The 57671-nt window shown below is 54.0% G+C and carries 51 protein-coding genes, 1 tRNA gene, 2 rRNA genes and 4 pseudogenes (2 of these 58 cut by a window edge); 19 read left to right on the top strand and 39 right to left on the bottom strand.

The window, feature by feature from the left end; translation table 11 throughout:
• From SOJ49_RS01020 to SOJ49_RS01005, 4 genes are all read left to right on the top strand, one after another.
• On the top strand, positions 1 to 980 hold the 3' end of the coding sequence (locus tag SOJ49_RS01020; RefSeq protein WP_369856366.1) for an EAL domain-containing protein. 1411 nt of this gene lie to the left of the window's left edge; only the last 980 of its 2391 coding nucleotides appear in the window; its start codon lies off the left edge, out of view; the stop codon is at positions 978 to 980.
• Positions 981 to 992: 12 nt separating this feature from the next.
• Positions 993 to 2048, top strand: a complete 1056-nt coding sequence (gene mutY, locus SOJ49_RS01015; RefSeq protein WP_369856365.1) for an A/G-specific adenine glycosylase — start codon at positions 993 to 995, stop codon at positions 2046 to 2048.
• Between the two features lie 27 nt (positions 2049 to 2075).
• Complete coding sequence (locus SOJ49_RS01010) at positions 2076 to 2354, top strand: oxidative damage protection protein (protein WP_369856364.1); 279 nt, start codon at positions 2076 to 2078, stop codon at positions 2352 to 2354.
• Positions 2355 to 2459: 105 nt separating this feature from the next.
• Positions 2460 to 2535, top strand: a tRNA-Phe gene (locus SOJ49_RS01005).
• Between the two features lie 541 nt (positions 2536 to 3076).
• Here SOJ49_RS01005 and SOJ49_RS01000 read toward each other — a convergent pair.
• Positions 3077 to 3433, bottom strand: a pseudogene (locus SOJ49_RS01000) (recombinase zinc beta ribbon domain-containing protein); the annotation flags it as partial.
• 134 nt (positions 3434 to 3567) lie between these two features.
• On the opposite strand from SOJ49_RS01000, the gene SOJ49_RS00995 reads away from it, so the two are divergent.
• The 6 genes and pseudogenes from SOJ49_RS00995 to SOJ49_RS00970 all read left to right on the top strand — a co-directional run.
• Positions 3568 to 4330 (top strand): IS5 family transposase gene (locus tag SOJ49_RS00995; RefSeq protein WP_369856363.1). Its coding sequence is split into 2 segments (ribosomal slippage): positions 3568 to 3897 and positions 3899 to 4330, totalling 762 coding nucleotides; the frame shifts between segments, so codons are not numbered across the junction.
• A 106-nt stretch (positions 4331 to 4436) separates the two neighbouring features.
• Positions 4437 to 4646, top strand: a complete 210-nt coding sequence (locus SOJ49_RS00990) for a hypothetical protein (protein ID WP_369856362.1) — start codon at positions 4437 to 4439, stop codon at positions 4644 to 4646.
• A 305-nt stretch (positions 4647 to 4951) separates the two neighbouring features.
• Positions 4952 to 9160 carry a beta strand repeat-containing protein gene (locus SOJ49_RS00985; RefSeq protein WP_369856361.1) on the top strand — a complete coding sequence of 1403 codons (4209 nt, stop codon included), beginning with the start codon at positions 4952 to 4954 and terminating at the stop codon, positions 9158 to 9160.
• Positions 9161 to 9273: 113 nt separating this feature from the next.
• A complete protein-coding gene (locus tag SOJ49_RS00980) occupies positions 9274 to 11262 on the top strand; it encodes a ribosomal protein L7/L12 (protein ID WP_369856360.1) in 1989 nt (662 codons plus the stop codon).
• Between the two features lie 217 nt (positions 11263 to 11479).
• Entirely contained in the window at positions 11480 to 13327 is a 1848-nt protein-coding gene (locus SOJ49_RS00975; protein WP_369856359.1) for a hybrid sensor histidine kinase/response regulator, read from the top strand.
• 109 nt (positions 13328 to 13436) lie between these two features.
• Positions 13437 to 14444: pseudogene (locus tag SOJ49_RS00970) on the top strand (IS630 family transposase); the annotation flags it as partial.
• Positions 14445 to 14703: 259 nt separating this feature from the next.
• Here SOJ49_RS00970 and SOJ49_RS00965 read toward each other — a convergent pair.
• The gene (locus SOJ49_RS00965) at positions 14704 to 15351 is read right to left on the bottom strand and encodes a response regulator (RefSeq protein ID WP_369858020.1); all 648 of its coding nucleotides are present in this window, start codon (positions 15349 to 15351) and stop codon (positions 14704 to 14706) included.
• Positions 15352 to 16180: 829 nt separating this feature from the next.
• On the opposite strand from SOJ49_RS00965, the gene SOJ49_RS00960 reads away from it, so the two are divergent.
• Genes SOJ49_RS00960 through SOJ49_RS00950 form a run of 3 tightly spaced genes read left to right on the top strand, consistent with a single transcriptional unit; the run spans position 16181 to position 18517 of the window.
• The gene (locus SOJ49_RS00960; RefSeq protein ID WP_369856038.1) at positions 16181 to 16492 is read left to right on the top strand and encodes an IS66 family insertion sequence element accessory protein TnpB; all 312 of its coding nucleotides are present in this window, start codon (positions 16181 to 16183) and stop codon (positions 16490 to 16492) included.
• Positions 16492 to 16860 (top strand): IS66 family insertion sequence element accessory protein TnpB, encoded by a 369-nt coding sequence (gene tnpB, locus SOJ49_RS00955; protein WP_369856358.1) that lies wholly within the window; start codon positions 16492 to 16494, stop codon positions 16858 to 16860. Before SOJ49_RS00960 ends, tnpB begins: the two co-directional genes overlap by 1 nt.
• Before the next feature lie 46 nt (positions 16861 to 16906).
• On the top strand, positions 16907 to 18517 hold the full coding sequence (locus SOJ49_RS00950) for an IS66 family transposase (protein WP_369856357.1): 1611 nt from the start codon (positions 16907 to 16909) through the stop codon (positions 18515 to 18517).
• 50 nt (positions 18518 to 18567) lie between these two features.
• Here the strand turns inward: SOJ49_RS00950 and SOJ49_RS00945 are convergent, their stop codons facing one another.
• A complete protein-coding gene (locus SOJ49_RS00945) occupies positions 18568 to 19545 on the bottom strand; it encodes a recombinase zinc beta ribbon domain-containing protein (RefSeq protein ID WP_369856356.1) in 978 nt (325 codons plus the stop codon).
• A 5-nt stretch (positions 19546 to 19550) separates the two neighbouring features.
• On the opposite strand from SOJ49_RS00945, the gene SOJ49_RS00940 reads away from it, so the two are divergent.
• Positions 19551 to 20135: a TraM recognition domain-containing protein gene (locus SOJ49_RS00940; RefSeq protein ID WP_369856355.1), complete on the top strand. Its 585-nt coding sequence runs from the start codon at positions 19551 to 19553 to the stop codon at positions 20133 to 20135.
• A 50-nt stretch (positions 20136 to 20185) separates the two neighbouring features.
• Here the strand turns inward: SOJ49_RS00940 and SOJ49_RS00935 are convergent, their stop codons facing one another.
• Positions 20186 to 20533 carry a hypothetical protein gene (locus tag SOJ49_RS00935; protein ID WP_369856354.1) on the bottom strand — a complete coding sequence of 116 codons (348 nt, stop codon included), beginning with the start codon at positions 20531 to 20533 and terminating at the stop codon, positions 20186 to 20188.
• Between the two features lie 76 nt (positions 20534 to 20609).
• Here SOJ49_RS00935 and SOJ49_RS00930 point away from each other — a divergent pair, with 76 nt between their 5' ends.
• Complete coding sequence (locus SOJ49_RS00930; protein ID WP_369856353.1) at positions 20610 to 20915, top strand: hypothetical protein; 306 nt, start codon at positions 20610 to 20612, stop codon at positions 20913 to 20915.
• A gap of 60 nt (positions 20916 to 20975) precedes the next feature.
• On the opposite strand, the gene SOJ49_RS00925 is transcribed toward SOJ49_RS00930, so the two are convergent.
• The 5 genes and pseudogenes from SOJ49_RS00925 to SOJ49_RS00905 all read right to left on the bottom strand — a co-directional run bounded on the left by SOJ49_RS00925 (position 20976) and on the right by SOJ49_RS00905 (position 23269).
• The gene (locus tag SOJ49_RS00925) at positions 20976 to 21290 is read right to left on the bottom strand and encodes a HigA family addiction module antitoxin (RefSeq protein ID WP_369856352.1); all 315 of its coding nucleotides are present in this window, start codon (positions 21288 to 21290) and stop codon (positions 20976 to 20978) included.
• A gap of 27 nt (positions 21291 to 21317) precedes the next feature.
• Positions 21318 to 21608, bottom strand: coding sequence for a type II toxin-antitoxin system RelE/ParE family toxin (locus tag SOJ49_RS00920; protein WP_369856351.1), 291 nt, complete (start codon positions 21606 to 21608; stop codon positions 21318 to 21320).
• A 100-nt stretch (positions 21609 to 21708) separates the two neighbouring features.
• Positions 21709 to 22047 carry a hypothetical protein gene (locus tag SOJ49_RS00915; RefSeq protein WP_369856350.1) on the bottom strand — a complete coding sequence of 113 codons (339 nt, stop codon included), beginning with the start codon at positions 22045 to 22047 and terminating at the stop codon, positions 21709 to 21711.
• 172 nt (positions 22048 to 22219) lie between these two features.
• Positions 22220 to 22657 (bottom strand): annotated as a pseudogene (locus SOJ49_RS00910) (transposase); the annotation flags it as partial.
• A gap of 144 nt (positions 22658 to 22801) precedes the next feature.
• A complete protein-coding gene (locus SOJ49_RS00905) occupies positions 22802 to 23269 on the bottom strand; it encodes a transposase (RefSeq protein ID WP_369856349.1) in 468 nt (155 codons plus the stop codon).
• Positions 23270 to 23345: 76 nt separating this feature from the next.
• Here SOJ49_RS00905 and SOJ49_RS00900 point away from each other — a divergent pair.
• Positions 23346 to 23651, top strand: a pseudogene (locus tag SOJ49_RS00900) (transposase); the annotation flags it as partial.
• A 61-nt stretch (positions 23652 to 23712) separates the two neighbouring features.
• Here SOJ49_RS00900 and SOJ49_RS00895 read toward each other — a convergent pair.
• From SOJ49_RS00895 to SOJ49_RS00790, 22 genes are all read right to left on the bottom strand, one after another.
• Positions 23713 to 23799, bottom strand: a complete 87-nt coding sequence (locus SOJ49_RS00895; protein ID WP_369858019.1) for a hypothetical protein — start codon at positions 23797 to 23799, stop codon at positions 23713 to 23715.
• A 275-nt stretch (positions 23800 to 24074) separates the two neighbouring features.
• A complete protein-coding gene (locus SOJ49_RS00890; protein ID WP_369856348.1) occupies positions 24075 to 25187 on the bottom strand; it encodes a poly(3-hydroxybutyrate) depolymerase in 1113 nt (370 codons plus the stop codon).
• A gap of 85 nt (positions 25188 to 25272) precedes the next feature.
• Positions 25273 to 26058: a metal-dependent hydrolase gene (locus SOJ49_RS00885; RefSeq protein ID WP_369856347.1), complete on the bottom strand. Its 786-nt coding sequence runs from the start codon at positions 26056 to 26058 to the stop codon at positions 25273 to 25275.
• A 196-nt stretch (positions 26059 to 26254) separates the two neighbouring features.
• A complete protein-coding gene (locus SOJ49_RS00880) occupies positions 26255 to 27691 on the bottom strand; it encodes an aspartate ammonia-lyase (RefSeq protein ID WP_369856346.1) in 1437 nt (478 codons plus the stop codon).
• Positions 27692 to 27704: 13 nt separating this feature from the next.
• Positions 27705 to 29339: a thiamine pyrophosphate-binding protein gene (locus tag SOJ49_RS00875; protein ID WP_369856345.1), complete on the bottom strand. Its 1635-nt coding sequence runs from the start codon at positions 29337 to 29339 to the stop codon at positions 27705 to 27707.
• A 34-nt stretch (positions 29340 to 29373) separates the two neighbouring features.
• Positions 29374 to 30852, bottom strand: a complete 1479-nt coding sequence (locus SOJ49_RS00870) for an aldehyde dehydrogenase (protein WP_369856344.1) — start codon at positions 30850 to 30852, stop codon at positions 29374 to 29376.
• A gap of 108 nt (positions 30853 to 30960) precedes the next feature.
• Positions 30961 to 31752 carry an aspartate dehydrogenase gene (locus tag SOJ49_RS00865; protein WP_303433936.1) on the bottom strand — a complete coding sequence of 264 codons (792 nt, stop codon included), beginning with the start codon at positions 31750 to 31752 and terminating at the stop codon, positions 30961 to 30963.
• 56 nt (positions 31753 to 31808) lie between these two features.
• Entirely contained in the window at positions 31809 to 32603 is a 795-nt protein-coding gene (locus SOJ49_RS00860) for an SDR family oxidoreductase (RefSeq protein WP_305413873.1), read from the bottom strand.
• Positions 32600 to 33490, bottom strand: coding sequence for an alpha/beta fold hydrolase (locus tag SOJ49_RS00855; protein ID WP_369856343.1), 891 nt, complete (start codon positions 33488 to 33490; stop codon positions 32600 to 32602). The genes SOJ49_RS00860 and SOJ49_RS00855 overlap by 4 nt, the downstream gene beginning before the upstream one ends.
• A 29-nt stretch (positions 33491 to 33519) precedes the next feature.
• A complete protein-coding gene (locus SOJ49_RS00850) occupies positions 33520 to 34047 on the bottom strand; it encodes a cupin domain-containing protein (protein ID WP_303433942.1) in 528 nt (175 codons plus the stop codon).
• A 269-nt stretch (positions 34048 to 34316) separates the two neighbouring features.
• The gene (locus tag SOJ49_RS00845) at positions 34317 to 35288 is read right to left on the bottom strand and encodes a PDR/VanB family oxidoreductase (protein ID WP_303433944.1); all 972 of its coding nucleotides are present in this window, start codon (positions 35286 to 35288) and stop codon (positions 34317 to 34319) included.
• Between the two features lie 12 nt (positions 35289 to 35300).
• Positions 35301 to 35753, bottom strand: coding sequence for a RidA family protein (locus SOJ49_RS00840; RefSeq protein WP_303433946.1), 453 nt, complete (start codon positions 35751 to 35753; stop codon positions 35301 to 35303).
• Positions 35754 to 35764: 11 nt separating this feature from the next.
• On the bottom strand, positions 35765 to 36790 hold the full coding sequence (locus SOJ49_RS00835; RefSeq protein WP_303433948.1) for an aromatic ring-hydroxylating dioxygenase subunit alpha: 1026 nt from the start codon (positions 36788 to 36790) through the stop codon (positions 35765 to 35767).
• Between the two features lie 27 nt (positions 36791 to 36817).
• Positions 36818 to 37039 (bottom strand): recombinase-like helix-turn-helix domain-containing protein, encoded by a 222-nt coding sequence (locus SOJ49_RS00830; RefSeq protein WP_369856342.1) that lies wholly within the window; start codon positions 37037 to 37039, stop codon positions 36818 to 36820.
• Positions 37040 to 37399 carry a hypothetical protein gene (locus tag SOJ49_RS00825; protein WP_303433951.1) on the bottom strand — a complete coding sequence of 120 codons (360 nt, stop codon included), beginning with the start codon at positions 37397 to 37399 and terminating at the stop codon, positions 37040 to 37042.
• Positions 37396 to 38556: an FAD-dependent monooxygenase gene (locus tag SOJ49_RS00820; protein ID WP_369856341.1), complete on the bottom strand. Its 1161-nt coding sequence runs from the start codon at positions 38554 to 38556 to the stop codon at positions 37396 to 37398. The genes SOJ49_RS00825 and SOJ49_RS00820 overlap by 4 nt, the downstream gene beginning before the upstream one ends.
• A gap of 10 nt (positions 38557 to 38566) precedes the next feature.
• Positions 38567 to 39535: a VOC family protein gene (locus SOJ49_RS00815; RefSeq protein WP_369856340.1), complete on the bottom strand. Its 969-nt coding sequence runs from the start codon at positions 39533 to 39535 to the stop codon at positions 38567 to 38569.
• Between the two features lie 47 nt (positions 39536 to 39582).
• Positions 39583 to 40347: an SDR family oxidoreductase gene (locus tag SOJ49_RS00810; protein WP_305413881.1), complete on the bottom strand. Its 765-nt coding sequence runs from the start codon at positions 40345 to 40347 to the stop codon at positions 39583 to 39585.
• Positions 40348 to 40361: 14 nt separating this feature from the next.
• On the bottom strand, positions 40362 to 41132 hold the full coding sequence (locus tag SOJ49_RS00805) for an ABC transporter permease (RefSeq protein WP_303433955.1): 771 nt from the start codon (positions 41130 to 41132) through the stop codon (positions 40362 to 40364).
• 27 nt (positions 41133 to 41159) lie between these two features.
• Entirely contained in the window at positions 41160 to 42218 is a 1059-nt protein-coding gene (locus SOJ49_RS00800) for an ABC transporter substrate-binding protein (protein WP_369856339.1), read from the bottom strand.
• Between the two features lie 71 nt (positions 42219 to 42289).
• Complete coding sequence (locus tag SOJ49_RS00795; protein WP_369856338.1) at positions 42290 to 43165, bottom strand: ABC transporter ATP-binding protein; 876 nt, start codon at positions 43163 to 43165, stop codon at positions 42290 to 42292.
• Between the two features lie 377 nt (positions 43166 to 43542).
• Positions 43543 to 44340 carry an IclR family transcriptional regulator gene (locus SOJ49_RS00790; protein WP_303433958.1) on the bottom strand — a complete coding sequence of 266 codons (798 nt, stop codon included), beginning with the start codon at positions 44338 to 44340 and terminating at the stop codon, positions 43543 to 43545.
• Positions 44341 to 44651: 311 nt separating this feature from the next.
• On the opposite strand from SOJ49_RS00790, the gene SOJ49_RS00785 reads away from it, so the two are divergent.
• Positions 44652 to 45680: a porin gene (locus SOJ49_RS00785; protein ID WP_369856337.1), complete on the top strand. Its 1029-nt coding sequence runs from the start codon at positions 44652 to 44654 to the stop codon at positions 45678 to 45680.
• Positions 45681 to 45843: 163 nt separating this feature from the next.
• On the opposite strand, the gene SOJ49_RS00780 is transcribed toward SOJ49_RS00785, so the two are convergent.
• The 3 genes from SOJ49_RS00780 to argS all read right to left on the bottom strand — a co-directional run bounded on the left by SOJ49_RS00780 (position 45844) and on the right by argS (position 49108).
• Complete coding sequence (locus SOJ49_RS00780; protein ID WP_369856336.1) at positions 45844 to 46734, bottom strand: alpha/beta fold hydrolase; 891 nt, start codon at positions 46732 to 46734, stop codon at positions 45844 to 45846.
• A gap of 42 nt (positions 46735 to 46776) precedes the next feature.
• A complete protein-coding gene (locus SOJ49_RS00775; protein WP_369856335.1) occupies positions 46777 to 47355 on the bottom strand; it encodes an SPOR domain-containing protein in 579 nt (192 codons plus the stop codon).
• A 67-nt stretch (positions 47356 to 47422) separates the two neighbouring features.
• On the bottom strand, positions 47423 to 49108 hold the full coding sequence (gene argS / locus SOJ49_RS00770) for an arginine--tRNA ligase (RefSeq protein WP_369856334.1): 1686 nt from the start codon (positions 49106 to 49108) through the stop codon (positions 47423 to 47425).
• A 739-nt stretch (positions 49109 to 49847) separates the two neighbouring features.
• Here argS and ilvD point away from each other — a divergent pair.
• Complete coding sequence (gene ilvD / locus SOJ49_RS00765; protein ID WP_369856333.1) at positions 49848 to 51683, top strand: dihydroxy-acid dehydratase; 1836 nt, start codon at positions 49848 to 49850, stop codon at positions 51681 to 51683.
• Between the two features lie 129 nt (positions 51684 to 51812).
• Positions 51813 to 52877 carry a hypothetical protein gene (locus tag SOJ49_RS00760; RefSeq protein WP_369856332.1) on the top strand — a complete coding sequence of 355 codons (1065 nt, stop codon included), beginning with the start codon at positions 51813 to 51815 and terminating at the stop codon, positions 52875 to 52877.
• Between the two features lie 6 nt (positions 52878 to 52883).
• Here the strand turns inward: SOJ49_RS00760 and modF are convergent, their stop codons facing one another.
• The 5 genes from modF to SOJ49_RS00735 all read right to left on the bottom strand — a co-directional run.
• A complete protein-coding gene (modF, locus tag SOJ49_RS00755) occupies positions 52884 to 54320 on the bottom strand; it encodes a molybdate ABC transporter ATP-binding protein ModF (RefSeq protein ID WP_369856331.1) in 1437 nt (478 codons plus the stop codon).
• 6 nt (positions 54321 to 54326) lie between these two features.
• Positions 54327 to 54671, bottom strand: a complete 345-nt coding sequence (locus tag SOJ49_RS00750; protein WP_369856330.1) for a histidine triad nucleotide-binding protein — start codon at positions 54669 to 54671, stop codon at positions 54327 to 54329.
• Positions 54672 to 54732: 61 nt separating this feature from the next.
• The gene (locus tag SOJ49_RS00745) at positions 54733 to 56124 is read right to left on the bottom strand and encodes a diguanylate cyclase (RefSeq protein WP_369856329.1); all 1392 of its coding nucleotides are present in this window, start codon (positions 56122 to 56124) and stop codon (positions 54733 to 54735) included.
• Positions 56125 to 56285: 161 nt separating this feature from the next.
• A 5S ribosomal RNA gene (rrf, locus tag SOJ49_RS00740) occupies positions 56286 to 56401 on the bottom strand.
• Positions 56402 to 56561: 160 nt separating this feature from the next.
• Positions 56562 to 57671 (bottom strand): 23S ribosomal RNA (locus tag SOJ49_RS00735); it runs 1776 nt beyond the window's last position.

The raw sequence follows: 57671 nt of genomic DNA, 5'->3' as shown, positions 1-57671 counted from the left end.
GTCGTCCAATCCGCATCAAGGGCCAAGACATCACCACCTCCGTCAGCATCGGCATCACCCTGACCCCACAGGATTCCAGCGATCCCAACACACTGATGAAAAACGCCGACTTGGCCATGTATCGCGCCAAAGAACTCGGCCGCAACAACGTCCAATTTTTCTCGGAAGACATGAACCGCTCGATTCTTGAACACCTGAGCTGGGAACAGGAAATTAACGATGCGCTGACAGCAAACCAGTTCACACTGGCCTATCAGCCCAAAATCAGCCTGCGGGATTACCACACCACCGGCGTAGAGGCGCTGATCCGTTGGCACCACCCGGAAAAAGGCTTCGTCTCGCCAGACCGATTTATCCCCGTAGCCGAAGAAACCGGACAGATTCTCGCCATTGGCCGTTGGGTACTGGAGCGCAGCTGCACCGAAATGCGAGCGCTACTACAGTCGGGGGCGCTGCCAGAAAACGCCCGTATTGCCGTCAACTTGTCGGCACGACAATTTGCCGCTCCCGACCTTGAAACCGTTATCAGCCAAGTGCTGCAAGAATCCGGGCTGTCACCCTCCAACCTGGAGCTGGAAATCACCGAAAGCACCTTGATGCTCGACGTCGAAAGTGCCATTGCCACCATGGCCAGCCTGCAAGCGATCGGCGTCCGCTTTGCCATTGACGACTTCGGTACCGGCTACTCATCACTCGCCTACCTCAAGCGCTTACCGATCGAAGTACTCAAGGTCGACCGATCCTTCGTCCTCGATATCCCCGATGACACCAATGACATGGCCATTACCGCAGCCGTCATCGCCATGGCCCACAAACTTGGAATCATCGTCGTTGCTGAAGGTGTTGAATCCGAAGATCAGGTAAACTTCCTGCGAAATAACCTCTGCGATGAAGGTCAGGGCTATCTTTTCAGCCGACCGCTAACCCTGCAACAACTGCAGTTATTTCTCCGCGAGGCACAAACCGCTACCTTGAAATAATGATTCCCGCTGATGACATCTGCCCTGACCACCACCGCCTTCGCTGACACCATTCTCCACTGGTACGACTTGCACGGGCGCAAACACCTGCCGTGGCAACAAGACATCACCCCCTACCGCGTGTGGGTGTCTGAAATCATGCTACAACAGACCCAAGTAGCTACCGTTATTCCCTATTACGAGCGTTTCATGGAACGCTTCCCCAACGTACAAGCGCTGGCAACAGCCGAACAAGACGATGTCCTGCACCTCTGGACCGGGCTCGGCTACTACGCCCGAGGTCGCAACCTGCACGCCTGCGCCAGACAGATCGTCGAACGCTATAACGGCGAATTCCCCCAATCTGTCGAACAACTGTCCGAATTACCCGGCATTGGCCGCTCCACTGCCGGAGCCATCGTCTCCATCAGCATGGACATACGAGCCGCCATCCTTGATGGCAACGTCAAACGGGTTCTCACCCGCTTTTACGCCGTCGAAGGCTGGCCCGGCACCACCACAGTACAAAACCGGCTCTGGGACATTGCCGAACGCCTGACGCCGCAACACCGCCACCGCGAATACACCCAAGCGATGATGGACATGGGGGCCACCCTCTGCACCCGCAGCAAACCAGCTTGCGGCATTTGCCCGCTACAACCGGAATGCCGAGGTCACGCCAGCAGCAAACCTACCCAATACCCCAACAGCAAACCCAAAAAAGACAAACCGGAAAAACACACCTGGATGCTGATGCTGCGCAACCCACAAGGCGAATACCTGTTACAACCACGCCCTCAAACCGGTATATGGGGTGGTTTATGGAGCTTTCCGGAAGCCCCCTCCATGGCACAAGCCGAACAATGGCTAAGCACCCATTTCGGCGACACGGCAGAACACACACAAGAACTCAACAGCTTCCGCCACACCTTCAGCCACTACCACCTGCACATCCACCCGGTAGAAATCAGCCTGACCAGATCAACGGCACAAATAGGCGAAGCCGAACAGCATTGGTACAATCCCCGCAGCCCAAGCGCACTGGGCCTGGCCGCACCGGTAAAAAAACTGCTGCAATCCAGCCTCTGAACCACCGCCCAATACAAGGAACGCCACATGAGCCGCACCGTACTCTGCCGCAAATACCAGCAAACACTGCCAGCGTTGGCGAACGCCCCCTTCCCTGGCCCTGCCGGAGAAGACATCCTCAACAACGTATCAGCCAAAGCCTGGGAAGAATGGACCACCCACCAAACCCGATTGATTAACGAAAAACACCTCAACATGATGGACAAGGCAGCACGCAAATACCTGACCGAACAGCGCGGGAAATTCCTCTCCGGCGCCGACTTCGACCAGGCAGACGGCTATGTGCCTGAAAGTTCTGAAAAATAATCGCCAGAATACAGTTGACAGAAAAACATGAGAGCGGTTTAATACGCGCCACTCAACGAACAGCACGTTACATCAAGCCGTACCGTTCAGGTGTTAGTTGACGTTGCCCGGATAGCTCAGTCGGTAGAGCAGGGGATTGAAAATCCCCGTGTCGGTGGTTCGATTCCGCCTCCGGGCACCATTCCATTTCTCGGATATGAAAAATCATCTAAGTACTTGAAAGGTAAGGTGGTTTTTGCAGTTCTAACTCCCTCATTTCGTTTCCATGCTAGCGGCTCTGAAAATACCAGCTTTAAAACAGCTCTTTGGTTAGCCAACTCCCCTGTAGCCCAGAGTTTATGCGGGTTTTCTAAAAATTCGAGGGCGGTTCTAACAGATTGTGTCTGATCAGCCTGTTCAGCCATGAAATGACGGATTTTCTCCTCTAAAACCAGCTTCTCTTGCTCCAGTGATTCCAGCTTGTTTTCGTAGCCCTGACGCGCCCTGGGCGATGATGTGTTCACCATAATATCCACTACGGAATCCATGGTTCTATCTAAGTCCTTCAGGGTGTTTTTGAGTTTTTGGGCGTAATTTCGGCGGTGCTGGCTTCTGGCTTTCCAGATGTCATCGAACATTTTGGCGGCAGCATCCAGTGCTGATTTGGCTGGCGTGATCGTCTTCAGAAGCTCGACGAACTCGTTTTCGACCACATCACGCTTGACGGATTTTCCGTAGCTCTCACAGCCTTTCTTGCGACAGAAGTAATACGGATACTTGGCGCTCCTCCCTTTGCACCATCCCGACGTCATGGGGCTGCCACAATCGGCACAGGTTACAAAACCACGCAGCGGAAAATCTTCGCTGATGTTTTTCTTAGCGGGCACGTAAACTCGCCCGGCTAATCTGTCCCGCGCTTTCTTGAAGGTTTCCAAACTCACCAAGGGTTCATGCTGCCCTTTACGAAGTGAAATTCCCCAGCGTTCGAGCTCAATGTAACCAGCGTAAATAGGCCGGTTCAGCGTTTCTTTAACGCGCTGAACTTTCACACGCCCATCACTGCCGCGTGGGTATTCTGGGAACTGCTCAAAGAAATACATCACTTCCGACAGCGTTTGAAAGCGCCCAGAGGCTAAACCTTCAAAGCCTTCCCGAATGATGGAAGCATACGGCTCGTTAGGCACTAGAGAATGTTCTCAATTAACTTTCTCGGCGTTTTCGCGATTTGCCCAAGATGAATAGAAACGTACTTCGGGATAGCCAATGGGAACGCATCGAGCATCTGCTTCCTGGAAAAACCACGGATTGCGGTGTCACCGCAAAGAATAATCGCCAATTTGTCGAAGCCGTCCTCTGGATTACCCGAACCGGGTCTCCCTGGCGGGATTTGCCACCGGAGTTTGGTCACTGGCACCGGGTGTATGTTTGTTACAATCGCTGGTCACACAAGGGGGTTTGGAAAGCGGTCTTTGAAGCGCTGAGTGATCAACCGGATCTGGAATATTTGATGGTGGACGGCAGTATTGTCCGGGTTCATCAACACGGTGCCTCAAAAAAACGATCGTGATCAGGAAGCCCAGGGAAAATCACGAGGTGGATTAAGCACCAAAATCCACCTGGCCATCCACCTGGCCGTTGACAGTATTGGTAATCCAGTGCGACGGCTTCTCACCGATGGTCAGGCATCTGAATATGGGCAATCAGAGTGCTTGATTGCTGGGTTTTCTGCGGATTATGTCCTGCCTGACAAGGGCTACGATTCAGATGCCTTTATTCAACGGATTGAAAGTCAGGGCAGCCGGGCTGTGATTCCTCCTCGCCATCACCGCAAGGAACAACGCGATTACGATAAGGGGCTTTACAGAGAGCGCAATCTGGTTGGACGATGTTTTTTGAAACTCAAGCGCTATCGCCGCATTGCTACTCGTTACGAGCGCCTGGCCAGAAATTACTTCTCGATGCTCTGTTTGGTGTCATCAATCATTTGGCTGGCATAATTGAGAACGCTCCCTAAGGGACAGTAGACAACGAGCCACTAACAGCATTATGAGAGCACCGCAGGGGACTAACCCGCATATTTATACAAGAACGGCGGTATCCCTTATGGTTCCTGTTGTCGAAGCAATCACCAAAGAGCTTACCGCCGTGACAGAATACTACCAGGACGCCATTCCGTTTTTCTTTCTCGATCGACACCAGTTTGCAGCCAGCTTCAACGGCGGCGACATCACCTCCAACGCCGGTTTACTGCTGCTTCGAGAGATCACTCAGAAAACCGGTTTGGCCAAAAAACACCGTTTGTCTCAACAATGACCGTCGACAAGTCTCTGTCCAGCATCGGACTGCGATGCTGCTGACCCAGCGATTAATGACTGTCTGTGCCGGGTATGGTTGCAAGAACTGATTTCATAGCCAGACCTGACTCCATTATTGCACGACAATCCATCCAACATACCCCTTGCAGCGACTTCGCGGACTTATTGACCAATAAAATCACCCATATGGGTGAAGCTGACCGATCTGTCATAGATTACCCTTCTGATGCTTCATGACAACTTCAATTACACAGGCTTGTCTGGCCAATCGGGCACCTGTTGACTCTCCGAAGGAAGGACTCAATGGAAATCAGCAAACTGATGCTGGCCATGATGGCAGCATCCTCACTGACACTGACTGCCTGTGGTGGCAGCTCGTCGTCAAGCAACAACCAGCAGGACACCGACACTGGCAGCGATTCTATCTATCTCTCTGGTACCGCAGCCACCGGCCTGGCCATCGACGGCACCCTGTTCGTTTACGATGCTGAAGGGCGCTCCACCAACGTGGTTATCGATGACGACGGTACATTTAACGTCAACGTGGATGGCATGACGCCACCATTTATGCTCGAAGCCCATCCAGACAACAGCAGCCTGGCGATCCAGTATTCGTTTGCTGAAGCTGCCGACATCACTGTCAACGTGACCCCGCTGACCACCCTAGCGCTATTCCTGGCGAACGACCAGCAAAGCCTCGAAGCGCTGCGTGCTGCCTGGGATGATGAAGCAGAAAGCTTCGATGCAGCCGCTCTGGCCGACGCCGAAGAAGTGATTCTGGCCAATTTTGCCGAGCAGTTTGAAGAGCAAGGCATCGACCCGAACACTTACGACCTGTTCAACGCCGCATTCAGTGCCGACCAGACTGGCTTCGACGCCGTGCTGGACGATGTCAAAATCGTCTTTGATATGGATGGCGGCAGCTTTGACGTGGATGTCGACGAAGCCGACTACAGCTTTGACGAAACCGCTGAACTCGACGATGACAATACCGATGGAGAAACCGACACCACGCCAGACAGCTTCAGCTTTACCGCCTCGGCCAACGCAGAACCCTTAACCCGTGCAGAAAGTAACACTGTCACCCTGTCCGGTTTTGATAGCGAGCTGGCCCTGAGCGTCAGCAACGGCAGTCTGATTCTGAATGGCACCGCAACCGCCAGCCCGGCACAGGTCTCCGCCGGTGATGAAATTCAGGTGTTCCACACCAGCTCCTCCGACTTCGGCAGCGCCGTCACCAGCACCGTCACGCTGGGCAGCGTCACGGCCGATTTCACCTCGACCACCCGTGCGGCTGACGTCACTCCGGATAACATCAGCTTCACAGCTCAAACCGACGTTGAGCTATCTACCGGCGTGACCAGTACTCTGGTGGCGCTGACAGGCTTTGAAGGCACGCTGCCACTGTCCGTCACTAACGGCTCGCTGTTGGTGAACAATTCAGCGTCCGGTACTTCTGCTACGGTTTCCGCCGGAGACCAGATCCAGATCGTACAAACCAGCTCCTCCAACTTTTCCACATCCGTTACCAGCACCGTGACGCTGGGTTCAGTCACCACTGACTTCACCAGCACCACTCGTGCGGCAGACAATACGCCGAACAGTATCTCCTTCACCAGCCAGAGCGATCTGGCGCTGGGCGAAGGCACTTTCAGTAATCAGGTGACTGTCGGCGGCTTCGATGGTGACGCGACGGTTACCATCAGCAATGGCCAATTCCAGGTCAACGGTGGTGCCTGGATGACCTCTGGTACCATTTCAGCTGGCGATACCCTGCGCTTGTACCAGGAACAGCCAGAAGGCTTTGAAGAAACCAAAGTGACCACGGTCACCATCAATGGTGAAGCATTCACATTCACTACCACTACTCGTGCAGCGGATACCACGCCAGACAGCTTTACCTTCGCCGCTCAAGCCAACGTTGAACCATCCGGTGTCATTCAAAGCAGCGCAATCACCCTGGCGGGTTTTGAAGCTGCGATGACCATGTCTGTTGGCAACGGTACCCTGATCGTTAACGGCACGGCAGCTGGCACCTCGGCGCAGGTAGAAGCTGGCGATCAGGTCGCTGTATCCCACACCAGCTCAGCCGATTTTGATACCTCAGCCACCAGCACTGTCACGCTCGGTTCAGTGAACGCAACCTTTACCTCGACCACTCGTGCCGCCGATACCACACCAGACAGCTTCAGCTTTAGTGCTCAAACTGACGTCGAACCTGCCACCAGAATCAATAGCAACATCGTGACCATCACAGGTTTTGAGGAGCAACTGCCACTGACAGTGACTAACGGCTCGTTTCTGGTCAACGGCAGTGTCGCCGGATCCTCAACACAAGTGGTGGACGGTGACCAGATTCAGGTGGTACACACCAGCTCGTCCGACTTTAGTACTCAGGTAACCAGCACAGTGACACTGGGCTCAGTCACCGCCGACTTCACCTCGACTACCCGCACAGCGGATACCATACCAAACAGCTTCAGCTTTACCGACCAAACGGATGTCGAACCTTCCACCAGCATCAACAGTGACCCCGTGACCCTGTCCAATTTTGAAGGTGAGCTGACCATGAGCGTCGACACCGGCTTCCTGCTCGTGAATGGCGCACCATCAGGGACTTCAACCCAGGTGGAAGCGGGAGATCAGATTCAGGTATCACACGTTAGCTCATCGGAGCTGGAAACCGATGTGACCAGCACCGTCACACTGGGCAACCTGACAGCCGACTTCACCTCAACCACCCGTGTGGCAGACACCACACCGGATGCAGTGGTCTTTAACCCTGTGCAGAACGCCAGCAGAAACTGGTACATCTACAGTAATGCCGTGACCCTGACCGGCTTTGATGGTGATGCCAACATCAACATCAGTAATGGTCATTACGAACTGGACGGTTCCAATAACTGGGGCAATGGCAGTGCCTCTGTTCCTGCCGGTACGCAAGTCAAGTTGCGTGCGACTACCAGCAATAGCTATGGCGCGACCACCGATGTCACTCTGACAGTCAATGGCACCCCATTCGCCTTCTCGGTCACCACGCAAGCAGCGCCAACTCCGGCTCTGGGTAGTCCATTCAGCCATTATATTGATGGCCAGATCGTCGATCCGGGGTATGTCAGCACCAGCTACGAGCAGTGGCAGAATGCCAAGGATCGAGTACCACAAAACGTCCTGATTGAAGTCCGCTACGACGTCGATTCTGCGGTACAAGGCACCCCGATCAACGTCTACAACGGTGAGTACAGCATCGGTTACAGCGGCGTATGGCATCAGGGTACTGCCACTTCGGAAACCGATATTGGCAACTACAGCCATACCGTGACGTCCTCTGAGACGATCAAGGTCCGTCATACCTCGGGCAGCAGTGACCGTGAAACCGTCGAAACCACGCTGATCATCGGTGGTGCTATGGGTGCCGGTATCGACACTGCCAGCTTCAGTACCCGCACCTACGACGTTGATTTCTTCAAGATCCCTGTAATCGACAGCACCTGGAGTATTGGTGTCGACGACGTAGCGGGTTTGGCAATTCCACAAGGTTACGAACAAGCCGACATTACCGACGACTTCCCGATCTATACGCTGAAATCCAGCAGCATGGGTAGCGGTACTGGTAACACAACCAGTCTGATGAAAGCTCAGATGACCTCTAACTCTGGCACCATTGATCAGGCTAATGTCACTTCCTATAGCGGAGTATCACTCACTGCTGACATTACGGCAGTGAAAATCAGCGAGACGGAAGATCTGCTGGTGTACTGCAATCAAGCCATTTCACCAGCGCGCTTGAGCCTGGCGCCGTCTTCACAGGTCACGGATGTTGTGGATATTTCTCTGAATATCAACGACGGCACCACCTACTGGCGTTTGAATAGCTGCCAGGATGTGGCCATTACCGATGTGACCCGAGCGTCTGGCAGTGTTAGCTTCAAAGCGTTCGTAGGTGGTACCGGAACCGATGGCTCTAACACCAACCTCTACCAGGTTGCCACAGCCTATGTCAGCTTCGACACCAGCACCAGCGGCTCCCTGAGCAACAAGGTGAGCATCACCAACAAGGTGCTGTTCACAGAGATCGATACCTCCAATAACCGTACCGTTCTGGCGATGTCCGCCATCGACAGCAACAACGTTGTCTACGCTGTATCCCAGCCTAACGAAGTCATGTGGGGCACCAGTGCACTGTACCTCTATAAGGGTGATACCGGTTCAACTCATCAGTTGATTGGCAGTGACGTCGAGCCATTCAATAACTGGAATACGATCTGGACAGTCGATGACATATTCGTCTGGAATAAGCCAGGCGATCCGCAAATCTATCTGGTGTCCGGTAATCGTGGTGTGATCAGGGTTGATGCAGACAATCGCAACCTGTCCAACTACAGCGTGTTGTCAGCCGGCTCCACCTGTATTGATGGCGTTACCGGTATCCCGAACGACAGCAAGATCACCCTCTACTGTCACGACCGAGATGGCGACCCAAGCCACATCCTCAACTTCGACGACCAGTAATCATCCCCACTCCAGCAGCGAGTCCTGGCTCACTGCTGGCTTCACCGATACTGGCCGTCGCAACCCAAGCGCACGGCCAATTTGATAACCAAGATATTCATAAGGATATATTCATGGATCTCAATAAACTGTTTATCGCCATCGTCGCGGCTTCCTCGCTGGCACTCACCGCCTGTGGTGGCAGCTCATCATCCAGCGATAACGACCAACAAGATAGCGGTACTGAAACCGGTACTGAAACCGGAGCAGACACCAGCCCGGACAGCTTCAGCTTCAGCAACCGCAGCGACGTTGAACTGCAAACCATCACCAACAGCGATCCAATTACCCTGTCCGGCTTTGACGGCACTCTGACCGCAACCGTCACCAATGGCTATATCATGCTGAACGGCGCCGACCTTGGTGTCTCCACCCAGGTAGAAGCCGGTGACGAAATCCAGATTACCCAAACCAGCTCGGCTGACTTTAGCACCAACATCACCAGCACACTGACCGTTGGTGATGTCTCTGCCGAATTTACCACCACCACCCGGGCTGCCGATGCCAGCCCGTATGCCTTCGGTCTGACACCAATCACCGATGCCACACCAGGCGCAGAATATTCCAGCACCACGGTGACTCTGAGCGGCTTTGAAGGCCGATTAGCACTGACTTTTGACAATGGCCTCGCGGTCGTTAACGGAGCATTGCACAGCAGCGGCGTGATGGTGGAAGAAGGCGACACCGTATACTTCAACCTCACCGCCAGCAGCGACTACGACACCACCGTCACCAAAAACATTAGCCTGGGCGACTACAGCACCACGTTTGTAGTAACGACCGAAACAGCGGCAGTCGTCTTCGACGGCATCTATGATGACACCTACAATGTCGGCAGCGACGCTTTTCTGGATATGTCCGTCGCCTACGGCGGTGCTGGCATCGCCGAAGTCACCCTCCTCAAGCGCGTGGGTAACGGCAGTGCCGAACTGCTGAACACCACCATCGACGCCGATGATAAAACCCTGGCCAATGTTAAAAGCGTCAACTACTACAACGCCAACAAAGCCTCGAAGATTGCCAGTTTCAAGGACGCCTTCCTGAACGACACACTGGTTGCCACCTGTATGTCCGGCGAAGCCTTTGTTGATCGCAGTGAAACTCCATGGTTTTCCGGCCTGACCCAGGGCACCATCGACCTGCATATGTCATCCGACCCGAACACTGTGATCAGCCTCGACGATAACTACATCTATGTCGACAGCAACGACGTGGAATACAGCTTGGTGGGCTGTGAAGGCCTGACCGAAGCCACCTTGCTAACCACCAGCGACTCTACCGAAGCGACCTACACCATGGCCGGTGTGATGCGCTTTGCTGCTCTTACACCCGCGCCGCCGTTTGGCAACGACCTTGCCGACCTTTATGCCCTGGTAACCATTAGCATCACGCTGGACTCAGCCATCAGCGCCTTTGGCTCAGGCAAAGAAGCTGGCAATATGACTGATTTCGACTTCAACGTACTGCATACCTATTCGGGCACGGGTGACCTGATGCTTAACGTCGCGGCGACAAGCGACAACGAAATCTACGTTGCCACCGTGCTCGACGGCTACAGTGTGTACCGTCAGAACCGTATTGAGCGTTACACCACCACCGATGGCTGGGAAAATGTGTTTCATTCCACCAGCAACCCATTCACTGGCATGGAAGAAAACTGGGACGTTAGCAACATGGTGGTCACCCAAGACATCAACGGCTCGGACGCGCTCTATCTGGTCAACGAGGACAGCGGTCTGGTTGCCTTCGACCTCACGGCCATGAATGGCTCAGCCCTGACCGAACCGGCTTTGCTGGCAGCGGATGACTACGACCGCTGTACCGGTGTACTGGCCCACAATGGCGGTTACACCACTTCAACGGCCAGCCTCTGGTGCCACGATAGCAGCAATGAAGGCCAGATGCTGGAATTCACACCGCCATTGCTGACTGACATCCGCGTAAAAGCGGCTGTTGCCAGGCCGGATAATCATACCTTCATTCAACAGCTAGTCTCGAAGGAAGAAGCCGAACAAATCAAGGCCGAACTGGAAGGAGCCGGTGCCGAAGTCGAGGTAAAATAACTGTGGGCGGAGTACCTGAATCGAAGTAGCTGAACCGGAGTACCGGGCATCGGCACATCAGATTACTCCTGCATCGAGCAGGAGCAGGTCAACCCGCCTCTCTTACATCCCGGCCATAACGCGATGGCCGGGCTTTTTATCATGGTCGACCAGCGCCGTCCGGGACGCCTGCTGGCGACTCAACGTTCACCCGCAGCACAAGGACGATGTCACGCCAATGCAGATTTCCAGCCCCACGACACCCCGTCAAACCCAGTCAGGCATCCTGGATAAGCTCACCAATCTGGGTTTTGGTGAATACCCTTTAGCAGACGAAATGCAGTGGGAGCGCCACCACCTGTTTATGCAGGAAGTCGGTCCCCGCATGGCCGCTACCCTGGTTGCAGCGGTGATTGTTGGCCTGTTATTCGTGAACTCCGCCAGCACAGCAACCCTGGCAATCTGGTTCGGCATGAACCTGTTTGTGGGGCTGAATTCGTGGTTGATCCTGGGCCGCTACCACAACCACCAGAAAGGCCATAGGCCCGATCCCTCAATCCCCAAACAACGCCGCGCCATCCTGCGCTGGCACCTGGCTAATCTTTACCTGTCGTTACTGTGGGGCTTCCAGTGGGCCACCTTGCCACTGCTGTTTTTGGGAGATGCCTCGATCGTGCAAATCTTCTCCATCCTGTTGCTCGTTACCATTACCTCCACCATGCCATCAATAAGCATGGGCCTGTACCCGGATATCTATGTGGCCTTTCTCACCCCGGTACTAACAGCCTTTGGCTGGCATCTTTGGAGCATGGATCTGGAGGATGTCTGGCTGCATAAAGCCATGGCCCCGGCGGTGTGGCTGTCGCTGGTTGGGTTCAGCTACGCCATGTTCAAAACCCAGATCCATGCCCTCGCCACACGCCTTGAGTTGCAACACTCCAAGCGCGAGATTGAACTCGCCAATCAGGCAAAAACTCGTTTTCTGGCCGCTGCCAGCCACGATATTCGCCAGCCGCTACAAGCCGCGTCACTGTATTGGAGCGCCATCCCCGACAGCGCCGTAGCCAATGCCCAACACCCCATGTTCGAACGTCTGGGCGCAAGCCTGAAAGCCACCAACGAACTGCTGAATCACCTGCTGGATGTGTCGCGTCTGGATGCCGGAGTCGCAACCTGCCAACCTGCTGCCATAGATCTGGTAGAACTGCTGGGCGAACTACGGGTCGTTTTCAGTCCGCTGGCTGAGCGCAAAGGGCTACTCCTAGAGATCGACCAGCCACCCGATATTTACGTTTGGTGTGACCGGGCCATGACTCTGCAAATATTCAAGAACCTGCTGGCTAATGCCATCCAGTACACCACCACAGGTGCCGTGTGCATCAGCATAAAAAATCACTCAACCCATCTGCAAATCAGCGTTGATGACACAGGTATTGGTATTCCCAAGTCGCACCAACAGGCCATTTTCGAAGAATTTGTGCAGTTGCATAACCCAGGTCGCCAACATACCAAAGGACTCGGACTGGGGTTGGCGATCGTCCGTCGCCTGTGCCAACTGCAACAACTGCCACTGATGCTGGAATCCGAACCAGGCCACGGCAGCTGTTTTCACATTACCCTGCCGCAGTGTAAAGCGCCCACCCTGCCGCAGGCTCCGTACACGCCGGCAGCAGAAGCCAGACTGGCCGGTCTGAAAGTACTGGTGGTTGACGACCACGAAGACATTGTCGAAGCCCTGTCGATGCTGCTGGTGAGCTGGGATTGCGATGTTTGGGTGGCCCAGGGGCTGAGCAGCCTGAAACAACAGCTAGCGCAACCAGCTTGTGTGCCGGAAGTTGTCCTGACCGACGACATGCTGGGGGATGACGGCCAGGCAGAAGACGTTATTCAGGTTGTTAATCGCATACTAGAGAGCATCCCTCGCATCGTCATCATGACCGGCAATACCCTGCCCCAACGAATGCAACAGCTGCAATCCCTGGGATTACCGATGCTTCACAAACCGGTGCAAGGCGAGGAGTTAAAGGCGCTGTTGCTGCAACCCGAGCACACTCCTGCGGCAACACACACCGAAACCGCCATTTGAATAACGGCTGAGATAGACGTAGCCTAATGTCCCTTAACAAAAATAAATAGAATTTATATGAGTGGTTATAGTCTACTTTGAGGAGTGCATTTTCAGGCAGAGGCAAACCATGGGACGACCAGTCAAAGTGCTCGACATCACTGACGATGAACAGGCTGAGCTCAAGCGTTGGTTGCGTAGCCGACAAATCCCTGCTGCTGAACAACAGCGAGCCAAAATCATACTGCTCAGCACAGAAGGCCTTTCAGGAAAGGTTATTGGTGAGCGGGTCGGAGTGACGGCAGAAACGGTCGGTAAATGGCACCGTCGTTTTGAGTTGTATCGTATTGACGGCTTAACGGATGCCCCGCGCAGTGGACGCCCTCGTAGCATTCATGACGATAAAGTCGCAGAAGTCATCAACAAAACACTGCAAACCAAACCGGCAAACGCAACCCATTGGTCAACCACTCTGATGGCGAAAGAAACCGGACTGAATGCCATGGCGATCAGTCGGATATGGCGAGCCTTTGGTCTGAAGCCACATCGTCTGGAAACCTTCAAACTGTCGAGAGATCCTTACTTTGTTGAAAAGGTTCACGACATCGTTGGCTTGTATATGAACCCTCCGGACAAGGCATTGGTGTTGTGCGTCGATGAAAAGAGTCCGATTCAGGCCTTGAACCGGGCGCAACCCGCACTACCGTTGTCATTTGGCTATGCCGAAACACGAACACATGATTATATCCGTCATGGTACCACGACGCTTTTTGCGGCTCTGGATGTTGCAACCGGTGAGGTGATTGGCAGGCTTTACCAGCGCCACCGTGCAGAAGAGTTTCTGTCCTTTCTGAGAGCAATTGAACGAGAAGTCCCCAAACATCTCGACATCCATCTGGTCATGGATAATTACAGTACGCATAAAACAGAAAAGGTGAGAAGCTGGTTCGCCTCTCACCCCCGTTACCACATCCACTTTACGCCCACGTCAGCGTCATGGCTTAACCTGGTCGAAAGATTCTTTGCCTTGATTTCCCAGCGATGGATTAAGCGAAATTCCCATCGAAGCACTCGTGAATTGGAAGCCTCCATCAGGGAATATTTGGCCGTTTATAACAATGATCCGAAGCCCTTTGTGTGACAAAAAACTGCTGACCAGATCATCGAGTCCATTGCTCGATTATCAGACAAGATAAATACCAAGTGAACTTTTGTTAAGGGACACTAGGGGGCGTCCTCAATTAGTTAACGCGTCCTGTTATGGAGCAAAAATCCATCAGGCAAGGCGTTGAACGCAGAGAATGGTGGCCCTTTTCAAGTTCAACAACACCGCATGATGGATTTTTAACCATAACCCTTCGGGCTGAGGCCAGTTGAGACCCCCCCTAGGCTTGGGATCAATGAATATAACCGCGCTCATGAGCAATACGTAGGCATTCAATGCGATTGTTCACACTCAGCTTGTCGAACATCAGGCGCACATGGGTTTTGACGGTATTCGCACTGACAAACAGCAACTCGGCAATTTCGCGATTGCTATGGCCTGCCTGCATCAAACGCAGAATGACCAGCTGCCGCTCGGTCAACACATCAGCGTCTATCGGCTCTGGCCCGGCCAGTGCCTCAATGGTCTCTGGCGTCAGATAACGCCCGCCAGCTGCAACCAGCTGCACCGCTTGCAACACATCTTCGGCCGACTGGCTCTTGCCAATCAGGCCGGATGCACCCGCCTGTATTACCCGTTTCAACAGCGCTGGCCGGGTCTCGGCGGTACACACCAGTACCGACAATTCGGCGTTTTGCTGACGTAATCGTTGCAACAGCACCAGACCATCCATATCGGGCAAGCCCAAATCCAGCAACACCAGCTGCCAATGTTGCCCGACCAGTTGCTGCAACCCCGCCTGTGCCGAGGCGACACAACACACCCGACATGGCGCCAGCGCCGCTTCAAACAGCGTCATCATTGCATCCGCAAACATGCGATGATCATCAATAATCAGAATATCCAGTCGTGTTTTTTCTGTTCCTGCCACTTTCAACACCAATCCCCGGTTCCTTTACACCACAGCAAGAATATCACTACTGTCCGGTTAACTGATCCGCAAAAGAAAGAAGCTCGACTCCCATACCGCTTCCGGTAAAATAACGCTTATCACAGACATCATTCAGAGAAACCAACAAAAGTTCGTCAGGTCTTTAACTTGTCTGATAACCGAGCAATAGACTCAATGAATTGATCCGCAGTCTTCTTCCACACTAAGGGCTTTGGATCATCGTTATAAATCTCGGATAGACGCTTCCAGCTCAAGGGTACTCCGGTGGGAGTTTCGTTCAATCCATCTCTGGGAAATCAATACAAAGAACTTCTCTACCAGATTGAGCCATGATGCCGACGTGGAGGTAAAATAAACGTGGTTTTGCTGACGGCCTCTGCCGTCACACCAACGCGCTCGCCGACTTCCTGTCCTGAAAGATCTTCCGTACTCTATAGAATAATTCTGGCTCGCGTCTGTTCTGCCGCAGGCATTTGTCGACGGCATAGCCACTTCTGCAACGCTATTTTTCCTGATCAGTGATTGTTAATACTTTGAGAGGGCCTCCCATGACAGGCTCCTTGCGTATTGAGCGTACTAACATATAGATATGGAAACTCCAATTAATTCGATTATCTTTTGTTAAAGGACACTAGAGGGCGCTCTCAATTAGTTAACGCGCCCTGTTATGGAGAAAAAATCCAGCAGGCAAGGCGTTGAACGCAGAGAATGGTGGGCCCTTTTCAAGTTCAACGTAAGCGCCCAAGAATCAGCACCTGTTTTTCATCCAGTCGCCGCTCCAGACTGATTCCATCGTCACACACACGAGGAATCCGTCATGACCCATCAAGAACGCACTCAGCATTGGCAACAGCAACTCGATAACTGGCGCGACTCTGGATTATCCGGGGCCGTCTTCTGCAAGCAGCATGAGCTGTCGTACCATCAGTTCACCTACTGGCGTCGCAAGCGTCTGAAGGCTGACGGTGACCCACTTCAATCAGAGGGCACCTCGGGGTTTGCCCGTGTCACATGCCTGCCAAGTCAGCCGATGGATGAGCTGACCCTGGCCCTCCCGGGTGGCCTGACGATCACTGGCATGCACGCTGGCAATATTGAGCTATTGGGCATGATCCTGAGGCAGCTTTGATGAAATCCCGTTATCTGCGTCCGGCAGTGGACACACCCGAGATCTATCTCTACCGTGCACCGGTCGATTTTCGCAAACAGGCCAGTGGCCTGGCGCTGTTGGTCGAGCAGGAACTGGGGCGCAGCCCCTTTACCGGCGCGCTCTATGCCTTCACCAATCGCCAGCGCAACAAGATCAAATGCCTGATGTGGGAAGACAACGGCTTCGTGCTCTATTACAAGGCGCTGGCCGAGGAAAAGTTCAAGTGGCCGAAGGTGGCAGACGAACTGCTGCCGCTGACCGGTGAGCAGATCAACTGGTTACTCGACGGCTATGACATCAGCCTGCTCAAGGGTCATAAAACCCTCCAGTATGAGGCCCTTGGATAGCACTTATTACATGCCATAACTGGCTGTTTTTGCTATAACTTACGGCATGCAAAGATCACCGAAACAGCGTGTTGGAACACCCGGTATCAGCGGCTTGTCTGCCGCTGAACTGCTGTCGTTTGTGGCTGATTTGCAACAACAACTGGTCGTTCAAGAGGCTGAGCATGATCAAGCACTTGCGCAACGCGACCAGACGATCAAGCAACGCGAGAACTACATCCAACTCCTCGAAGAACTGCTGCGTCTGAAGCAGGTCCAGAAGTTCGCCGCCAGCAGCGAGAAGCAGGCTCACCAACACCACCTCTTCGATGAAGTCGAGCTGGAAGCCGAGATCGAGGCCCTACGCGATCAGCTTCCAGATGATGTCGACGAAAATAATCCTCGCACTTCGAGCAAGCGCCGCTACCGTGGCTTCTCTGATACGTTGCTGCGTGAGCGCATCGAACTGACTCTGAGCGATGAAGAGAAAACGGGGGCCAACAAGACCTTCTTCACCAAGGTGAAGGAAGAACTGCAGTTCATTCCGGCGCAGCTGAAGGTGCTGGAATACTGGCAGGAAAAAGCCGTCTTCGAGCACGATGACGCAGAACGTATCCTTGCGGCACCGCGACCGCTTCACCCGCTGGGCAAATGCATCGCGACGACATCACTGCTGGCCTACATCATCATCTCCAAGTACGCCGACGGGCTCCCCCTGTACCGCCTGGAGCAGATGCTCAAGCGGCACGGCCATGAAGTCAGCCGTACCAGTATGGCGCACTGGATCATCCGGCTGGACGAGGTGTTCAGTCCGCTGATCAACCTGATGCGCGAAGTGCAGAACAGCAGTGACTACCTGCAGGCCGATGAGACTCGGATACAGGTGCTGAAAGAGGATGGCAAAACGGCCCAGTCCGACAAGTGGATGTGGGTCATCCGGGGCGGGCCACCCGATCGGCCATCCGTGTTGTTTGCCTATGATCCGTCCCGTGCCGGCAGCGTCCCTGTGCGCCTGCTCGACGACTTCACTGGCATCCTGCAGGCGGACGGTTACTCCGGTTATGGGCCGGTGTGCTCTGCCAACGGCATCACCCGAATTGGGTGCTGGGATCATGCCCGTCGTAAGTTCGTCGAAGCCTCCAAAGCGGCGCAGACAAAGGGGAAAGGCAAGAAGGCCAAGGTCTCCAAAGCCGATATAGGCTTAAGTCACATCAACAAGCTGTATGTGATCGAGCGACAGATCAAAGACCTGAGCGCTCCCGAGCGCCACCGTGTCCGCCAGGAGATAAGCCTGCCCCAACTGAAGGACTTGAGAACATGGCTCGAAGCCAATGTCGGTAAGGTGATGAAAGGCTCCCTGAGCCGTAAAGCCATGGAGTACACCCTGAACCAGTGGGATTATCTGGTGGGTTACTGTGAGCGCGGCGATGTGCATATCAGCAACGTGCTGGCCGAAAACGCCATCCGCCCCTTCGCCGTGGGTCGCCGAGCGTGGTTGTTCGCCGATACACCACAAGGCGCCCGTGCCAGTGCCACCTGCTATTCCCTGATCGAAACCGCCAAGGCCAACGGACTGGAGCCGTCAATATATATTCAGCATGTACTGGATCACATCGCCGAGGCGGATACCCTGGAAAGGCTTGAAGCACTGCTGCCGTGGAATGCGACATTAAGCTGAGTTTGTAGCAAGGAATGAGATTGAGTAACAGGGGGCTGATTTAAGGGCGCTTACGTCTGATCAGCCTGTTCAGCCATGAAATGGCGGATTTTCTCCTCTAAAACCAGCTTCTCTTGCTCCAGTGATTCCAGCTTGTTTTCGTAGCCCTGACGCGCCCTGGGCGATGATGTGTTCACCATAATATCCACTACGGAATCCATGGTTCTATCTAAGTCCTTCAGGGTGTTTTTGAGCTTTTGAGCGTAATTTCGGCGGTGCTGGCTTCTGGCTTTCCAGATGTCATCGAACATTTTGGCGGCAGCATCCAGTGCTGATTTGGCTGGCGTGATCGTCTTCAGAAGCTCGACGAACTCGTTTTCGACCGCATCACGCTTGATGGATTTACCGTAGCTCTCACAGCCTTTCTTACGGCAGAAGTAATACGGGTACTTGGCGCTCCTCCCTTTGCACCATCCCGACGTCATGGGGCTGCCACAATCGGCACAGGTTACAAAACCACGAAGTGGAAAATCTTCACTGATGTTTTTCTTAGCGGGTACATACGCTCGTCCGGCTAATCTGTCCCGCGCTTTCTTGAAGGTTTCCAAACTCACCAAGGGTTCATGCTGCCCTTTACGAAGTGAAATTCCCCAGCGTTCGTGCTCAATGTAACCAGCGTAAATAGGCCGGTTCAGCGTTTCTTTAACGCGCTGAACTTTCACACGCCCGTCACTACCGCGTGGGTATTCAGGGAGCTGCTCGAAGAAATACATCACTTCCGACAGCGTTTGAAAGCGCCCGGAGGCCAGACCTTCAAAGCCTTCCCTAATGATGGAAGCATACGGCTCATTAGGCACTAGCAGCTTTCCATGCTCACGGGTCTGCTCATAGCGATAGCCCACTGGAGCGTGAAACACGAAGTAGCCCTTGCTGAGTCGCGCTTGCATCTTTTGAATGACTTGACGACCGTTCTGCTCACGCTCAAGCTGCCCTTGTGCAGCGTGGATGACCTCAACAAACTTACCCTCTGGCGTGTCGGTAGTTTTCAACCCATTTGTTTGGTCGAGCCGGTGCGCAAGAAATTCAGGAAAGCTGCGGTACGCAAATCATCCTGGGCGGCGGCATTCGAGATATAGACAGCGCCCGGCGTTACGCTGAAATGATCGGCAGAACCACCGTTTATTATGACGACAAGCTGGCACAAGAAGATCGCTATTTTAAAGCGCAGGAAGCACGCCAGAACGCGCTGTGGCAGGGTGACAATCGTTTTGATGCGGAGCGCCAATATCAACATGAAATACGTCAAAGCCAGCGCCGCAAACGCACCGGGCGTTATGCTCTTGATCCAGCGGAGCTGATGCGCTTGACCGATCAGGTACTGGTGTTCTCACCCGGTGCGGGGATACCGCCGGTGCTGGCGAACAAGCTACCCGCTTATTGGCAGAACCCGGCCATGGCGGGGAAATACGCCCCCGATCCGCTGTTTCCGCCACTGGATCGCGTTCAGATACAGCACAGAGTTTGGGGCAAACAAACCAAGCGTTTTATCCGCAAAACCGTACCTGACAAGCTGGCGCACTGGCCTAACCATATCAACGGCGAAATCGCCTATGTGCAGGGTTATAAAACATGGTGTTAAACGGAAAAGCGTTTCCCACGCTGCAAGTGCTGGCTGTATACGCTGAAAGGTTAGCCAGACTCACAGGGCGGATAATTATCGTTGGCGAGATTGTCGCGTTTCCCAACATAGGTGGCGTGATTCATCGCGATGTAATAGTGAAGCAAGTTGCGCAGAGCGGTTTCAGGATCACAGCCTTGCTCAATCGCCACCGCATCCGTCGCCGGTAAAATATGTCCCAAGATGCTATCCAGCAGGGTTTGATCGTCAACGCTGGGCACACTGTCCAGCAAAGCATCCAGATCCCGCCAGACCCATACATGCAGTGGCACGATGCGTATCAGGCCGTCTGGACAGGCCAGAGCGCGGGTTAACAGGTGGTTTTGATACAGCAGACGTAAATCACGAAGCGAGCGCATAACCCTATTATCTCGCAGCCAAGCCCAAGCACGCAAAGAAATTTCATAAACGATTGAATTCATTGAGGTAATCACAATGGATAATCAAGAAGGCAAGGCCAAAGACGCCTTTGGCTGGGCAGCCTCCGGGCACACGCCCGAACCCATTCAGGCCACAGATATGATCAAAAACGAGCAACCTCACCAAAAGCCAGCGCCTCCCGGTCAGATAGGACACGACATTGATCAACAGCATTTTAATCAAGCATGGCAGCGGGAAATCGAAAAACACCGACCCGATCCCTTTGATCAGGTCGATCAGACAAAACAGCAGCGGCTAAGCCAAAGCTTTGGGGAACAGAGCCAAGGTCAAAGCAAAGGGAATGATAGAGGCAGGGAGTAAGGTCGAGATTGTGGGGAGAGTAAAACCAGGATTAGAGCAAGATAGGAAAACAAAGGCCGCTTAAGCGGCCAGAGGATGCGCTTTTGCTAATTTTTCTTTGAGCACTTCGCTGTGCTGGGCGAGCCAAAGATCGTTCAACAACTGGAGGTTCAGCCAAAATTCCGGGGATGTACCGAGCACTTTGGCCAACAAGAACGCCGTTTCAGCGGTAACACCACGTCGATTGCCGCATAATTCATTGACGGTTTTACGCCCCACCCCCATTGCTTTAGCCAACTCACCTTGGGAAACACCCATGGGGGACAAAAACTCTTCTTTGAGCATGGCTCCGACACTGGTCGGTTGATGAGCGGGAATCTGTAACTTGTCAGCCATTGTGTGTGTCCTTTGTTATCGGTCGTTTTATCGATAGGTGTGTGGATCTAAGTAAACTTGGGTTGCTTCGCCATTCTGCCACTGAAAGATCAGCCGATATTGTTTATTCACCCGAATGGAACACCATCCATCCAGCTTGCCCGTTAAGTGCTCAAAGCGATTGCCTGGCGGTATTCGCAAGTCCTTTTCCTCAACAGCGACATGCATAATGTCAAGCTTCCGCTTGAGCGCACTTTCTAACGAGGACTGAAGATTGGACGATGTCTTGCCTTGGAAGTAATAGTCCTCTAGCCACTGATCCTTGAATGATGCAATCATAAATGTAGCCTGTATCGATACACAGTACAAGCCATTTCTCCTGTAAAATATTGCTGTGTCAGTAAAGCGGTCTCAAAAATGATCAAAGCCCAGCTTTGGCTCAAGGGCTGGCAATGGTACGCGGATCAATGCGCATCGTGTACTTGGATGTGCTCCCAGTGGTGAGCACGGATACAGCATCCTGACCACGGTTGCCTTGCGTGGCACTGAGCGAGTAGCGCTTGGCGTAAACCTGACCGTCAAGCTCCATCCGCACTTCGAAAGAAGCGCCCGTGGGCGCTGCTCCTGAATAAAAATTGACCGCCATCTTCACCTGATCCCGTTGAACGGGTTTCGACAGCGCAATGGTCTCAAAGCCGCGCAGGGGGTTTTTCGGCGCGGTGACGTAATCCTTATATAGCTGTCCCCAAGCCGTTTTGCTCTTCTGAAAAGAAATCACTTCCGCATCTTGACTTGGCTTCAGGGGAGATCTATTTAGTCGCGTAAAGCCACCGTTGCCGCAAATTATTCACGTCAATGACTTCGGAATATCCTAATTATCCGGCCCATTTCCGGCCAACTCAGTAGAGATTTGGACTATTTCCAGCCCAAATCGCGTCATTCAGATGCACCTATCCCACGTGGGATAGAAAACTCCAGCGACGAGCGTTGTACACCATGTTCATCAAGCCGATTCTCAGTTCCGCTCTGGCCTGGCCGATGCAACGCACCATGAACTTTTTGCCGTCGCGTTTCATGTCCGCATAAACATGTTCGACACGTGCCCGAACCTGAGAGCGTTTTTGATTCGCCAGCTTGCTACGTTCAGGCATGTCTTTACCTCGGGGTTTCTTGCGGTGGATGTGGGAGCGGTAGCCCCGGTCTTCCAACATGCTTTCATTTTCTGCGCTTCGATAAGCGCTATCTGCCCAGACATCCGCGCTGCTGTTGTCGCCATCGATCAGGGCTTCGAGCTGGTGCCCATCGTGTTTATTGGCCGCAGTCGCTTCGTAGCTGCGAATGAGTTTGTGCTGTTTATCGACGCTGGTGTGATTTTTATAGCCGAAGTAGCTCTTGCCATGTTTCTTCGTCCAGGCCGCATCACGACTGGCCTGGCGCTGCTGGGCCGGAGTGCGTTCTGAAGAGGCAGGCGGTGTCGGGTCATCGTCATCTCCGTCTGACTTTTCTTGTGCTTTGCGGGCTTTTTCCTGCTGCTACTCTTCAGTTTTTCGCTTGGGTGCTTCAACCAGGGTGGCATCGACAATTTGACCGCCTTGAGGCCGATAACCGTGGGCTTCGATTTGCGAGAGCAAGCTGTAAAACAGTTCATCGGTGAGGTTTTTCTGGACGAGTAACTCTTCATATTTCCAGACGGTATTGGCATCGGGTACCGGATCTTCCAGCGACAAGCCCAGAAAACGCCGAAACGACAGGCGATCCAGCACCTGATACTCGACCTGCTTGAGCGACAGGTTGTAGTAGTGGCGCAGGAAAATCATTTTGAACATGAGCAGGGTGTCTGAACGAGGACGCCCCTTGTTGGATGAACGAGGCATGCGGATCTTGTTGAATACAGGCCGAAAGGCTGACCAGTCGACGAGTTCGTTGATTTTGGTGAGTGGGTCGTTGTGCTGATCCAGTTTGTCGTTCAGGTCATCAAAGTCGAAGAATCCTGGCTGCATACCGTGTGACCGTTGTTATCCGAAGTCGTGTGTGGAAGTGTATCAAGAACTGATTAAATAGATGGACCCCTTAGCCTACCTCGATAAAAACTGGGACAAACTAGCGGTCTACCTCACCGATGGGCGACTTCATATAGATAATAATCCCGTCGAAAATGCTATCCGACCGTTTGCGATAGGGCGCAAAAATTGGTTATTCAGTGACAGTCAGCGTGGCGCAAAAGCCAGCGCCATGATGTATAGCCTGATAGAAACCGCCAAAGCGAACGACCTGGAGCCTTACGCGTATTTACGGAGAGTGTTTGCCCTGTTGCCGTTATGCGAAACCGTGGAAGACATCGAAAAACTGCTGCCTGAGAATATGAAAGCGGCCGTTATTTAAATCGGTAGATGGGGTTGTTTGAGCGTTTACGATTAAAGCGAAGCATACTGCTCAAATGATCCTATGCAAAATGTGAGTAGCGCATCGTCATCGTTAAACTCGAATGCCCAAGAATCCTCTGGAGAGTCAATATATCTCCGCCATTCATAAGGTAGTGGCTCGCAAATGTGTGTCGGCATACATGCGTTAACTGACCCGCTGGCAATTCATCTATCGCCTTTCTGAATGCGCCAGAACAAGGCTCAAATAGCTGCCCGGTCTTACCCGAAACTGTTCTGGTTGAACATTCCGGTCTGGTTGCTGATTGGCCGCCAAGTTTGTACGACTTTCGACAAGTAGATTGTCCCGTTGGCTCTGGATGCTGATTATCATCGATCTGAAGCGCGATAAAACACCTCGTGACGTAGCGGCTCAGGCGATCGACTACTCTTCTTGCTCCTCGGCCAGCCGCTGGATCATGGCGTAGATCGATTTTATTTGTGGCGCGTCGCGGCTGTAGAAATCCGGCTGGAAAATATCCACCGAGGAATAGCCCCAAAAATCCCAACAGCCGAGCGGATTCAGTGGTGCCAAATCTGAGACGTTCACCTGTGGATAAAGCACGATCAATCGATTGGTATCGGCCATCGGGTTGTACCCAGTAGTACGAATATAGGCATCGCCAATTTCTTCATAAGACTGCTTACAGCCGTGAACTGCAACATGAATGCGGCAATTGCTGTGCTGTTGGCAATATTCCGGCACGTAGACATAGCCGGTATCCGCCATGCTGGTCAGCTCTCCCACCAGAAATGGCCGCTGGTCAAACGCAATCAGCTCACCGCTGGCTGTCGGGGCGGGCGGATTGGCGTCCATGTACAGATACGACAGAATGCGGGTGGCCTGCATAAATTGGCAGTTGTTGATAAACGGTGATTGCGTGATGGAGCAGTCAGTATCGTCGTCATTATTGGTGATGATGGCGTGCCCGGCGTTAATCTGGTTGCTGTAGAGAATTTGCTGGGCGGGCACGCCCAGCTGCAGGAAGTAGTCGCGGGTTGCATCAACCACCTGGCTGACCACCGTGTCATCGCTGAGGCCACTGAACAGATAAAAACGATCATCCTTCAGATTGGCCAGCGGATCGATACTCTCTTCCTCGGCCAGTTCTCGAGTAAGCGTGAGCAATCGTGACAGATTTGGTCCCAACGACTCAGAGGGCGGATTCATGCAGGTGGTGGTTGCCGTCAGTGCCGGAGCCGCCATTGGCCAGGAGCGAGAACAGAGGTAAGGGCCACCAGCAATCACTCCGGCCCCCACCATTATGTCGGAGTGAGCCATGTAAAGCTGGGACGTCATAAAGGCGCCAGACGACAGCCCGGATACCGAGGTTTGCTGAAGGTCGGCGCTGTAACTGGCCAAGGCGGCCGCGCCGCTAGCAGTTGGCTTATCCGACGAGGCGGTCGATTGAGCCGGTGCTTCCTCTTGCGAACAGGCGCCAATAAACAGCACCAGACACAGTACAGATACACGGCGGAGTATTACTAACGGGAACACAGTGGCCTCCTTGCCCAGGGCAGTTGACGTTGATGACATCCATGAATATAACCGGCGTCTGAGTGGTTGATCCGCGAATCGCTTCTCAGTCGCGAGGAAAGTACAATACGCCAGTTTCTGTCTGCGGCTGTAGACGTTGTGGTAACCGTCCGACTAACGGTAGCTGACTCAGCAGATTCCCCATAAGGTATTGGACGGGTAACGCCAGCCGCAACGGAGAAGGCGTTCCCTGATACAGCACACTACAAGCGATCACCAGTATTATCGTACCCTGCCAGTTATCCAGGCTGACCGGCTTGATGGCTGTACCAAAGGATTTTTTCAACCGCATGCCGTTGAAATCCACGGCATAGAGTTCATCCAGCAGTAAGTGCACAATAAAGCCGCCAGTAACAAAGCCGCCACCAAACCAGCAAAAATCGGCACTGCGCTCAAACAATTGATCGATCACCACAACCGCCAGCAAACCGCAAAAGACAGCAGCCAACAACGAGTGAATAACCCCTCGGTGCACGGTGTAGCGAAAAAACACCTGCATTGCGACTGGCCCAGCCAGGGAGTAGGACAGCGCCATTCCTGCCCAAACACCCGCCAATGACGTCCAGCTGGATGAGACATGAGGAAGCAAAAGCCACAGGGTCAGTCCAGCGGCCAACGATCCAAGGCAGTTAAATACCCACACAACCGGCCGGGAAGAATCGGAATCGATGTCCGGTAAAATGCCGCCAAACATCCCCAGCAGAAACAAGACAAGAGCTTCAGGAAAAGAAACCCAGTTGGCAATCACCAACAAGGAAGAGGCCATCGCGCTGACGGTTGCAGCCCCACCGAGATGGGTCGAGAAGCTGGCCATAAATACCTGGTCATCCATACATAAAAACTGCAGGATAACAGAATATCTTCTTGTTTATTAATTAGTTACAAAACACATTGAATCACGATGACATTCAGGATCGGTTCCTTCGGGAAGACATCTGGCAATATCACGAACAATGAGAGGACGATTATTAATCGCCGTCATAGCGAGCGCAGCCGTTGTTAGATCTCCCCTGAGAATATTTGATCACTCACCAGGCCCCGGTGTCTTGTATTGCATTAATCAAACGTCGCGGTTCCAGAAGACGTCGCAATTCATCTGCGGGCAGCAGGCCTTCTTCTTCCACCAAGTCAATCACACTGCGATTTTCCTTCAGTGCCCTACTGGCGATGCGCGTAGCATTTTCATAACCGATATAAGGATTCAGTGCTGTCACCAAACCGATGGCGCGGTGAACCATACCGGCACATGCATCGCGATTGGCCGTGATGCCCCGGATGCAACGCTCGTCCAGCATCATCATGGCGCGCTTGAGTAAGCGCATGGATTCCAGAATGTTGTAAATAATCAATGGCTCCATGGCGTTCAGTTGCAACTGACCCGCTTCCGCCGCCATACAAATCGCCAGATCGTGCCCCATCACCTGATACGCCACCTGATTTACGGCTTCCGGGATCACCGGATTAACCTTACCCGGCATTATCGAGCTGCCCGGCTGTTGCGGTGGCAGGTTGATTTCGTTGATGCCCGCTCGCGGCCCCATGCTCAACAGTCGCAGATCATTGGAAATTTTTGATAGTTTGATCGCCAGCCGCTTTAACATGGAGGAAAACAGCACAAACGCCCCCATGTCAGATGAGGCTTCAATCAGATCTTCCGACTGGATCAGGGTAAAGCCACTGATTCTGGACAGATGTTCAATCGCCAGTTTGCCGTAACGCGGATCCGCATTAATACCCGTACCAATGGCTGTCCCGCCAAGGTTCACTTCTTTGAGTAACTCGGAAAGAGAGGCGAGCACCCGAATATCTTCACCCAGAGTCGATGCCCAGGCTCCAAATTCTTGCCCCAGTGTCATCGGTACTGCGTCTTGCAATTGGGTGCGACCCATTTTAATCACGTCTGCAAACTCGTGACTCTTGTCCCGTAGCGCAGCCTGTAAACGGCTAAGCGACGCCAACAAATCGCTGTGACTCAGTAGAATCGCCAGCCGCACAGCGGTGGGATACACATCGTTGGTTGACTGTGCCCGATTCACATCGTTGTTGGGATGCAGATGCTGATACTGGCCACGCTCATAGCCCATCAGCTCCAGACCAATGTTGGCGATGACCTCATTGGCATTCATATTAGTGGAGGTGCCAGCGCCGCCCTGAATCATGTCAACGACAAACTGCTGATGAAACTGCCCCTGCAGGAGCAAATGGCTGGCGGCCACAATGGCATCACCGCGTTTCTGATCCAGCAACCCCAGTTCGGTATTAGCCAGTGCACAGCCCTGTTTCACCATCGCCAGAGCGTTAATCAACTGGGGAAAATGCGCCAGCGTCACCCCACTCAGGTTAAAGTTGTCACAAGCACGCCGGGTCTGTACGCCGTAGTAGGCACTGGCGGGAACCGCCAACGGCCCCAGCAAGTCTGTTTCAATACGCACGTCGGCAACGACGGGTTCCATGACGGGTTCCATGATGACGTCTCTCTCAATACAGGGTTTTCTGCGGTGGGCCAGAAAATTCCAGCGGACCGACCCGTACCATATCCACTTCGATCAGCGCCGGGCCCTTCAAGCGCATGGCTTCACCGATCGCACTGGCAAATTCTTCTGCGGAACCGACTTGCCAGCTGGGCATCGCCATGGCTTTACCCACGTCACAGTAATTCGGTGTATGTAACTCGTTGTAGTACTGACGGCCTTCAAAGTAGCTGTTCTGAATACCCCGCATGACGCCATAACCTCCGTCATTCATTACGATCAGTACCATGTCGATATTTTCTTGCACCATGGTGGCCATTTCACCGATACCGAGCATCAAGCCACCATCGCCAACAATGGTCGCTATCTTCTTGCCTGGGTTGGCAATTGCAGCCCCAATACCTTGGGCCAGACCTAGGCCAATGGCACCTGCCAGCGAGTGAATGTTCTGATTGGGGTGTTGGAATGACAGTAAACGACTCCCCCAGGTAGAACCCGAGACAGTAATATCGCGGACAAAAATGCCGTCTTGAGGCAGCGCATCTCGTAGTGCCTGACAGAGATTGGCGTAGTTGCCAACCTGTTCGATCAGACTGCTCTCCGCCTGCACCACCGCCCGTTTGATCGTACGATCGTATTCGCTGTCAATTCGATCAGGCAGATGTTCGGCCAAATACGCCAGAACCGCTTGGCAGTCAGCACAGATAAACTGATCCACCCGATAGTTACGATTCTGAGCACCGGGGTGCGCATCAATCTGAATCAGGGGATGACCAAACGAGGTTGAGTAACTGGTCGTTTCGTTACTGCGCAAACGGGAACCGGCAACCAGCACCAGATCCGCCTCTTCTAGCAGTTGCTTGACGGATGGGCTGTTATGAAAAGCACGCAGACTGCGTGGATGCGCATCAGGCAACAGACCACGCGCATGAGTCGTCGATAACACCGGAATGCCTTTGTCCGCCAAAGCAGCGATTGCAGTAACAGATTCAATCGCTCCACCGCCAACCCAGATCACCGGACGGCGGGCCTGTTGTATTTGGTGCAGTAAACCACTCAGCTCTTCCTGACTGGCCACGGGCATCGCCGGTACGGCAATTGGCCCCAGATCGGCAGGCAGTGCAATTGTTGTGGCTTGCACATCAATCGGTATTTCCACACTGACCGGCCCCATTGGTACCGTACGCGCAACCCGAATGGCTTCACACAGAATGCCAACCACCTGATCCGGATGGGTAATGCGATAGGCTGCCTTGCTGGCGGCACGCAAAAAGGTCAGCTGGTCTTTGGCTTCGTGGATAAAACTGGCATCCCTGTCCAGATAAGCAGATTCCACCTGACCGGTAATATGCAACATTGGGCTAGCGGCGTTACAGGCTTCTATCAGCGAGCCAACCGCATTACCCGCACCCGCACCGGTACTGGTCAGACAGACGCCCAGACCTTTAAAACGGCCATGGCTATCTGCCATGGTAGCGGCTCCGGCTTCTCCCCGGGCACAAACAAAATGTATTTTTTCACGACGACCAATAGCATCGGCAATCGGCAAATTATGAATGGATATCACGCCATAAATATCAGCGACCCCATGGGCTTCCAGCACACGAGCGACGACTTCACCGACGGTTACTTGTTCTTTCATTACATCAACTCCAACAGTTGCGGTTCGTCGCCAATCAGGCTGACCAGTTGTTTGGTTCATCGCTCAAGCCCACATAAATACTTTTCTGTTGCATGTATTCCCGCACACCAGCACGGCCTTTTTCACGGCCCAAACCACTCTCTTTAAAGCCACCAAATGGCGCCGATACAGAGAATTTTTTATAGGTATTCAGCCATACCGTACCAGTGTCCAAGGTACGTGCCAGCCGCCAACCGCGCCGAAAATTTTCAGTCCAGATACCGGCCGCCAAACCAAACATACTGTCATTAGCCTGGGCAACCAGGTCGGCTTCATCATCAAATGGCAGCACCACCAGCACCGGGCCAAAAATTTCTTCCTGACAGACATAGCTGCTGTTGTTCAGGCCACTGATGATCGTCGGGGCATAAAAATACCCGGCGTCGTAATCACAGCTTGCTGTTTTGCCGGTCAGACGTTCGCCACCGCACAACACGGTGCCGCCATCAGCACGAGCGCGTTCAACAAATCCGGCCACACTGTCGAGGTGAGCCATATTGATCAGCGAACCCATATGGGTATCGGCGTGCTCGGGATGCCCGACCCGCAAACCCCGGGTCAATTCCAGCAAGCGCGCCATAAAGGTGTCGTATATGCTCTGATGCACAAACAGTCGGGCACCGGCGATACAGGCCTGGCCTGCGGAGCTGAAGATGCCGTAACACACGCCACGGGCAGCCATTTCAATATCGGCGTCTTCCAGCACGATGGTGGGCGATTTGCCGCCCAGCTCCAGCGAGATCGGAATCAGCTTTTCAGCGGCAATATGAGCCAGATGGCGACCGGTTGAGGTGCCGCCGGTAAACGAAATCTTGTTCACTTTCGGGTGGCGGGCCAGCGCTTCACCCACGACCGAACCCCGGCCAGGCAAGACACTCAGCAAGCCTTTGGGCAAGCCGGCCTGTTCAAACAGTTTGGCCAGTTCCAGAGCCGCCAGCGGTGTGGCATCGGCGGGTTTGACGATTACCGCATTCCCGGCGGCCAGCGCTGGAGCTATTTTCTGCATCTCACTGGCAATGGGGGAATTCCACGGCGTGATGGCCACCACCACTCCCAGTGGTTCGTGTACGCTGGCGGTCATAAAATCGCGGGAGCGTTGGCTCGGCAAACTTTCATCCAGCGTTTCACAGGCGGCGGCAAAGTAGCGAGCAGTGCCTGCGGCGCTCATCACCAGACCCATGGTTTCCGTCAACGGCTTGCCGTTGTCGCGGGTTTGTAACGCCGCCAGTTCGCTGGCGCGGGCGGTGATCAGATCCGCCACACGGTAGAGAATCGCAGCGCGCTCATGGGGCAAGCTGTTGCGCCAGGACGGATCACGCCAGGCCTGGTCGGCCGCTTGTACCGCTTCTTCGACATCATCGACATTGGCGGTGGCGATGTCGGCATTGCTGCTGCCATCCGCAGGAAAAAAGGTGCTGCGAAGATCGCCACGGCCATTTTTCCATTCACCTGCGATGTATATTGGCTTGACCATAATCCGCCTCCTCATCTGTTATTGCGGTCGAACGGCAAGGGGAGCCCCTTCCCACTCGGGAATCTTTTTTTGCACATCGGGTTAACTTGCCCAGTACGGGACGACGAACTAGATCACGATCGTCGACACACTCTGGCGACAGGCCCGGACCACACTCAACGCCGCCAGGGTCGAGGTTTTCGGGTTACGTTCCAGTGGTTTGCCACACAGCTGGATGCTCATTTCACCAAACCGGCCACGGGCTGAAATCTGGTGTTGGTTGGTGGTCGTCGTCGGGTCTACCACCAGCTGCACCCGGGTGTCGTCCAGACCCAGACTGGCCAGCGCGATCGTTGCGGCGACATTGGCATTGGCCGGAAAAGTCAGCGCGGCTTGCCGGGCGCTGCCTTCAAAAAACACCTGCGGCTGCTCAACACACGCCAGGTCAATCAGTTTTTCTGCCGGGCTGCCACGCCAGCTTTGCGGGCTTTTACGGCAGGTATAGGTCACCTGATCCAGACCACCTTCGCGGGCCGCAGCCAGACCGTCGATACCGGCAATGGCACCAGGCAGGGCATGCAAACGGGCGTTACCCACCGTCGCGGCCGCTTGCAGTTGATCCGCCAGCTGACGATCCGCCAGCGCACCAATCGAAATCATCATCAGGTCCCAGCCACGTTTCAGCACTTCGACACCATGGGCGCGAATACCCGGCTGACCGGCACATTCCAAAACCAGATCGGGCTGGCCATCACATGCCGCAATGGCCGTAATTACCTGTACCTGATCGCCCAGTTGCGCGGCGATACGCTCACGGCTGCGCTCTGTGGTCACGACCCAGCCCAGGCGCAAGCCTTCTGGCAGTAACGCCAGTACTTCTTCTGCCATGGCTCCAAAGCCAATCATCATCAGTTGTTTCATGTGTCGGTTCCCGGTCTGATTACCGTCTGCAGGTCGCTGGCTGAGTCAGCGACAATTCAAATCTGTTTGGCAAAACCGCCGGAGACATCCAGGGTTGAGCCGGTGGTGTACGAGGCCAAGGGCGAGGCCAGAAAAACCAGCGCCCGGGCCGGTTCTTCCGGACGACCCAGTCGACCCATCGGAATGCCTCGCTTGTTGGCAATTGCCCCGGTCCACTGTTCCCAGCTGGCATCGGTATCGGATCGATCCAGATAGCGGCGACGCCATTGGCCAGACTCCACCATACCGAGCAGAATTGAATTTACCCTTACGCCCTTTGGCGCATACTCGTGGGCCAGTGAGTGGGTAAAATTCAGCAACGCTGCTCGCGCCGCGGAAGTCGCCATCATGTGTGGCTCCGGTTGTTTCGCCAGCAAGGAGTTCACATTGGTGACAGAACCCATTCCCGATGCCAGCAACTGATCCATAAAAGCCCGTACCGGACGGATCACGCCAAACAGTTTTAACCCGGTTTCGGCCATCCAGTCATCGTCGCTGGTGTTATCAAAGCCGGAAACCCGCCCTTGCCCGGCGTTATTGATCAGGCAGTCGGTGTTGCCCAGCTGCGTCTTGACCGCTTCGGCAAACGTGGCAACGTCGTCGGCGTTCAGAACATCGCAAACCCGGGTCATAAACTGGCCATCAGGGAAGGCGGTACGCATCGCGTCTTCCGAGGCCAGCAGACGCTCTTCGTTACGGCCACACCAGGCAACTTTGGCTTGTTCCTGCAGCAGCAGCCGGACAGTTTCCAGGCCAATACCAGAGGAGCCGCCGGTGACAACCACAACACGATCTTTCAGCATAAAACTCATAACGAGGTACCTGTCCGGGAGGTCGCCGAAGACATCCAGTCCTTCAGCGCCTGATTCACTGCCGCCGCGGCTTCGACATAACAGGCGTGGCCTGCGGCGGCGATTTCAACAAATTCGGTAGTATCCAGGTCGCTGGCCAATTGCCGGGCGGCCTGCGGTGGAGTGATGGTATCGGCAGCGCCACAGATGACCCGGCGAGACTCAACATCGACGGGCAAGTACGACCAGATATCATCGTTGGCCAACAGCCAGGAAGCGGCCTGAAAGCCGGACAAACGCAGCTGGCGCATGCCATCGGCAACCAGGCTCACCTGTGCGGCGCTGGCATTAACAGAAACCAGTGCGGCGGCACGTTGTGCAGCCAATCCGGCAGGCCCCAATTGTGCCAGCATGGTTGGGCGTTGACGGTACACCCGTTCCCGGGTTTCAGCATCGGCTTGACCATACCCCTGGGCCGGGCTGGCCAGCATCAAACCGGCCAGACGCTGCGGATAACGGGCAGCAAAGGCGGCGGCAACCATGGCACCCAGCGAGTGGCCAACCAGCCAGCAACGTTGAATACCCAGCGCATCCAGCCAATGAGCCAGCCGTTCGGCATAGTCTTTAGCGTTGGCGTTGGCCCCGGTTACGCTCAGGTCATCACTGTCGCCATATCCGGGGGCATCCCAGGCCAGCACCCGGCAGTCAGTTTCCAGTGCGGCCAATTGTTGCACCCAAGAGCCGGAACCCGAGCTGATACCATGCAGTAACACCAGCACCTCACCACTACCACCACTCTCCGGGCCAGACTCGCGCCAGGACTGGTTAACGTCGCCCAGCCGGATGCTCTGACGGGGAAAGTCGTCGAGTTGTTGAATCAATGTGGTAGTACATGTGGCTGTGTTCATGGCTATGCTCTGGCTCCCGACAATTGAGCTTATTTTTTATCGCGTTTGATCTGTGACAGCGGGTGATCGGCCGGATAGGTCGGGATCACCGGCTTCGGCGTTCCCAGCATCACACACATCAGCGCGTCTTCCTGGGTGAAGTTGTACAGACCCCGGTAGATGCCTGGTGGAATCGACACCAGATCACGTTCGTTCAAGACGGTCTCACAGGTCTCGCCGTTCAGTTCCATCGTCAAACGGATCGAACCACGCAGCATAAAGAACACTTCTTCAACATCGTCGTGCAAGTGCAGCGGGCCTTCACACTGCGCCGGTAACAACATGGTGGAGAAGGTGAAATGTTCCGATGGTACGGTGTTGGTATCGCTGGTTACACCGGCAGCACCGGTGCCCATGTAGCGCATTTGGGCACGGCGGTATTTGGGGTCGTAATCTGCCTGGAATTTCAGTGCATTAAAATCGTAGGTACGATTTTCCTTGCGGGCAATCCGGCCAGCCATGAAGTCTTCAAGGCTTGTTTCTGCTGGCTTGTTCCAGCTTTCGAATGTCTCAGACATGCTGTTTTCCTCAGGTTAGTTCACCATATGTGGCGGGCGATAAAGCGGCCCGACTGGTCTGCTGCCGTACCCTCGGCGGCTTGCGTTACGGGGATCATGATCCATAACGCGGTCGTACTTATTATGCGACATTTGTTTTATATTTAAAACATCGGTCTTTATATGAAACATGCTAGGCAGATTTCCGCCCTCGGTCAAGGTGAAAATCTGACCAGTCGTGACTGTTTCGTCGTCTTTGTCGCTACCGCCGTACGGCAGCGATCAACCGATCAGATATCCAGCACCAACTTGCTTGATTTACAACCCGACACACAGATCATCATGGTGTTGTTGGCGGCCCGTTCGGCTTTGGTCAACACGCCATCGCGGTGATCAATCTCGCCTTCCAGCACTGCCACTTCACAAGCACCACAAACGCCTTCACGACAGGAGCAATCAAGGTCAAGCCCTTCGCCTTCCAGCCGTTCCAGCAAGCTGTCGCCCGGGTTGATCTGGATAATCTGGCCGGACCTGGCCAATTCCACTACATAGCTGCTGCGGGCATCGTCCGACGCCGCAATCTCGACAGCGGCAAAACGTTCGATATGCACATTGGCATGGTTCAACTGGGCACAAGCGGCTTCAAACGCATCCAGCATCGGCGTCGGGCCACAACAATAGAAGTGGGTGGAGGCCGCCTGACCTTGCAACAGCTGTTCAAGATTGGGCGGTGTACCGGCTTCGTCGTCAAAGCGGAAGCGGACAGTCCCGCCCAGCTCTGCTGTCAGTGCCTCGATTTCAGCAATAAAAGCAGCCTCTGAGCGAGTGCGGGCGCAATAGATCAGTTCCGCCGATTGCCCTTGTTGCAGCAACTCACGGAACATACACAGCACCGGGGTGATCCCAATGCCGCCCGCGACCAGCACGCTGTGGCCATTATGCGGCTGCAGCGGGAAGTTGTTCCGCGGAGCGCTGATGGCCAGGCGGGTGCCCACCCGCAACTGGCGATGCACCCACTCTGAGCCACCGCGACTCTTTTTGTCTCGCAGGATGCCCACCACATAGCGGTTTGGCTCCGCCGGTGAGTTATACAGTGAGTAGCTGCGCACCATGCCGTTGGGCAAGTTCAGATCAATATGCGAACCGGCCGTAAACGCCGGAAAATCGGCAGCCCCGGGTTCGGGACGCAGTTCGATACTGATGATGCCTTCCGCTTCGTAGCGTATCTGGGACACCAATGCGGTGAGAGTTTCATTGCTCATAGTCCGGCTCCGTTAATCAGCCTGTTTGATCGTGTTGCCAAGGTCGGCATCCAGATGAATACCGGCTTCGATTTCGACGCACAACTCCGGAAATACCAACCCGGACACTTCCACCAGGGTGGAGGTCGGGTATACCGATTGCCCCACAAAAAAATCCTTGCGGGCGCGGCTGATGGCGTCTTTATCGCGAATATCCGTCACGTACACCGTCAGCCGGTAGATGTTGCCGATATGACCACCGGCCGCTTCCGCCAGAGCTTGGATCTTGCCCAAAACCACCAGGGTTTGCTGGTACGCATCCAGTGGCTCACCCGCCGCCGCGGCTTGACGAGTCGCCGGGTGGCCGGTCATGCCGGATGTCACCAGCTCCCGCCCCAGTAACAGGGCATTGGACCAGCTGGCGGTAGCCAGCTCCGGGACGCTGTCTGCCCGAACATGGGCGACCAGGTTGTTCATATCCGTCATCTCAATTCCGCCTACTTGCTGGCTTCCAGTTCTTGCTTGGCCAGGTTTTTCATATAACGACGCAAACGCACCAGTCCAAGATCGTGCTGGTACAGCATTTCACGCTGGTTGGCGTCCGGCTCCATGGCTTCAAGGGCAACCCGGTCTTGCTCCAGCACGTGCCAGTGACGGGCTTCCAGACGGTTCTTGTACAAGAAGCGCCAGGTATCTTCCTGCCAGCCGGTCAGCGGGCGACAACGCCAGTGGAACACGCCTGCCAGCTGTGGATTCAGGGGAACGTACATACCGATAATATGGAAGTTGCCACCAGGCCCACCGGTCTTGGGATAGGGAATTTCCAGCCGTTGCCACATCAGGTTGGTATCGGCAAATTCACTCCAGTCGAAGTTGACGCCACGCTGGCCTTCTTTCTCGAAGATAAAACCGTGGTCAGTATCGGTGGTTACAAATTTGGCCTGGGTTTCGCCTTCCGACATGGAATGCGACATCTTGTGCAGGAAAGCCCCGTGCATCGGATCAGCCACGTTATCCAGCACATAACGGTAATCGGCTTTCCATTCGCAGTAGCACAGGAAGCTGGAGTATTCGTCCGAGGTCAGCTGCTCTGGCAGGATCAGCTCTGGTGGCGTTTCCAGCTGTGGATCGACGGCGTTATAAAGAAAGATCGCACCGGCAACTTCCTGGGTGTGAAAACGACGGGTCGGTCTGCTACCTTCCAGTTTGCAGCCCGGGCTGCCCGGTACCTTGCGGACTTTACCACTGCAGTCCACTTCGACGCCGTGATACGGGCACTGCAACCGGTCGCCAAGATTGGCTCCCAGAGACAGGGGTGCACCCCGGTGTGGGCAGTGGTCTTCGACCGCATGCGCGGTATTGTCGGTATCGCGCCACAACGCAATCTTGTAGCCCAGAATCCGCAACGAGACCGGTTTGTCAGCCGTCAGCTGGTCGGATGGCAGCACCGGATACCAACGATCCTTGATGCCTTGCTGAAGAATTTTTTCGACCGGATCGGCGCTGGTTTGAATGATGTTCATACTTGATTCTCTCTCTGCTATGCCGCGTTACTCGCCCAGCTTGCTCATCAGGGCTTTATAAGACTCTTCGGTCCACAGACCAGTGGCTGTCGGGCACGGTGGGCCAACCACATTGAGGAAATTCACCAGGCCATCCAGGTCGTGAATTTGTTCTCCGAATGCACGCTCAATCGAATCGGCCAGCAGGTCTTCAAAGGGTGTGTTATCACGGGTGCGAGCCTGATGGGGCTCCAGATACGGTGCTTTCATTTATTGTCCTCCATTCTGTACACGTTCGCGGATCATGGCGCGTACCGGTACAAAGTCATACGTCGGGTAACATTCGGTGCGGAATACGCCCCAGGCGGAGCGCTCCAGTTCTACGTTGATTTTGGGCAGTAAGGCCGGTGGCAATCGCAAGGTCACGATTTGCCCCAGGCCCATGGCCACGGTCCAGGAAACAACCTCTACCCCGGCCACTGGAAAACGTTCCCACCAGTCCATTTTTTTCATATGGCTCTGGATGTCTTCCAGGTTTTTTGACTGATCATGCTTCAGCAATACCGTCAGCAACATGGTGTCCTGTGCTGGCTGGGTATCCTGTGTCAGCTCCTGAGATTCACTATTCATGCTGTCACTTCTTCTGCAGTGCCTTGCAGGGGTACCGTCCAGGCGTCATAACCATAAACCCAGTCGGCACTGCCCGCGTTCTTGAGCCATTGGTTGGAGCGCGAACCGATCTGGATCTGGCGCGCACGATCCTGACGCACCGCCTGATACAGGTGTAAAGCCGCTGCTGCTTCGTCGCCGTTGCTGGCGTGCTCCAGCGCCCGCGCCAATACGATGGCGTCTTCAATCGCCTGACCGGCACCCTGGGCCATAAACGGCATCATCGGATGACAGGCATCGCCCAGCAGGGCAATCCGGCCTTTGCTCCAGTATTGCAGAGGGTCCCGTTCGTACAGGGCTGTTTTCAGCACGTCATCACAACGATCCAGCAAGGCCCGGGCCTGTGGATGAAAATGGGTGTAGTGGCTGCGTAATTCGCCACAGTCACCTGCGCCAGTCCAGCTTTCTTCCGTCCAGCTGTCTTGTGCGGTGGTGGCGAAGATAAAGATGTCCTTGCCCTGATTCAGCGGGAAAGTGACGATCTGGCTTTCCGGAGTTTCACCCCACCATTTGGTGAATGCCTGGATATCGGGCAGGTCTTGCAGCTGTTCTGCCGGCACGACCGCACGATAGGCAACCACACCGGTAAAGCGCGGCTGTTCGGCCCCAAACAAATAAGCACGAACCGCGGAGTGAATACCGTCGGCACCAATCACCACATCCAGTTCATCGCAGCGGCCGCTGGTGGTGGTTACACGCACACCGGCGCCGGGCAGTTCAGTGATTTGATCGATACGGGCGTTGAAGACGACATTCTGGATATCAAAGGCATCCGCCAGCGCCACCAACAGGTCGGCCCGGTGAATGGTCAGCTGTGGTGCGCCGTATTTGAGTTCGGCTTCATTCGACATCGCCAGTCGTGAGGTCTCTTTACCGCTGTCCCACATCCGGCTGATACGGTGGGTCGGACGTGCGGCAGTTTTGCGAATCGCGTCGTTCAGACCCAGGCCATCCAGTGCCTTGACGGCATTCGGGGTCAGGTTGATGTCAGCACCAATCCGCAAATACGCTTTTGATTGTTCGAAAACAGTGACCTCATGGCCCATGCGCTGCAATGCGATAGCAGCGGTCAAACCACCAATACCGCCACCTACCACACCAATTGATAATTTCGCCATGGAATACTCCTTACGGTTTGTCTCGGGCGGTAATAAACGTTTTGCTGGCCGCTTGCGGGCCATTGGCCTGACGCCGGGTATTGCCGTCGATGCCGCCGGAAATCGCCCATTCGGCGAACACGGTCGGGCCAGGCTCAAACTCGCGAGGCTGCCATTCAGCGGTCAGCAAGTCTTCGTCAGCGTAGTACTCCACCAGCGCACCGGCCGGATTGCGGAAGTACCAGAAAAAGGCCGATGAAATCGGGTGACGACCGGGGCCCAGTTCGGTATCCCATCCTAACCGTGACACATTCATGCCGCCGCCAAAGACTTCGTGCAGATCCCGTACCGTAAAGGCGACGTGGTTGAGTCCGGCGCGTGGTTCGGGCGGCTGCAGCAAAAAGATATTGTGGTGGCTGCCTTCCTCCGAGCAGCGCATAAAAGCGCCTTTGTTGGGGTAACGATCGGAAATCACAAAGCCGAAGGTATCCCGGTAAAACGCTTCGCAGGCGTTGACGTCCTTGACAAAAAACACCACGTGACCGACTTCGATCGGTGTTGCCTTGTCGTACACCGGGCTTGGTGTATTGATACGGCCGCGCTCACCCCAGGTGTTATGGCCGACACATTCCAGCGTTACCGCCCGTTTGCGGCTTTTTTGCAGTCGTACGCCCATGCCGTTCGGATCGAGACAGCCAACCCGCTCGGTGGTGGAGAAGAAACCGGGCTTGGTGACCATGCGTCCGGCGTACAGATCCAGATCGTCGTCCGACTCTACCCCCCAGACCACTTCACGCAGGGTCGGGCCTTCTTCAAACGCCGGAGGCAAGGATGGATCATCCTTGTGCTTGATTACGACCCGACAGCCGTTCAAGGTTTCGAACACCTGTTCGGTATCCGACTGACTCAGCAACGTCAGCCCCCAATCGCTGAAAAACTGCTGACACAAGGCCAGGTCTTCAACACCGAAGGTGATTTCATCAATTCCTAATACACTCATTCGTCTGTTCCTGCTCAGAGCTTGCTTTAATCAGGTTTGCACCCGATTCATGGCATCACAAAACCGCCGTTCACCGGCAGGGTCTGGCCGGTGATAAAACGGGCCATATCCGACAAGGCAAAAATCACTGCGCCACACACGTCTTCCGGCACTTGAGTCCGTTTTAATGGACGTTGCTGGCAATACAGGTCCTTGCGGTCTTGCGGTACATATTCGGTGGCTTCCACAGCGACCAGTCCCGGTGCGATAGCGTTGACGGTGATATTGTCGTCACCCAGTTCGGTCGCCAGCGTGCGGGTCATGGCCATCACAGCCCCTTTGCTGGCGGTATAGGCCAACAACTTGGGCGCACCCCAGATCGCGGTATCCGACGCCAGGTTCACAATCGCGCCCCGGCCACTGGCCCGCAGCGCCGGCAAACAGGCGTTGGTGACCAGCCAGCAGCCCCGGACATTGACTTCCATCACCCGGTTCCAGGTATCCATATCCAGCTCTTCGGTGGTTTTGCCACCGGAGTTGGTGATGGCGGCGTTATTGACCAGACCATCCAGACCACCCAGAACCTCTATCGCCTGTGAGACAGCGCTGGCGACAGCGTGCGGATCACGGACATCGATGCTGACGCCGGTGGCGTTCAGACCGGATGCCCGAAGATCAGCAGCGGAAGCCATGACCTGCGCTTCCAGAATGTCGGCCAGCACCACCTCGGCACCGGCCAGTGCCAATTGTTTGGCGAAGGCAAAACCAAGGCCTCGTGCGGCTCCGGTGACCAGTATCTTGCGACCATCCAGCAGTTGGTTAACCGTATTCATTGCTGCATCCATCCTTACGCGGTGGCCAGATTGGCTTTCGGCATGTAATGCAGTACCCGCTTCTCTGCGAACACCACCGCGGCGTATGCCACGATGCCAATCACGGTCAGGCCCACAATGGCGACAAAGACCCCAGCGGTATTACCCTGCCCTTCGGAATCCACCAGCAAGTAGCCCAGTCCCAGGTTGCCGCCGACCAATTCACCAACGGTGACGCCAATCACCGCCAGAGTGGAGGCAATACGCAGGCCGGAGAACAGGGCTGGCATCGCGGATGGAAATTCCACCAGCCGGAAGATTTGCCAGCGGCTGGCGTTCATGATGCGAATCAGATTGACCATGTCCGGGTCAACGGCACGGACCGCCGACAAGACATTGATCATGACCGGGAAGAACACGATCAGTACGGCAACCAGGATTTTCGGGTAGATGGTGTAGCCCAGCCACATCACAAACAGCGGAGCAAAGGCCACTTTCGGGGCAATCTGCAGCGCCAGAATGTACGGTGACAACATGGCTTCCGCGGTTGGCGACAAGCCCAGAGCCACACCGATTGCCAATCCGAGGAATGCCCCGATACCAAAGCCGAGCAGTACTTCTGCGGCGGTAATCAAGGTATGTTTGAGCAGTTCACTGTGTTGCCACATGATGAAAAACTCATGCCATACATTGCTTAGGCTGGGTAGCACGTATTCCGGCATACCCATGGCCGCAGGACCCCACTCCCAGCTTGCCAAAAACACCAACAGGATCGCGATGCTGCCAGCAATGGTTCGGTAATTCATGATTAGGTCTCCCGGTGTACGTTGGTATTACAGATTGTTATGTTTTTCAGGTGCCCGAAGGTGCGGCTTGACTGACTGAGATGTCACCGTGCCGCCAGGGCGTGCGTTTCTGGCGAACTCGTTGGTGAACAGGTCTTGCAGCGGTACTTCACGCTTGACGATGCCTTCGTCGAGGTAGAACCGGGCAACACCCGCCAAACGGCTTTCGTCAATCAGGCCAGGCATTAACTGGTTTTTGTAAACCCGCTCGTTAAACAGCATAAAGGCACGTTCAAGGTAGCTTTCCCGGCCTTTGAATGACGGCACGGCAGCAGCAAAATCAATCGCGGCTTGCTTCGGATCGACCATGATGTCGCGCATGCCTTTCAGCGTCGCAGTCACTACGCCCTGCACCACGTCAGGATGATTCTTGATCGCATCATCCGAGGCCAGAATGGCCTGAGCCATGCTGTCGAACATATTGGCTTCGTCGACCAGGCTGGCACTGCGACCGCCATCACGAGCAGAAACCACCCAATCCGGCGCACCGGCCATGGCATCCGCCTTACCTGCTGCAAACAGCTTCCAGACACCGGCAGGGCCTGCCGCCTGAATGTCCAGATCGGTCTTGCTGAGGCCGGCTTTTTTCAGCGTCGCCAGCAAGGCGTAATAAGTCGTGTCGGAATAAGACATCACGGTCACGGTTTTGCCTTTCAAATCAGCCACGCTCTTGATACCGGCATCATCACCAGTCGCCAATACCGTCAGGCTGCCTGCACCCAATACCGCTACGGCCTTGACCGGAATACCATTGGCACGCACGATCAGTGGCGTATCACCAATAGCACCCCCCACCATGGCGTTACCGGTACCAATCTGCTTGGCAACGTCCACACCACCACGGGCGGTGACAAAATTCACTTTCAGATTTTCACTCTCGAAGTAACCCTTGTATTGGGCCAGGGTCCAGGGGGCAAATGCCGGCAAAGTAGGTGGAGCTGGCATCAAATAGGTAATTTCCTTCAGTTCTGCCTGAGAGAAGGCAGACCAGATTATGGCCGCGCTGGCCATCGTGACTCTGGCGAGGTTTTTGCTAAACAGCTTCATCGTATGCTCCTGTGGGTACAGTCGGTCAGTGTCTTGCGGTATTCGGGTTATTGCTCAGAGAGTTATGGCTCTCAGTGCATGGCGTCTTCATCACCCACATGCAGCAGCTCCATCAAGCGACCGATCAACGGACCAGTACCCGCCAGTTTGCGCCGTTCGAGAGGATTGTTGCGGTGAGGAAGGTCAACGGTGATTTCTTCGATAATGGTGCCGGGACGGCTGCTCATCACCAGAATGCGGTCCGACAGCGCAACGGCTTCGGCCAGATCGTGGGTAATAAACAGAGCGGTTTTCTGTTCGTTATAAAGAGTGTTGGCCAGATCCTGCTGCAGCACCATTTTGGTCTGGGCATCCAGCGCCGAGAAAGGTTCATCCAGAAACAGTACATCCGGTTTCATCGCCAGAGTACGGGCCAATGCCGCCCGCTGACGCATACCGCCAGATAGCTGGAAGGGGTAATGTTTTTCAAAACCGGCCAGATGGCATTTATGCAGCATTTCCTGGGCAACAGCTTGACGCTCGGCCTTGGGAACCCGCGCGATTTCCATGCCGACTTCCACGTTTTTCTGAATGGTACGCCACGGCATCAGCAAATCTTTTTGCAGCATAAAGGCTACCCGTTTGACCGGGCCTTTGACTTCCTGCCCGGCAACCATCACGGTACCCGTGGTGGCTGAGTACAATCCGCTGCCCATGTTCAGCAGCGTGCTCTTGCCGCAGCCAGATGGCCCGATCAGTGAAACGACTTCGCCTTTACGAATCGAAAAGGTCAGATCCTTGACCACTGCAGGCGCATCTTTCTGGCCTTTTTGTGCAAACGCCTTGCTGACACCGCGAAACTCAATTTCAACCCGTTTTGAATGGTTCGAGCTATCAGAACCAGCCGCCACAGTGGACTCTCCGCTTGCGGATTCATTGACGACATACACAGGGCTGGTTGAGGTCATTGGTAGTACCCTTTGTTTCAGATATGAATTATTGATTTATATATGAAATTATAATGCAGATATAATGCCAGCCCGTCAAGATCCTTGGGTAACAGTCTAAAAAATAGTACAAATTTCTTTGTTTTCAATAAGTTATATAATCAAGACGAGTGCATCCAAGTTATCCGGCCAGACTCCTGATGGGTAGCCAGGTAACCATTTCAGCTCAATGTGTCGAGACGACACACTAATTTCGCGCACTCAAGGGGTGCTCGCACCAATAGTGAGCAGGTATTTGCCATATCCGCGCCATGGCCTGCCCGGAGCACTCGTCATACGGCAAACAGGCAAAAAAAAGCCCCGCATCTGCGAGGCCTGATCTGTTCTACATCCTTGATTCAGTATTCAAGCGCTCGTCGGCCCCTGGTATAACCCAGCAGGCGGGACAGCTCATCGGCGTTATTACGCACCAGCTTCACCAGCGGCTGCAGTTGGTCATCGATATGACCAGAAGGAATGGTCGCTCCCAATGCCGCAACCACTTTGCCGGTACTATCCCGTACCGGTGCCGCAATGGTGGAAATGCTGGATTCGAAAAACCCTTCACTCAGCGCGTAACCGCGCTGCATGTCTTGCTGCACCATGGCATGCAAATCGGGCACGGTGCGCGGTGTACTGTCAGAATAGCCAGGTAACTGCTCCTCCGGGTACAGCTCGTGCAATTCCGCCAGACTCAGATCTTCCAGCAGGATACGCCCCAACACCGTCGCATGAGCCGGCAGACGAGTCCCCACGTTGACCGAGCTGGCCAAAATCGTAGGTGGCGTCACCTTGGCAACATACACAATCGAGCGTTCATCCCTCACCACCAGGTTACAACTGTAGCCTATTTCCTGACTCAGGCGATTCAGTATTGGCTGACCCAGCTCCGTCAACTCCAGCGATGCCAGATATTCAAAGCCCAACCGTAACACCGCCATACCCAAACGGTATTCATTCCCGTGACGCGTCACAAAGCCCATGCTTTCCAGTGTTGCCAGCAGCCGGAAAACGGTGGTGCGTGGCAAGTCCAGCCGTTTGGCCAACTCTGGTGCCGTCAGCAAGGTATTCTGGCGGTTAAATTCCAGCAGCAGCTTCAGCCCACGTTCAAGGCCCGGTACCACATACCGCTCCAGGCCTTCTGATTTTTCACTCATGGTTTGCTCCGTATGCACTGTTCGATACCTGCCATCCTGCTGGCGGCACGACTCCGGGTCTGGAAATTCTCACAGCGAGACAAAGCTTGTCAAACCGATATATGCCGCAGCGGTGGTAATCCTGCGGAAAACAGGACGATTTATTCCATTCAATCGCCCAAAGGCCGATTTTGATGAGAAAAGCAGCAATCTCAACAATTTTACTCGTTCAGTAATTGACCTGAGGCCGTTTGACACTTAGTTTTATTTTAAATACAAAACACTGTTTCTTATATGAAACTTAAACAACCGGCACCCGAGGGAAAATCTGCATGAAACAGACTCTAACTGCTCTGACTGGCGCTTGTGTCCTGGCTCTTTCGACCCAGGCCATTGCAGACACCAAACCACCCCATGTCTACGGCACCATCAGTGCACGCGTCGTTGATTTCAGTGATACCAACTTCATTGGTCAGGATGTCGACGCCACACCGACCCTGTACGAAGGCATCGTCGGCCTCAAGGGCATGCACTTCCTGAGCAACGGCATGAAGCTGGCCTATCAGTTTGAAGCTGATTTTGCTCCGATTGCAGAAGCCGACGGTACCGAGAGTAAATACTACGGCTCCACATCAACCGAAGACCCCATTTTCATTCGCTACGCCGGTGCAGCCCTGATCACAAAATACGGTCTGTTTGCCTTCGGTGACGCCATGTCCGGGGTGTATTCTGAATTCTACGCCCCGGTCGATGTATTCGAAGTGAATACCCAAGACAGTACTCCAACCGGTGCTCCCAACGGTTCCCGCATGTGGACTCAAACCAAATGGTCAAAAGACGGGTTGGTCTATAAAACCCCGGTATGGAACCATATGTTTGCCAAGGTGGTATACGCCTCCATCGGGAATGAATCCGGTGAAGCAGATGACCTGAAGATCATTCACGGTGTGTACAAGGACAAGGCATTCATGTTTGGTGTCAACCTGTCAGTCTATGACAAGACATTGGCCGGAGCCGCCAACGGTGAAGATGATCGCAAGCGTTGGGTTGTAGCGTCTCACTACAATTGGGACAGCTTCAGCCTGGCTGGCGTGTATGAAAAGAACATCGCACTCGGCAGCGCCGGTGCTGATTTCGACGTCAAAGCCGTTACCGGCACCTACACGAATGGGGCGTTCAGTGCGTCCGCATCCTGGCAAAATCGCGAAACGCCAAGTGCTGGAGCACTTACGGAAGACACCGCAAAGCTGGCCAAGGTGAGTTATCAACTGGATCCAATGATGGAGTTGTGGCTGGAAGCAGGCAAGTACAGCGAATCAGACAACGACAACATCGGTGTTGGTACCAAAGTAAAATTCTGATTGGCCGTCATCTGCCAAAAAGAGGTGAATCGCAGGGAAGCGATTCACTGGCCATCAATCTAACTCCCCCCGGTCACTGATGGCCAAGTGCAGCAATGCAGAACCGGTTGCTGCAGGGCTGGTTATCCTTCGTTTCCAGACCTTCATCGTTTGCGTGTGATCGCTAGTCTGCGGTCCTCGCCTTTTTTTGCCCGTCTCCCAGAAACTCACGAATCGCCCGAAGCTGATCTCTCGCCATTAATGCTGGCGCATGGCCAATCCCCGGGAATTCCACCAGCGTCACGTTTGCCTGGGCGGCCATGGTGCGCGCTGTTTCCGCTAGCAGCAGATCAGAATCACCACCACGAATCAGCAGTGTATCGATCCTGACGTTTTGCCAGATGGCTGACAAATCAACATCGGTCAGTGGAACCCCAGAAAATGCTTCAGCAATCGCAGGGTCGTATCGCAACCGGTAACGACCGGCGTGAGGCTCGGCGCTGTAACGCGCCAGATGTTGCCACTGGTCATCGGTGAGCGGGCCAAACGAACTGGCAATGTCGCGCAGGTAGACTTCTACCGCTGCCAGATCGGCAAACTCAGTGCCCTTGCCGACATAGCCGGACAGGCGTTCCAGCGATGCCTTGGGAATAAAAAAGCCGACGTCATTAATCACCAGCTTGCGCAGCGGACAAACCGGTTGGGCGGCCAGCATCATGCCGATCAGGCCACCCATAGAGGTGCCCACCCAGTCGAATTCTGTCACCTGGTATTTCAGCGCCAGGTGCTGCAGGCATTGCTGCAGCTGGCCGACATACAGCGGATAGCCGTAAAGCTCAGGGTTCTGGAGCCGTTCACTGTCGCCTCGGCCGGCCACATCCGGGCAAATAACCCGGTAATGTTCGGTGAGCGCTTGTGCCAGCACGTCAAAGTCACGTGCGTTACGGGTAAGCCCGTGTACGCACACCAGCAGTGGAGCATGTGGACGAGCAGACGGCCAGAACAGGTAGCTGCCCTGGTGTGGGCCTTCGGCGGTCTGGTATTGGTAGAAACAACATTGGGCTTGCTGACTCATAAGAACTTCCTCGCCATGACTGTCAGCAACCCGGAGGCAAGACTATTGCTGAGTACCGGAAGCTGCTGGCAGCGGGTTTTTTATCAATAATGGACTGATGTTGTTACTGACCAGGATATCCTGCGCCTTGTTCAATTTTGAGCGATTGGAAAAGGGGCCGACAAACACCCGATACCAGGTGCCACTGTTAATACTGGCTTCAACCGAGTAGGCATTCATGCCCAGTAACAGCAGGTTGGCCCGCATTTCATCGGCATCATCACCATTACGGAAAGAGCCGACCTGAAGCAAGTACTCATAGTTGACGGTGGCATCTTTTGGGGTCGAGACATAGGCGTCGACTTCCGGCGCATCTACTTTCTGCTGTTCCAGCAAACGATAAAAATCATAGGCTGGTTTGCCCGCTTCTCGCAGCGCCTGGTTTTTCACAGTATCTGCAACGCTGGCTTTTGCCCGCTCGATACCCTGTTGCAATGCCTGGCGGGCATCGCCCTTGACCGCTCCCAGCTCGTCACTGGCAGGCAGGGTACTGAGATAAATGACAAATCCGGCAAAGGCGATGGCCAGTGTTGGCGTGGTGATCCATACCCAACCGGGAATACGACTGGAACTGTCGGACATAAACCTTTCATCCTGATAAATGGTTGATGGCGGCAGGCAGCTTCACCCACCGCGGTGACAAGTGGCTTTACATCACGTCCGGAGCGCTCACACCCAACAAATACAATCCGTTGGCAATCACCTGGCGGACAGCTTCTGCCAGAGTCAGACGACCGTTACGCAAACCATCGTCGTCCACCAGGGTTTTTTCGGAGTTGTAATAGGTGTGAAAATCCGCCGCCAGATCCTTGAGGTAGTTAGCAATCTGATGCGGCTCGTTGGCAGCACCTGCCACCTTGACCACTTCCGGAAAGCGCCCCAACTTCACGATCAGTTCTTTCTCGGAATCCAGCTGCAGGTGCTCCAGAGCTGCCAGACCGATTGCCGCATCCCAGCTCAGTCCCGATTCCGCCAGCTTGCGGAAAATGGAACAGACGCGGGCATGGGCATATTGAATATAGTACACCGGGTTATCCGATGACTGTTCACGCGCCAAGTCGATATCAAAGGTCAGCTGACTATCCGCTTTGCGCGCCGCGAGGAAATAACGGGTGGCGTCACGACCTACTTCGTCAATCAGATCACGCAGGGTGACGTAGCTACCGGCGCGTTTGGAGATTTTCACCTCTTCGCCACCACGCATTACGGTAACCATCTGGTGTAACACATAGTCAGGCCAGCCTTGGGGAATACCCACAGCCAGCGCCTGCAAACCGGCCCGCACGCGAGTGATGGTACTGTGATGATCAGCTCCCTGTTCATTCACGACCCGTTCAAAACCGCGCTGCCATTTATCCAGGTGATAGGCCACATCCGGTACAAAGTAGGTAAAACCACCGTCAGACTTGCGCATCACACGATCTTTATCGTCGCCGAACTCGGTGGTTTTCAGCCACAGGGCACCGCCATCCTCATAGGTGTAACCACTAGCCATCAGGCGTTGTACCACGTCGTCGACCTTGCCTTCACTGTACAGCGAGGATTCCAGAAAATAGACATCAAAATCAACTGCGAAGGCTTTCAGATCCAGATCCTGCTCACGGCGCAAATACGCCACCGCGAAATGCCGAATGGCGTCAAGATCATCCACGTCTTTGGCACCGGTGTAACTCTGGTCAGCAGACTCTACTGTGACTCCAGCCATATAATCGTTCGCCAGATCAACAATATAGTCGCCACGGTAGCCGTTCTCTGGCCAACCGGCGTCGTCCGGTGTCATCCCCTTGCAACGTGCTTGTACCGACAGCGCCAGATTGCTGATCTGGGCACCGGCATCGTTGTAATAAAACTCGCGGGTCACTTCCCAGCCGTTGGCATCCAGCAACCGACAGATACAGTCGCCGACCGCTGCACCACGGCCATGGCCAATATGCAGCGGCCCGGTCGGGTTGGCCGACACAAACTCGACCTGTACCTTTTTACCGGCACCGGAATCATTCCGGCCATAACGGGCACCGGCATCCAGCACGGCCTTGACCAGATGACTGGTTGACGCCTGGCTGAGGTAAAAATTGATAAATCCGGGGCCTGCGATTTCAACCTTCTCGATCAGCGCCGTGGCGGGTAGTGCATCCACCAGTAACTGCGCCAGCTCACGGGGTTTTTTGCCCGCTGACTTGGCCAGGGTCAAGGCCAGATTCGTTGCCAGGTCTCCGTGCGCCTTGTCACGGGTGTTATCGATCTGGATACGCGCCTCGTATTCGGCAGGTAACACCTGTTGTTCTTTCAGACAAGAAATGGCGACGGACAGCAGCTCGGCAATTTGCGGTTTCATAAGCAGGGGATCAGATTGGTATCGATTGACAGGAAAGGAACCTGAGTATCTCAAATTCAGCGCTCCGGGTGAAGGATAGGGCTGCACCCAGTACAAAAACCCGATGATTTGTTCAGTGACTAAAACGCACCGTCAGAATACATCCGATCAAGTGACCGCCGTTTTCCGTCCGTTTTCTCTGGAAGCCGCCACCAAAAGAAGTTATCCATCTATCTATTCACACACTTATCCACACATCGATCGCGCCATTGCAATTTGTTATCCACATCACAGAACGTCAAGGGACACCGGTCATTGTTTACCCTCCAACGAACATAAAAGATGTGCTTTTCCTGACAAGCAGCCGAAGGATTCGTGAAACACTCTATAACTCGATGATTTGTTAATATTTTTTTGGTCTTTAGAGAATCTTTGGCATGAAATCACAAAGGTTGTTTTTTGAACAACTCAACCAACCTCTAACAACGACAGGGGAGTCCGCTGGTTACCCCAAAGTTATCCCAGCTTTTATCCACAGAAACATGGGATAAGTCCACCTTATTCACACCTGCGGATTTCCCTACTACTCAGCAACAAGATGACACCAATCGTTCGCCAAGATCACTGCGTTGTGAGCGGCCTTTTGCTAAACTACGTGCCTTTCACGCATCCGGGCAGCGCTTGTCGCCAACCCGAAGCGCATAAAATAGCCGTACTGCCAGCCGCTGCGGCAGGATCTACGAATAAAGAGAGAGACACCATGCCTGAGTACCGCTCCAAGACCTCAACCGCAGGTCGTAATATGGCGGGTGCCCGTGCCCTGTGGCGCGCCACCGGAATGAAAGACGACGATTTCCATAAGCCGATCATCGCCGTCGCCAACTCTTTTACCCAGTTTGTTCCGGGCCATGTACATCTGAAGGACATGGGGCAGCTGGTCGCGCGTGAAATCGAAAAAGCCGGTGGTGTCGCCAAAGAGTTCAACACCATTGCCGTGGATGACGGTATCGCCATGGGGCACGACGGCATGCTCTACAGTTTGCCCAGCCGCGAAATCATTGCCGATTCGGTCGAATATATGGTCAATGCCCACTGTGCCGACGCGCTGGTGTGTATCTCCAACTGCGACAAAATCACACCGGGAATGCTGATGGCGGCGTTGCGCCTGAATATTCCGGTAGTGTTTGTCTCTGGCGGTCCGATGGAAGCCGGTAAAACCAAGCTGTCGGAACACAAGCTGGATCTGGTTGATGCCATGGTCATCGCCGCCGATGATTCGGCCTCCGATGAAAAAGTCGCCGAATACGAACGCAGCGCCTGCCCAACCTGTGGTTCCTGCTCTGGAATGTTCACCGCCAACTCCATGAACTGCCTGACCGAAGCCATTGGTCTGTCGTTGCCTGGTAACGGTACGGTACTGGCGACTCACTCTGACCGTGAAGAGTTGTTCCTCGAAGCGGCGCGTCTGATCGTGAAAAATTCCAAGCGTTATTATGAAGAAAACGATAAATCGGTGCTGCCGCGTTCCATCGCCGGCTTTAAAGCGTTCGAGAATGCCATCACGCTGGATATCGTCATGGGTGGTTCAACCAATACCATTCTGCATCTGCTGGCGGCGGCCCAGGAAGCCGAAGTGGACTTCGATCTGAAAGACATCGACCGTATGTCCCGTGTCGTGCCGCAGCTGTGTAAAGTGGCGCCGAACTCACCGAAATACCATATCGAAGATGTCCACCGGGCCGGTGGCATTATGGGTATCCTGGGCGAAATCGAACGCGCCGGTCTGCTGCACGCCGACCTGCCCACCGTACACAGCGCGACCATGCTTGAGGCGCTGGATAAGTGGGATATCATGCGCAATCCGACGCCAGAAGTGCTGGAGTTTTATAAAGCAGGTCCGGCCGGAATTCCGACCCAGACCGCGTTCAGCCAGAGCACCCGCTGGCCAACGCTGGATGGTGATCGCGCCAACGGCTGTATTCGTAATCTCGAAAACGCCTACTCCACAGAAGGTGGGCTGGCGGTTCTGTACGGCAATATCGCCCTCGACGGCTGCGTGGTAAAAACCGCTGGTGTTGATGATTCCATTCTGTTGTTTAACGGCAAGGCGAAAATTTTTGAGTCTCAGGACAGCGCGGTAAAAGGCATTCTGGCCGACGAAGTGGTCGCCGGTGATGTCGTCATCATCCGCTACGAAGGTCCGAAAGGCGGTCCCGGCATGCAAGAAATGCTGTACCCGACCTCTTACCTTAAATCAAAAGGATTGGGCAAAGACTGTGCACTGCTGACGGATGGTCGCTTCTCCGGTGGCACCTCCGGTCTGTCGATTGGTCATGCCTCTCCGGAAGCCGCTGCCGGCGGTGCGATTGGTCTGCTGCAAGATGGCGATCCGATTACCATCGACATTCCGAACCGTACGATTAACGTGATGATCGATGACGCCGAACTGGCTGCCCGTCGCACAGCGCAGGATGCCAACGGCTGGAAACCGGTGGAGCAGCGTCCACGTAAAGTCAGCACGGCACTGAAGGTATATGCCAAGTTCGCTACCAGCGCCGATAAAGGTGCCGTGCGCGACAAATCGTTACTCGATTAACGCCAGAAATTGAGAACCCGTCAGACGATAGCCAGTCTGATCTTTCAGCACACTGACGTGTGACCTGAAAGCGGCGCTGTTTCACCGTCAGTGAGACAGCGCTTTTTTTTGCACTAACAGGATCTCTATATGTTCTCCATGCTCCGGCATAGCACTTTCCTGCCTATTCTGCTGGCCCTGCTGCTGGCATCAGGCTGTGCCAGCAAACATATCGCTAACGAAGAAGCCTTCGACGACCTCGCTGCACGCAAGGCAGAAGCCTTTACCGGCGATACGGATTCCGCACTCGACAAGGCGGAAGATGCGTTGATCACGGCGAGAAATGAAAATATTGCCCTGTATTCTCCGCTGCACTGGCAACAGATGAACGAGTCCATCAAAACGGCACGTAAGGATGACCTGGCCGGAAAAAACCAACAAGCTATCGAAGCCGCCGCCTGGACGCTAACACTGTTTGAAAGCGCTATGACCAACAAACAGAAAGTTGAAGACAGGCTATCGGTACTACTGGTGCAGAAACAGACACTGGAAGAAATCAAGGCCAACAAGGTATTACCAGCCGCCTATCAGAAGCAGTTCGAGCAAATCAAAGCGTTGGCACAACGTATTGAAGCGGGCCGCGATGGCAATATGAACGACGATATTAGTGATCTGCTTGAAGACATGCAGGCATTGGAGCGTGACACCATGCTCGAGCTGCACTGGCGTCCCGCCCGAAAAACCCTTGATAAGGCCGAAGATGAAGGTGTCGATGACTTTGCCGCCGATACCTTTCGGGCAGCAGAAAAGCTAACTGAAGAAGCCAGAGATACTATCAGTGACCAATACCCCAATCGGGTTTTGTCGGAACAGATCGGCAAACGGGCACTGCGAGCGGCACAACATGCGCTTTATATCGGCCGTGAAGCCGAAAAAATCATCAATATGGATATCGATGACGCAGAGCAGGCTGCTCTGCGCTTCGAGGATTACCTGCATCAGTTAGCCGAAGCGCTTAACGCTGGCGACCTTCGCAATATGGCCTTTATCGATCAGACTCTGGCACTGGTACAGAAAGCCAACGAACTGTCAGTTAATATCAAGGCTCCGCTGGAAAAGAGAATCCAGGAACTCACCAGCCGTCTGCATACGTTGGAATCTGAGGCGTCGGTACCAGTACCAGCCACCTCAAAACCAAAACTCTCGCAACCCTGACAGCTGTCAGCCCGTCGTCATTGGCAGGATGATACTGCTGCCATCCGGTTGCGGTTGAAACAGCAACCGCTGATGGAATTCAGCCGGAATTTCATCAGCGTGGTGAGTGACATACAGCATCGTCATACGCTGCTGACTCACCAAACGATTGATAAACGCCAAGACCATCTGACGACTGATATCATCCAGCCCCTGACAGGGTTCATCCAGAATCAGCAAAGCCGGTTGCTTGATCAGCGCCCGACCAATCAGCACCAGTCGCTGTTCACCGTATGACAGGTGCTGCAGACTCTGGTTGGCCTTATGCCGAAGTCCCAGAATATCCAGCCACTGCAACGCCAGCTTTTTGTCATCATCCCGCACGGCTTTATACAAACCGATACTGTCATGCAGGCCGGAAACCAGGGCACTGATGACATTGGTTGAAGCCCGGTATTGCCACTGCAACGAGGCAGATACCAGGCCGATATGCTTCTTTATATCCCAGATACTTTCACCCGAGCCACGCTGGATACCAAACAGCCGCAAGTTATTGCGGTAGCACTGCGGGTTATCCCCCGTCAACATTTGTAACAAACTGGTTTTGCCACAACCATTAGGCCCCTGAACCGCCCAGTGCTGGCCCGGTGTAATTGTCCAGTCCAACTGATCAAACAGCACGCGATCGTCGTAACCAATATTACCCTGGGTCAGACAAACAAGAGGTTCATCTTCTGCGAGGATCAGTGGTGGAGCTGGCGGCGGCGGTAACTCGGGCAACTCACTGTCAAAATGGATCAGGGCGTTAACCTCAGGCCGAGCCAGTACTTCTTGCCGAACACCTTGCGCCATAAGTTCAGCATTGTGCATAAACGCCACATGCGTTATCCAGTCCGGTAATTCATCCAGTCGATTGGCGACCCAGACAATGCGGATCCCTTTCGCTGCCAGATCATCCAGCCACTCCCTGATGTAGTCACGGCTGTTCGCATCCAAACCTTCATACGGCTCATCCAACACCAGTAAGTCGTGCTGCTGACGCAGCCGGTTAACCCACAAAACCTTGCGACTTTCACCCGTCGACAAGGATCTGAAGCCCTGGTCGAGTAAATGGCGAATTCCCAAACCATCAATAAGATCCGCGACATCCTCCAGCGGTGAAATCAGATCACGTACCAGCGTTCCCTTGTAGGCCATGTCCGTAAGGTCACTTTCATCCACCTTGCGCTCGTGTTCAATCAGCTCGGCCTGAGCCTCCAGAGAGACATAAGCGACATTATCCCGCAGTGATTGTATGGTGCCATGACTCAGCTTGACCCGCCCTCCCAACAGACAGGACAGAACCGTTTTCCCGCTGCCGTTAGTTCCGGTAATCGCCCAGAACTGACCTTCGTCAATCTGCCACTGATCAACAACCAGATAACGGCCATCGTGGAGCTTTGCGCGTATTGCTTCGAACTTCATCTGTTATCAACCCGGCGGCCAGTTCAGTGGACGACCACCGATGACGTGCATATGCAAATGAAAAACCGATTGACCCGCATCTGCACCGTTGTTAATAACCAATCGGAATTTATCTCCGAGACCTTCAGCCTCGGCCACCTGATTAGCAGTCAGCAGCATATGCCCAAGCAACGCCTTATCTTCAACGTTAGCATCGCACAGCCGGGGAATGGGTTTACGGGGAATAATCAGAATATGAGTGGGCGCTGCCGGGTAAAGATCGCGAAAAGCCAGCACCAGATCATCTTCATAAACAATGTTGGCCGGGATCTCACCGCGCGCTATTTTGCCAAAAATAGTGTCTTCAGACATAGTGTCCTCCTGTCATTATCGGACACCTTACTGTACAGCCCGGCCTCTCTTCAATCCATCATCAGTCGTCGTCGACGGATACCACCTTGTTACGACCACTCAGTTTCGCGCGGTAGAGGCATTCATCCGCCACCGAAAACATTTGCTCAGCAGAACCACCGCTGGTCGTGCAAATACCGATGCTGACCGTAATCCGCAACAAATCGCCATCTTCGACATCAATAAGCAGCCCTTCAATGTGCCGTCGAAAGCCATCCATCAAGGCCGATGCCCGGCTGGAGTTTATACCGGGCATCAATATCGCAAACTCTTCACCCCCAACTCTGGCCGATAACAGCTGGGAGAAGGTCTGCAATAATTCAGCTGATAATGTTTTCAAAACAATATCACCCGCCTGATGACCAAATTCATCATTGGTTTTCTTAAAAAAGTCGATATCGAGCAGCGCCATGCTGTTTTTTACATTATTGTATTTATCCAGTCGTTCATCAGCTTCTTTGGAAAAATAACGGCGATTAAACATGCCCGTCAGATAATCCTTGGATGCCTGCTCCTGTAGCTGAATGAAAGCTTCTGTCGCCAACGTACTATTGGTAATACGGCAGGTAAATTCCTGATGATCAAATGGCTTTGGCAAAAAATCATCCGCACCGGACTTGATAAAATCTACCGTCAGCTGCTCACGCCCGCAGTTAACACCAGAGATAGCAATAATACCTATCGGTCGTCCGCTGTATTTGTAACGTACCATCTGAACCAGCTCCAGACCATTCATGCCCGGAAGTTCATGCTCGACTACCATGATTCTGATTTCCGGGTTCTCTCCCAGATGCTCCAAAGCCTCTTCTGCGCTACTGGCTTCAATAATCGGATAACGATGGGTTTCCAGCATTCTGATCATGGTATTTCTGCAAACTTTTGAGTCGTCGACCACGAGAACAGGAAATAAGTGGTTGCGCTCGAGTCGCTCAAGCATCTTCACCGCATACAGGTACCAATAGCGTCCATCCTTGGTTACATAATCAGCAATACCGGATTGCAAAAACCGCTGCCGCGTTTCTTCATTGTTACTGGCAGTCAGCACGACACATGGGACACCAGCAGTCACGATAGCATCCACGGCTTCGCCGTTCGGTGCATCAGGCAAACACACATCAACCAGCGCAGCAGCTAGCGTCTGTCGATGTTGCTTCAAAAGATAGAGAGCATCCTGCAATGTCGATGCATAAACAACATGATCGCCAAGAGATTGCCGAATGATATGTTTGAGTATTTTGCTGACGACAGGGTCGTCTTCAACAACCAGATAAGTTGCCACTGCTGTTCCCCGTAACACGTACAAAGAAAGTGTAGTCAAGAATAAGACGTTGACGACAAAGGGACGTTTTTTTGTCGTCGATTGCCTTAATTCATGACGCCTTTCCAAGCAGTAGGCAGGTTGAGAAGTATTCACGACTAACACCGAGCTGATATTTATGCGAATTCAAAATACAAAAAAGCCTGGCAGAATAATCTACCAGGCCTTTGGTTTCAGGGTACTGTTCAGCACATTGGTTTTACAGCGAACGTAAAAAACCCCGCCCTGCAGCGCAGGACGGGGTGTTCTATTTAAGAGCTTGACGATGACCTACTCTCACATGGGGAGACCCCACACTACCATCGGCGATGCTGCGTTTCACTTCTGAGTTCGGGATGGATTCAGGTGGTTCCACAGCTCTATTGTCGTCAAGCAAACTGTTATGGTGTTGTCTGTCTGAAGGGGATCGGTCGATCGACCCGGCAGAGTTTCACCAAATAGGGTTGGATACATGAGTTTTTTGAGAGATTCATAATAGAGGCAGCAGTTGCCTGGTGTTTCCGTCTGTTATAACAGCCCGGTTTGGGTGTTATATGGTCAAGCCTCACGGGCAATTAGTATCAGTTAGCTCAACGCCTCGCAACGCTTACACACCTGACCTATCAACCTGGTGGTCTTCCAGGGCCCTACAGGGAACTCAAGGTTCCAGTGAGATCTCATCTTGAAGGAGGCTTCACGCTTAGATGCTTTCAGCGTTTATCCCGTCCGAACGTAGCTACCCGGCAATGCATCTGGCGATACAACCGGAACACCAGAGGTTCGTCCACTCCGGTCCTCTCGTACTAGGAGCAGCTCTTCTCAAATCTCAAACGCCCACGGCAGATAGGGACCGAACTGTCTCACGACGTTCTAAACCCAGCTCGCGTACCACTTTAAATGGCGAACAGCCATACCCTTGGGACCGGCTTCAGCCCCAGGATGTGATGAGCCGACATCGAGGTGCCAAACACCGCCGTCGATGTGAACTCTTGGGCGGTATCAGCCTGTTATCCCCGGAGTACCTTTTATCCGTTGAGCGATGGCCCTTCCATACAGAACCACCGGATCACTATGACCTACTTTCGTACCTGCTCGACGTGTCTGTCTCGCAGTTAAGCCGGCTTGTGCCATTACACTAACCTCCTGATGTCCGACCAGGATTAGCCGACCTTCGTGCTCCTCCGTTACTCTTTGGGAGGAGACCGCCCCAGTCAAACTACCCACCACACAGTGTCCTCGATCCAGATAATGGACCTGAGTTAGAACCCCAAATTGACCAGGCTGGTATTTCAAGATTGGCTCCACGACAACTAGCGTCATCGCTTCAAAGCCTCCCAGCTATCCTACACAAGCCAATTCAAAGTTCACTGTGAAGCTGTAGTAAAGGTTCACGGGGTCTTTCCGTCTAGCCGCGGGTATACGGCATCTTAACCGCAATTTCAATTTCACTGAGTCTCGGGTGGAGACAGTGTGACCATCATTACGCCATTCGTGCAGGTCGGAACTTACCCGACAAGGAATTTCGCTACCTTAGGACCGTTATAGTTACGGCCGCCGTTTACCGGGGCTTCGATCAAGAGCTTCTCGTGAGATAACCCCATCAATTAACCTTCCGGCACCGGGCAGGCGTCACACCCTATACGTCCACTTTCGTGTTTGCAGAG

The organism is Candidatus Thalassolituus haligoni, assembly GCF_041222825.1.
Taxonomy (GTDB): Bacteria; Pseudomonadota; Gammaproteobacteria; order Pseudomonadales; family Oceanobacteraceae; genus Oceanobacter; species Oceanobacter antarcticus.
The sequence above is the reverse complement of the archived record's forward strand: the minus strand, read 5'-3'. Positions and strand labels throughout refer to the sequence as shown.

Excerpts from the sequence above, each read along its gene's own strand:
- SOJ49_RS00920 (WP_369856351.1), bottom strand. The coding sequence starts at position 21,608 with ATGATTGCATCATTCAAGGATCAGTGGCTAGAGGACTATTACTTCCAA.
- SOJ49_RS00825 (WP_303433951.1), bottom strand. The coding sequence starts at position 37,399 with ATGAATAGTGAATCTCAGGAGCTGACACAGGATACCCAGCCAGCACAG.
- tnpB (WP_369856358.1), top strand. The coding sequence starts at position 16,492 with ATGAAATCCCGTTATCTGCGTCCGGCAGTGGACACACCCGAGATCTAT.
- SOJ49_RS00795 (WP_369856338.1), bottom strand. The coding sequence starts at position 43,165 with ATGACCTCAACCAGCCCTGTGTATGTCGTCAATGAATCCGCAAGCGGA.
- SOJ49_RS00960 (WP_369856038.1), top strand. The coding sequence starts at position 16,181 with ATGACCCATCAAGAACGCACTCAGCATTGGCAACAGCAACTCGATAAC.
- SOJ49_RS00810 (WP_305413881.1), bottom strand. The coding sequence starts at position 40,347 with ATGAATACGGTTAACCAACTGCTGGATGGTCGCAAGATACTGGTCACC.
- SOJ49_RS00990 (WP_369856362.1), top strand. The coding sequence starts at position 4,437 with ATGGTTCCTGTTGTCGAAGCAATCACCAAAGAGCTTACCGCCGTGACA.
- SOJ49_RS00865 (WP_303433936.1), bottom strand. The coding sequence starts at position 31,752 with ATGAAACAACTGATGATGATTGGCTTTGGAGCCATGGCAGAAGAAGTA.
- SOJ49_RS00875 (WP_369856345.1), bottom strand. The coding sequence starts at position 29,339 with ATGAAAGAACAAGTAACCGTCGGTGAAGTCGTCGCTCGTGTGCTGGAA.
- SOJ49_RS00845 (WP_303433944.1), bottom strand. The coding sequence starts at position 35,288 with ATGAGCAATGAAACTCTCACCGCATTGGTGTCCCAGATACGCTACGAA.
- SOJ49_RS00905 (WP_369856349.1), bottom strand. The coding sequence starts at position 23,269 with ATGCAGCCAGGATTCTTCGACTTTGATGACCTGAACGACAAACTGGAT.
- SOJ49_RS00880 (WP_369856346.1), bottom strand. The coding sequence starts at position 27,691 with ATGGAACCCGTCATGGAACCCGTCGTTGCCGACGTGCGTATTGAAACA.
- SOJ49_RS00950 (WP_369856357.1), top strand. The coding sequence starts at position 16,907 with ATGCAAAGATCACCGAAACAGCGTGTTGGAACACCCGGTATCAGCGGC.
- SOJ49_RS01010 (WP_369856364.1), top strand. The coding sequence starts at position 2,076 with ATGAGCCGCACCGTACTCTGCCGCAAATACCAGCAAACACTGCCAGCG.
- SOJ49_RS00895 (WP_369858019.1), bottom strand. The coding sequence starts at position 23,799 with ATGAATGGCGGAGATATATTGACTCTCCAGAGGATTCTTGGGCATTCG.
- argS (WP_369856334.1), bottom strand. The coding sequence starts at position 49,108 with ATGAAACCGCAAATTGCCGAGCTGCTGTCCGTCGCCATTTCTTGTCTG.
- SOJ49_RS00775 (WP_369856335.1), bottom strand. The coding sequence starts at position 47,355 with ATGTCCGACAGTTCCAGTCGTATTCCCGGTTGGGTATGGATCACCACG.
- mutY (WP_369856365.1), top strand. The coding sequence starts at position 993 with ATGACATCTGCCCTGACCACCACCGCCTTCGCTGACACCATTCTCCAC.
- SOJ49_RS00750 (WP_369856330.1), bottom strand. The coding sequence starts at position 54,671 with ATGTCTGAAGACACTATTTTTGGCAAAATAGCGCGCGGTGAGATCCCG.
- SOJ49_RS00885 (WP_369856347.1), bottom strand. The coding sequence starts at position 26,058 with ATGGATGACCAGGTATTTATGGCCAGCTTCTCGACCCATCTCGGTGGG.
- SOJ49_RS00785 (WP_369856337.1), top strand. The coding sequence starts at position 44,652 with ATGAAACAGACTCTAACTGCTCTGACTGGCGCTTGTGTCCTGGCTCTT.
- SOJ49_RS00935 (WP_369856354.1), bottom strand. The coding sequence starts at position 20,533 with ATGCGCTCGCTTCGTGATTTACGTCTGCTGTATCAAAACCACCTGTTA.
- SOJ49_RS00840 (WP_303433946.1), bottom strand. The coding sequence starts at position 35,753 with ATGACGGATATGAACAACCTGGTCGCCCATGTTCGGGCAGACAGCGTC.
- SOJ49_RS00820 (WP_369856341.1), bottom strand. The coding sequence starts at position 38,556 with ATGGCGAAATTATCAATTGGTGTGGTAGGTGGCGGTATTGGTGGTTTG.
- SOJ49_RS00870 (WP_369856344.1), bottom strand. The coding sequence starts at position 30,852 with ATGGTCAAGCCAATATACATCGCAGGTGAATGGAAAAATGGCCGTGGC.
- SOJ49_RS00800 (WP_369856339.1), bottom strand. The coding sequence starts at position 42,218 with ATGAAGCTGTTTAGCAAAAACCTCGCCAGAGTCACGATGGCCAGCGCG.
- SOJ49_RS00835 (WP_303433948.1), bottom strand. The coding sequence starts at position 36,790 with ATGAACATCATTCAAACCAGCGCCGATCCGGTCGAAAAAATTCTTCAG.
- SOJ49_RS00860 (WP_305413873.1), bottom strand. The coding sequence starts at position 32,603 with ATGAGTTTTATGCTGAAAGATCGTGTTGTGGTTGTCACCGGCGGCTCC.
- SOJ49_RS00850 (WP_303433942.1), bottom strand. The coding sequence starts at position 34,047 with ATGTCTGAGACATTCGAAAGCTGGAACAAGCCAGCAGAAACAAGCCTT.
- SOJ49_RS00790 (WP_303433958.1), bottom strand. The coding sequence starts at position 44,340 with ATGAGTGAAAAATCAGAAGGCCTGGAGCGGTATGTGGTACCGGGCCTT.
- ilvD (WP_369856333.1), top strand. The coding sequence starts at position 49,848 with ATGCCTGAGTACCGCTCCAAGACCTCAACCGCAGGTCGTAATATGGCG.
- SOJ49_RS00760 (WP_369856332.1), top strand. The coding sequence starts at position 51,813 with ATGTTCTCCATGCTCCGGCATAGCACTTTCCTGCCTATTCTGCTGGCC.
- modF (WP_369856331.1), bottom strand. The coding sequence starts at position 54,320 with ATGAAGTTCGAAGCAATACGCGCAAAGCTCCACGATGGCCGTTATCTG.
- SOJ49_RS00815 (WP_369856340.1), bottom strand. The coding sequence starts at position 39,535 with ATGAGTGTATTAGGAATTGATGAAATCACCTTCGGTGTTGAAGACCTG.
- SOJ49_RS00780 (WP_369856336.1), bottom strand. The coding sequence starts at position 46,734 with ATGAGTCAGCAAGCCCAATGTTGTTTCTACCAATACCAGACCGCCGAA.
- SOJ49_RS00805 (WP_303433955.1), bottom strand. The coding sequence starts at position 41,132 with ATGAATTACCGAACCATTGCTGGCAGCATCGCGATCCTGTTGGTGTTT.
- SOJ49_RS00930 (WP_369856353.1), top strand. The coding sequence starts at position 20,610 with ATGGATAATCAAGAAGGCAAGGCCAAAGACGCCTTTGGCTGGGCAGCC.
- SOJ49_RS00985 (WP_369856361.1), top strand. The coding sequence starts at position 4,952 with ATGGAAATCAGCAAACTGATGCTGGCCATGATGGCAGCATCCTCACTG.
- SOJ49_RS00980 (WP_369856360.1), top strand. The coding sequence starts at position 9,274 with ATGGATCTCAATAAACTGTTTATCGCCATCGTCGCGGCTTCCTCGCTG.
- SOJ49_RS00925 (WP_369856352.1), bottom strand. The coding sequence starts at position 21,290 with ATGGCTGACAAGTTACAGATTCCCGCTCATCAACCGACCAGTGTCGGA.
- SOJ49_RS00975 (WP_369856359.1), top strand. The coding sequence starts at position 11,480 with ATGCAGATTTCCAGCCCCACGACACCCCGTCAAACCCAGTCAGGCATC.
- SOJ49_RS00830 (WP_369856342.1), bottom strand. The coding sequence starts at position 37,039 with ATGAAAGCACCGTATCTGGAGCCCCATCAGGCTCGCACCCGTGATAAC.
- SOJ49_RS00855 (WP_369856343.1), bottom strand. The coding sequence starts at position 33,490 with ATGAACACAGCCACATGTACTACCACATTGATTCAACAACTCGACGAC.